The organism is Pseudoxanthomonas sp. LH2527 (assembly GCF_022539275.1).
Lineage (GTDB): Bacteria > Pseudomonadota > Gammaproteobacteria > Xanthomonadales > Xanthomonadaceae > Pseudoxanthomonas_A.
Window position 1 is genome coordinate 127,501 of record NZ_JAKZBW010000004.1, and the last position, 40,613, is coordinate 168,113.

General features: G+C 67.3%; 36 protein-coding genes, 2 tRNA genes and 2 rRNA genes (1 of these 40 running past the window's edge). 19 read left to right on the top strand and 21 right to left on the bottom strand.

What is annotated here, in order from left to right:
- From MMG85_RS04105 to tyrS, 5 genes are all read right to left on the bottom strand, one after another.
- Nucleotides 1–2,505: ribosomal RNA gene (locus tag MMG85_RS04105) — 23S ribosomal RNA — on the bottom strand; it reaches 374 nt to the left of the window's first position.
- Nucleotides 2,506–2,758: 253 nt separating this feature from the next.
- Nucleotides 2,759–2,835 (bottom strand) — tRNA-Ile (locus MMG85_RS04110).
- Between the two features lie 15 nt (nt 2,836–2,850).
- Nucleotides 2,851–2,926 (bottom strand) — tRNA-Ala (locus MMG85_RS04115).
- A 72-nt stretch (nt 2,927–2,998) separates the two neighbouring features.
- Nucleotides 2,999–4,543 (bottom strand): 16S ribosomal RNA (locus MMG85_RS04120).
- The 16S and 23S rRNA genes sit together here with 2 tRNA genes alongside, the layout of an rRNA operon.
- A 446-nt stretch (nt 4,544–4,989) precedes the next feature.
- Nucleotides 4,990–6,198, bottom strand: coding sequence for a tyrosine--tRNA ligase (tyrS, locus tag MMG85_RS04125; protein ID WP_241044860.1), 1,209 nt, complete (start codon nt 6,196–6,198; stop codon nt 4,990–4,992).
- A gap of 185 nt (nt 6,199–6,383) precedes the next feature.
- On the opposite strand from tyrS, the gene MMG85_RS04130 reads away from it, so the two are divergent.
- Entirely contained in the window at nt 6,384–7,829 is a 1,446-nt protein-coding gene (locus MMG85_RS04130; protein ID WP_241044861.1) for a M23 family metallopeptidase, read from the top strand.
- Between the two features lie 74 nt (nt 7,830–7,903).
- Nucleotides 7,904–9,043 (top strand): anhydro-N-acetylmuramic acid kinase, encoded by a 1,140-nt coding sequence (locus MMG85_RS04135; protein WP_241044862.1) that lies wholly within the window; start codon nt 7,904–7,906, stop codon nt 9,041–9,043.
- Here the strand turns inward: MMG85_RS04135 and MMG85_RS04140 are convergent.
- The 3 genes from MMG85_RS04140 to MMG85_RS04150 are packed head-to-tail and all read right to left on the bottom strand — an operon-like array spanning nt 9,040 to nt 11,421.
- Nucleotides 9,040–9,267: a hypothetical protein gene (locus tag MMG85_RS04140; protein WP_241044863.1), complete on the bottom strand. Its 228-nt coding sequence runs from the start codon at nt 9,265–9,267 to the stop codon at nt 9,040–9,042. The genes MMG85_RS04135 and MMG85_RS04140 overlap by 4 nt on opposite strands.
- A 46-nt stretch (nt 9,268–9,313) precedes the next feature.
- Entirely contained in the window at nt 9,314–10,651 is a 1,338-nt protein-coding gene (locus tag MMG85_RS04145) for an MFS transporter (protein ID WP_241044864.1), read from the bottom strand.
- A complete protein-coding gene (locus MMG85_RS04150; RefSeq protein ID WP_241044865.1) occupies nt 10,651–11,421 on the bottom strand; it encodes an exodeoxyribonuclease III in 771 nt (256 codons plus the stop codon). The genes MMG85_RS04145 and MMG85_RS04150 overlap by 1 nt, the downstream gene beginning before the upstream one ends.
- 114 nt (nt 11,422–11,535) lie before the next feature.
- Here MMG85_RS04150 and pyrE point away from each other — a divergent pair, with 114 nt between their 5' ends.
- On the top strand, nt 11,536–12,207 hold the full coding sequence (pyrE, locus tag MMG85_RS04155; RefSeq protein ID WP_241044866.1) for an orotate phosphoribosyltransferase: 672 nt from the start codon (nt 11,536–11,538) through the stop codon (nt 12,205–12,207).
- Nucleotides 12,208–12,225: 18 nt separating this feature from the next.
- Complete coding sequence (locus MMG85_RS04160; RefSeq protein WP_241044867.1) at nt 12,226–12,939, top strand: hypothetical protein; 714 nt, start codon at nt 12,226–12,228, stop codon at nt 12,937–12,939.
- Between the two features lie 88 nt (nt 12,940–13,027).
- Here the strand turns inward: MMG85_RS04160 and MMG85_RS04165 are convergent, their stop codons facing one another.
- The 3 genes from MMG85_RS04165 to coaBC are packed head-to-tail and all read right to left on the bottom strand — an operon-like array spanning nt 13,028 to nt 17,075.
- Complete coding sequence (locus MMG85_RS04165) at nt 13,028–15,370, bottom strand: phosphomannomutase/phosphoglucomutase (protein WP_241044868.1); 2,343 nt, start codon at nt 15,368–15,370, stop codon at nt 13,028–13,030.
- 14 nt (nt 15,371–15,384) lie between these two features.
- Nucleotides 15,385–15,849, bottom strand: a complete 465-nt coding sequence (gene dut / locus MMG85_RS04170) for a dUTP diphosphatase (RefSeq protein WP_241044869.1) — start codon at nt 15,847–15,849, stop codon at nt 15,385–15,387.
- Nucleotides 15,846–17,075, bottom strand: a complete 1,230-nt coding sequence (gene coaBC / locus MMG85_RS04175) for a bifunctional phosphopantothenoylcysteine decarboxylase/phosphopantothenate--cysteine ligase CoaBC (protein ID WP_241044870.1) — start codon at nt 17,073–17,075, stop codon at nt 15,846–15,848. The genes dut and coaBC overlap by 4 nt, the downstream gene beginning before the upstream one ends.
- 96 nt (nt 17,076–17,171) lie before the next feature.
- On the opposite strand from coaBC, the gene radC reads away from it, so the two are divergent.
- The 7 genes from radC (at nt 17,172) to MMG85_RS04210 (ending at nt 22,686) form a co-directional block, all read left to right on the top strand.
- Nucleotides 17,172–17,846 (top strand): DNA repair protein RadC, encoded by a 675-nt coding sequence (gene radC / locus MMG85_RS04180; RefSeq protein WP_241044871.1) that lies wholly within the window; start codon nt 17,172–17,174, stop codon nt 17,844–17,846.
- 96 nt (nt 17,847–17,942) lie between these two features.
- Entirely contained in the window at nt 17,943–19,634 is a 1,692-nt protein-coding gene (argS, locus tag MMG85_RS04185; protein WP_241044872.1) for an arginine--tRNA ligase, read from the top strand.
- A 14-nt stretch (nt 19,635–19,648) separates the two neighbouring features.
- A complete protein-coding gene (locus MMG85_RS04190) occupies nt 19,649–20,440 on the top strand; it encodes an SPOR domain-containing protein (RefSeq protein ID WP_241044873.1) in 792 nt (263 codons plus the stop codon).
- Nucleotides 20,437–20,859 carry a hypothetical protein gene (locus MMG85_RS04195; RefSeq protein WP_241044874.1) on the top strand — a complete coding sequence of 141 codons (423 nt, stop codon included), beginning with the start codon at nt 20,437–20,439 and terminating at the stop codon, nt 20,857–20,859. The genes MMG85_RS04190 and MMG85_RS04195 overlap by 4 nt, the downstream gene beginning before the upstream one ends.
- A gap of 34 nt (nt 20,860–20,893) precedes the next feature.
- A complete protein-coding gene (locus tag MMG85_RS04200; RefSeq protein ID WP_241044875.1) occupies nt 20,894–21,646 on the top strand; it encodes an SDR family NAD(P)-dependent oxidoreductase in 753 nt (250 codons plus the stop codon).
- Nucleotides 21,647–21,752: 106 nt separating this feature from the next.
- Nucleotides 21,753–22,319, top strand: a complete 567-nt coding sequence (locus tag MMG85_RS04205; protein ID WP_241044876.1) for a sigma-70 family RNA polymerase sigma factor — start codon at nt 21,753–21,755, stop codon at nt 22,317–22,319.
- Complete coding sequence (locus MMG85_RS04210; protein WP_241044877.1) at nt 22,306–22,686, top strand: DUF6768 family protein; 381 nt, start codon at nt 22,306–22,308, stop codon at nt 22,684–22,686. Before MMG85_RS04205 ends, MMG85_RS04210 begins: the two co-directional genes overlap by 14 nt.
- Before the next feature lie 219 nt (nt 22,687–22,905).
- On the opposite strand, the gene speA is transcribed toward MMG85_RS04210, so the two are convergent.
- Nucleotides 22,906–24,807, bottom strand: a complete 1,902-nt coding sequence (speA, locus tag MMG85_RS04215; protein ID WP_241044878.1) for an arginine decarboxylase — start codon at nt 24,805–24,807, stop codon at nt 22,906–22,908.
- A 290-nt stretch (nt 24,808–25,097) separates the two neighbouring features.
- Here speA and speE point away from each other — a divergent pair, with 290 nt between their 5' ends.
- Nucleotides 25,098–25,955, top strand: coding sequence for a polyamine aminopropyltransferase (gene speE / locus MMG85_RS04220; protein ID WP_241044879.1), 858 nt, complete (start codon nt 25,098–25,100; stop codon nt 25,953–25,955).
- A 66-nt stretch (nt 25,956–26,021) separates the two neighbouring features.
- Here speE and MMG85_RS04225 read toward each other — a convergent pair whose 3' ends face one another.
- Complete coding sequence (locus tag MMG85_RS04225; protein WP_241044880.1) at nt 26,022–26,390, bottom strand: DUF6404 family protein; 369 nt, start codon at nt 26,388–26,390, stop codon at nt 26,022–26,024.
- Nucleotides 26,391–26,405: 15 nt separating this feature from the next.
- Nucleotides 26,406–26,744, bottom strand: a complete 339-nt coding sequence (locus MMG85_RS04230) for a P-II family nitrogen regulator (RefSeq protein WP_241044881.1) — start codon at nt 26,742–26,744, stop codon at nt 26,406–26,408.
- A gap of 188 nt (nt 26,745–26,932) precedes the next feature.
- Here MMG85_RS04230 and MMG85_RS04235 point away from each other — a divergent pair, with 188 nt between their 5' ends.
- Both MMG85_RS04235 and MMG85_RS04240 read left to right on the top strand, forming a co-directional pair.
- Entirely contained in the window at nt 26,933–27,196 is a 264-nt protein-coding gene (locus tag MMG85_RS04235) for an accessory factor UbiK family protein (RefSeq protein ID WP_241044882.1), read from the top strand.
- A gap of 9 nt (nt 27,197–27,205) precedes the next feature.
- Nucleotides 27,206–28,711, top strand: coding sequence for a YifB family Mg chelatase-like AAA ATPase (locus tag MMG85_RS04240; RefSeq protein ID WP_241044883.1), 1,506 nt, complete (start codon nt 27,206–27,208; stop codon nt 28,709–28,711).
- A 50-nt stretch (nt 28,712–28,761) separates the two neighbouring features.
- On the opposite strand, the gene MMG85_RS04245 is transcribed toward MMG85_RS04240, so the two are convergent.
- On the bottom strand, nt 28,762–29,220 hold the full coding sequence (locus MMG85_RS04245; RefSeq protein WP_241044884.1) for a hypothetical protein: 459 nt from the start codon (nt 29,218–29,220) through the stop codon (nt 28,762–28,764).
- 298 nt (nt 29,221–29,518) lie between these two features.
- Here MMG85_RS04245 and MMG85_RS04250 point away from each other — a divergent pair, with 298 nt between their 5' ends.
- Nucleotides 29,519–31,576, top strand: a complete 2,058-nt coding sequence (locus MMG85_RS04250) for a S9 family peptidase (protein WP_241044885.1) — start codon at nt 29,519–29,521, stop codon at nt 31,574–31,576.
- Between the two features lie 102 nt (nt 31,577–31,678).
- Here MMG85_RS04250 and MMG85_RS04255 read toward each other — a convergent pair whose 3' ends face one another.
- The 4 genes from MMG85_RS04255 to aceB form a co-directional block, all read right to left on the bottom strand.
- A complete protein-coding gene (locus MMG85_RS04255) occupies nt 31,679–32,161 on the bottom strand; it encodes a hypothetical protein (protein WP_241044886.1) in 483 nt (160 codons plus the stop codon).
- Between the two features lie 48 nt (nt 32,162–32,209).
- Nucleotides 32,210–32,677 (bottom strand): hypothetical protein, encoded by a 468-nt coding sequence (locus tag MMG85_RS04260; protein ID WP_241044887.1) that lies wholly within the window; start codon nt 32,675–32,677, stop codon nt 32,210–32,212.
- A 106-nt stretch (nt 32,678–32,783) separates the two neighbouring features.
- Nucleotides 32,784–34,118, bottom strand: coding sequence for an isocitrate lyase (gene aceA / locus MMG85_RS04265; protein WP_241044888.1), 1,335 nt, complete (start codon nt 34,116–34,118; stop codon nt 32,784–32,786).
- Between the two features lie 93 nt (nt 34,119–34,211).
- Entirely contained in the window at nt 34,212–35,840 is a 1,629-nt protein-coding gene (aceB, locus tag MMG85_RS04270) for a malate synthase A (RefSeq protein WP_241044889.1), read from the bottom strand.
- Nucleotides 35,841–35,950: 110 nt separating this feature from the next.
- Here aceB and MMG85_RS04275 point away from each other — a divergent pair, with 110 nt between their 5' ends.
- From MMG85_RS04275 to MMG85_RS04285, 3 genes are all read left to right on the top strand, one after another.
- The gene (locus MMG85_RS04275; RefSeq protein WP_055937819.1) at nt 35,951–36,919 is read left to right on the top strand and encodes a LysR family transcriptional regulator; all 969 of its coding nucleotides are present in this window, start codon (nt 35,951–35,953) and stop codon (nt 36,917–36,919) included.
- Nucleotides 36,920–36,931: 12 nt separating this feature from the next.
- A complete protein-coding gene (locus MMG85_RS04280; RefSeq protein ID WP_241044890.1) occupies nt 36,932–37,642 on the top strand; it encodes a helix-turn-helix domain-containing protein in 711 nt (236 codons plus the stop codon).
- A 70-nt stretch (nt 37,643–37,712) separates the two neighbouring features.
- Complete coding sequence (locus MMG85_RS04285; RefSeq protein ID WP_241044891.1) at nt 37,713–38,063, top strand: VOC family protein; 351 nt, start codon at nt 37,713–37,715, stop codon at nt 38,061–38,063.
- 1 nt (nt 38,064) lies between these two features.
- Here the strand turns inward: MMG85_RS04285 and MMG85_RS04290 are convergent, their stop codons facing one another.
- Both MMG85_RS04290 and MMG85_RS04295 read right to left on the bottom strand, forming a co-directional pair.
- Entirely contained in the window at nt 38,065–39,057 is a 993-nt protein-coding gene (locus MMG85_RS04290) for a hypothetical protein (protein WP_241044892.1), read from the bottom strand.
- 85 nt (nt 39,058–39,142) lie between these two features.
- Nucleotides 39,143–39,418, bottom strand: a complete 276-nt coding sequence (locus MMG85_RS04295) for a hypothetical protein (protein ID WP_241044893.1) — start codon at nt 39,416–39,418, stop codon at nt 39,143–39,145.
- 157 nt (nt 39,419–39,575) lie between these two features.
- On the opposite strand from MMG85_RS04295, the gene MMG85_RS04300 reads away from it, so the two are divergent.
- Nucleotides 39,576–40,394 (top strand): CHAD domain-containing protein, encoded by an 819-nt coding sequence (locus tag MMG85_RS04300; RefSeq protein WP_241044894.1) that lies wholly within the window; start codon nt 39,576–39,578, stop codon nt 40,392–40,394.
- The last annotated feature ends 219 nt before the right edge of the window (nt 40,395–40,613 follow it).

The window sequence follows — 40,613 nt, forward strand, 5'->3', positions numbered from 1 at the left end:
AGCCCCAGGATGTGATGAGCCGACATCGAGGTGCCAAACACCGCCGTCGATATGAACTCTTGGGCGGTATCAGCCTGTTATCCCCGGAGTACCTTTTATCCGTTGAGCGATGGCCCTTCCATACAGAACCACCGGATCACTAAGTCCTACTTTCGTACCTGCTTGATCCGTCGATCTCGCAGTCAAGCACGCTTATGCCTTTGCACACAGTGCGCGATGTCCGACCGCGCTGAGCGTACCTTCGAGCTCCTCCGTTACTCTTTGGGAGGAGACCGCCCCAGTCAAACTACCCACCATACATGGTCCCCGATCCGGATTACGGACCTAGGTTAGAACGTCAAGCACATCAGGGTGGTATTTCAAGGTTGGCTCCACCGAAGCTAGCGCCTCGGTTTCATAGCCTCCCACCTATCCTACACAGACGAACTCAACGTTCAATGTAAAGCTATAGTAAAGGTTCACGGGGTCTTTCCGTCTTGCCACGGGAACGCTGCATCTTCACAGCGATTTCAATTTCACTGAGTCTCGGGTGGAGACAGCGCCGCTGTCGTTACGCCATTCGTGCAGGTCGGAACTTACCCGACAAGGAATTTCGCTACCTTAGGACCGTTATAGTTACGGCCGCCGTTTACTGGGGCTTCGATCAAGAGCTTCGCCTTGCGGCTGACCCCATCAATTAACCTTCCAGCACCGGGCAGGCGTCACACCCTATACGTCCACTTTCGTGTTTGCAGAGTGCTGTGTTTTTGATAAACAGTCGCAGCGGCCTGGTTTCTGCGACCCCCCTCAGCTATAGCCCGCATGGGCCACCAAAGAGGGTGCACCTTCTCCCGAAGTTACGGTGCCATGTTGCCTAGTTCCTTCACCCGAGTTCTCTCAAGCGCCTGAGAATTCTCATCCTACCCACCTGTGTCGGTTTACGGTACGGTCTGCGTGAGCTGAAGCTTAGGAGCTTTTCCTGGAAGCGTGGTATCAGTGACTTCGTCCAAAAGGACTCGTCTCGGTGCTCGGTCTTAAAGGATCCCGGATTTGCCAAAGATCCAAACCTACCGCCTTTCCCCGGGACAACCAACGCCCGGTACACCTAACCTTCTCCGTCCCTCCATCGCACTCACGCGAGGTGCAGGAATATTAACCTGCTTCCCATCGACTACGGCTTTCGCCCTCGCCTTAGGGACCGACTAACCCTGCGTCGATTAACGTTGCGCAAGGAAACCTTGGGCTTTCGGCGTGCGGGCTTTTCACCCGCATTATCGTTACTCATGTCAGCATTCGCACTTCCGATACCTCCAGCAACCTTCTCAAGTCACCTTCAACGGCTTACGGAACGCTCCTCTACCGCGCATAACAAAGTTATGCACCCCAAGCTTCGGTTTCGTGCTTAGCCCCGTTAAATCTTCCGCGCAGACCGACTCGACCAGTGAGCTATTACGCTTTCTTTAAAGGGTGGCTGCTTCTAAGCCAACCTCCTGGCTGTCTGTGCCTTTCCACATCGTTTTCCACTTAGCACGAAATTTGGGACCTTAGCTGTGGGTCTGGGTTGTTTCCCTTTTCACGACGGACGTTAGCACCCGCCGTGTGTCTCCCGTACATTCTGTCTTGGTATTCGGAGTTTGCCATGGTTTGCTAAGACGCGATGTCCCGCTAGCCATAACAGTGCTCTACCCCCAAGAAGATTCATACGAGGCGCTACCTAAATAGCTTTCGAGGAGAACCAGCTATCTCCGGGTTCGATTAGCTTTTCACTCCTAATCACACCTCATCCCCTACCTTTGCAACGGGAGTGGGTTCGGGCCTCCAGTACCTGTTACGGCACCTTCACCCTGGGCATGACTAGATCACCCGGTTTCGGGTCTACTGCCCGCGACTATGCGCCCTTATCAGACTCGGTTTCCCTTCGCCTCCCCTATACGGTTAAGCTTGCCACGAACAGTAAGTCGCTGACCCATTATACAAAAGGTACGCAGTCACCCTTGCGGGCTCCTACTGCTTGTACGCACACGGTTTCAGGATCTATTTCACTCCCCTCTCCGGGGTTCTTTTCGCCTTTCCCTCACGGTACTGGTTCACTATCGGTCGGTCAGGAGTATTTAGCCTTGGAGGATGGTCCCCCCATGTTCAGACAGGGTTTCTCGTGCCCCGCCTTACTCGTCTTCACTGAAAAGGTCTTTTCGAATACCGGGCTGTCACCGTCTATGGCCAGTCTTTCCAGACTGTTCTTCTAAAACCAATCCAGCTTAAGGGCTGGTCCCCGTTCGCTCGTCACTACTCAGGGAATCTCGGTTGATTTCTTTTCCTCCGGTTACTTAGATATTTCAGTTCACCGGGTTTGCTTCCAGCAGCTATGTATTCACTGCAGGATACTGCCGAAGCAGTGGGTTTCCCCATTCGGACATTGCGGGATCAATGCTTGTTGCCAGCTCCCCCGCACTTTTCGCAGGCTGCCACGTCCTTCATCGCCTCTGACCGCCAAGGCATCCACCGTGTGCGCTTATTCGCTTGACCATATAACCCCAAGTCGCCTCGGAGTTACATGCCGTGCCAATGGGGTACAAAGCCATTAACGCGAACATACGACTCAATTTATTAGGGACTCGAAGTCCCCGCCTTAGCCTCAACGACACGTCTAGATGAAAATCTAAAACGCTCGCTACGTCACAAGTTGTTAAAGAACACGAAGCCGGCTTCAGCGCCGATCCGTTTCAAAATAATCTTTTAGTGTGCGATTGCAGGTTTCAGAAGTAATTGCCGATCGGCTTGGTGGGTCTGGGAGGACTCGAACCACCGACCTCACCCTTATCAGGGGTGCGCTCTAACCACCTGAGCTACAGACCCAAAAGTCGTTCCCAGTGGTGGAGCCTGTCGGGATCGAACCGACGACCCCCTGCTTGCAAAGCAGGTGCTCTCCCAGCTGAGCTAAGGCCCCGTTGTACGGGCTTACTCTGAAAAATGCAGGTGTCTTGTGTGGGCGCCTGACAAGAAGCGCTTGTCATGCTCAAAAGGAGGTGATCCAGCCGCACCTTCCGATACGGCTACCTTGTTACGACTTCACCCCAGTCATCGGCCACACCGTGGCAAGCGCCCTCCCGAAGGTTAAGCTACCTGCTTCTGGTGCAACAAACTCCCATGGTGTGACGGGCGGTGTGTACAAGGCCCGGGAACGTATTCACCGCAGCAATGCTGATCTGCGATTACTAGCGATTCCGACTTCATGGAGTCGAGTTGCAGACTCCAATCCGGACTGAGATAGGGTTTCTGGGATTGGCTCACCCTCGCGGGTTTGCAGCCCTCTGTCCCTACCATTGTAGTACGTGTGTAGCCCTGGTCGTAAGGGCCATGATGACTTGACGTCATCCCCACCTTCCTCCGGTTTGTCACCGGCGGTCTCCTTAGAGTTCCCACCATTACGTGCTGGCAACTAAGGACAAGGGTTGCGCTCGTTGCGGGACTTAACCCAACATCTCACGACACGAGCTGACGACAGCCATGCAGCACCTGTCTCACGGTTCCCGAAGGCACCAATCCATCTCTGGAAAGTTCCGTGGATGTCAAGACCAGGTAAGGTTCTTCGCGTTGCATCGAATTAAACCACATACTCCACCGCTTGTGCGGGCCCCCGTCAATTCCTTTGAGTTTCAGTCTTGCGACCGTACTCCCCAGGCGGCGAACTTAACGCGTTAGCTTCGATACTGGGTGCCAAGTTGCACCCAACATCCAGTTCGCATCGTTTAGGGCGTGGACTACCAGGGTATCTAATCCTGTTTGCTCCCCACGCTTTCGTGCCTCAGTGTCAGTGTTGGCCCAGGATGCCGCCTTCGCCACGGATGTTCCTTCTGATCTCTACGCATTTCACTGCTACACCAGAAATTCCGCATCCCTCTACCACACTCTAGTGATCCAGTATCCACTGCAATTCCCAGGTTGAGCCCAGGGCTTTCACAGCAGACTTAAACCACCACCTACGCACGCTTTACGCCCAGTAATTCCGAGTAACGCTTGCACCCTTCGTATTACCGCGGCTGCTGGCACGAAGTTAGCCGGTGCTTATTCTTTGGGTACCGTCATCCCCACCGGTTATTAACCGATAGGATTTCTTTCCCAACAAAAGGGCTTTACAACCCGAAGGCCTTCTTCACCCACGCGGTATGGCTGGATCAGGCTTGCGCCCATTGTCCAATATTCCCCACTGCTGCCTCCCGTAGGAGTCTGGACCGTGTCTCAGTTCCAGTGTGGCTGATCATCCTCTCAGACCAGCTACCGATCGTCGCCTTGGTGGGCCATTACCCCGCCAACTAGCTAATCGGACATCGGCTCATCTAATCGCGTGAGGCCTTGCGGTCCCCCACTTTCACCCGTAGGTCGTATGCGGTATTAGCGTAAGTTTCCCTACGTTATCCCCCACGAAAAGGTAGATTCCGATGTATTCCTCACCCGTCCGCCACTCGCCACCCAGAGAGCAAGCTCTCCTGTGCTGCCGTTCGACTTGCATGTGTTAGGCCTACCGCCAGCGTTCACTCTGAGCCAGGATCAAACTCTTCACTTAAAACTACTTAGCCCGAAGGCCAATGCTTTGAATGCAGATCGTCTGATCACAAGCTTTACGTATCGCTTGCATTTCTACAATTGACAAGATGCTCATGAATCGAACGTCTGCAAGATGGACAGCTAGTCCTTCCTGCAGGCGCCCACACAAGTCACCTGCGCACACTGTCAAAGAGCTTCGAAGTCGGCCTCAGCGCCTTCCTTCGTAACCCCAGCGTTTCCGCCGAGGTGAGCCGCCTATTATGGCGGGTTTTTCTGTTTCGTCAACACCTTTTTTCGAAGTTGTTGGCGATCCGCTTCCCTTTCTGTGGCGCCTTGCCGGTCTGGCAAGGCCCCGTGCGTCGGGGGAGGGAAAGTATGGCCGGTTCTGTCAGCTTTTGGAAGGGGTGCAGCCGGAAATTTTCACCTGCCACTCACCGGCATTGCGGCAGGTCGCGGCGGCAGGGCTCAGCCCGTCACCAGCCGCACCCGGGCGAAGTTGCGCTTGCCTACCTGCAGCACGCCTTCAAAGCCCGGCGACAGCTGCAGGCCCGCGTCTTCGACGATCTCGCCTTCGACCTTGACCGCGCGCTCCTTGAGCTTGCGGTTGGCTTCCGAGTTGCTCGGCGTGATGCCCGCGGCAGTAAGCAATGCGGCAATGCGGATGCCTTCGGCCGGGACCACCACATCCTTGAGTTCCAGCTGCGAGGTGTCGCCCTGTCCGGTGACGACCGCATGCCAGCCCGCGATGGCCTTCTCGGCTTCGCCGGCATCGTGGAAGCGGATGGCCAGCTCGCGTGCCAGGCGCAGCTTCACGTCGCGCGGATTCAGCTCGCCGCCGGCAACGGAGGCCTTGAGCGCGGCCGCCTCCGCGACGCCGATCTCGAAGCTCAACAGCTCGATCCAGCGCCACATCAGCTCATCGCCGATCTTCATGGTCTTGGTGACGATGTCGATGGCCGGCTCGCTGACACCAATGTAGTTGCCCAGCGACTTGGACATCTTGTTGACGCCATCCAGGCCTTCCAGCAGCGGCATGGTCAGCACGATCTGCGGCGCCTGACCATGGTGCTCCTGCAGGCCGCGCCCCATCAGCAGATTGAACTTCTGGTCGGTACCGCCAAGCTCGACGTCGGCCTGCAGTGCCACGGAGTCGTAGCCCTGCACCAGCGGATAGAGGAATTCGTGCAGGGCGATCGACTGCTGGGCGGCATAGCGCTTGGCGAAATCGTCGCGCTCGAGCATGCGGGCGACGGTGTGCTGGCCGGCCAGGCGGATCATGTCGGCCGCCGCCATCGCGCCGAACCATTCGGAATTGAAGCGGACCTCGGTCTTCTCCCGATCCAGCACCTTGAACACCTGATCCTCGTAGGTGCGGGCGTTGGCCAGCACGTCCTCGCGGGTCAGCGGCTTGCGGGTGACGTTCTTGCCGGACGGGTCGCCGATCATCCCGGTGAAGTCGCCGATCAGGAAGATCACCTGATGTCCCAAATCCTGGAACTGGCGCATCTTGTTCAACAGCACCGTGTGCCCCAGGTGCAGGTCCGGCGCAGTGGGGTCGAACCCGGCCTTCACGCGCAGGGGACGGCCCAGCTTCAGGCGGGCCTCCAGGTCTTCGGGCTTGAGGATTTCGTCGGCACCACGGCCGATCAGGGCGAGAGCTTCTGCGGAGGACACGGGATAGCGGTTCCGGTAGGGGCGGCCAGGTGAAGGCCAAGTCAGTGACGTGAAGTTACCGTTAAAAGAAGGTAAACAGTGATACCAATCAAAAAAGCTATTTGACTCAATGGTTTGACGCGAAGTCTTCGCGTGTCTATGGTACGCCGATTGGGGCTTTGCCTTGGCCCCGGGGTGCAACCTTGATGCAAACTCATGGGGGCGGCAACAGCCGCAAGCAACTGTTCCGGGAGCGCCTTGGCGTGCTCCGCGATACCGCCGTGAAGCGTCACCTGCCCGAAGGGCGATGGACGCGCCGCCACTGGATCCATGCCAGCCTGTTCACCACCATCGGCGTGCTGATGGCGACCATCGTGCCGGGCTTCTCCAGCGCGATCCAGGCGCCGGTGTCCGAGCCACGCAGCACCCTGCTGCTGGATCTGCCCGAACTGTCCGCCGCGCGCCAGGCCGGCATCGCCGGCGACAGCTGGCAGGTGGTGCGGGTGAAGCCGGGCCAGACGATGGGCGGGATCTTCGAGGAGCTGGGCATTCCGGCCGCCACCCTGCACCGCATCCTGGAGAACGCCGATGCCAAGAAGGCGCTGACGCGGCTGAAGCCCGGCACCGAGATCGCCTTCGACCTGCCGGTAACCGGCGGCCTGCGCACCCTGCGCTACGACCGCGACCCCAGTCATCGCGTCGAACTGGTGGTCGGCGCCGGCAAGATCACCGAGCGCGTGATCGCGCGCGAGACCACCACCCGTACCGTGGTGCTGAGCGGCAAGGTGGGGCGTTCGCTCAACCGCTCGGCACGCAAGGCCGGCCTGACGTCCGCCAACATCAACTCGATGACGGACGAGATCTTCAAGTACGACATCGACTTCAACTCCGACCTGGGGCCGGAAGACCGGTTCAGCGTGGTGGTCGAACAGACCTGGCGCGAGGGCGAGCTGATCAGCACCGGCCCGGTGCAGGCCGCCACGTTCACCGTCGACGGCAAGCTGCATTCGGGTTTCCGCTTCACCCGCCCGGGCGGCAAGCCGGAGTACTTCACCGCCGCCGGCCGGCCGCTGAAGAAGAACTTCATCCGCATGCCGATCGCCTACGCGCGGATGAGCTCCAAGTTCGGCGCGCGCCGCCACCCGGTGCTGGGCACGATGCGCATGCACAAGGGCGTGGATTACGCCGCATCGACGGGTACGCCGATCATGGCCGCCGGCGATGGCCGCGTGCAGTTCGCGGGCTGGCAGGGCGGTTACGGCCGCACCGTGATCATCGACCACGGCCGTGGCCACACCACCCTCTACGCGCACATGTCGCGCATGGGCAACATCAGGCAGGGCCAGCGCGTGGCGCAGGGCACGGTGATCGGCTACGTCGGCACCACCGGCCTGTCGACCGGCCCGCACCTGCACTACGAATTCCGCATCAACGGCGTGCACCGCAACCCGCTGTCGGTGACGATGCCGCCGCCGGAGCCGCTGTCCGGCGCACAGCTGGCGGCGTACCGCACCTATACGGCGAATGCGCTGGCGCGCATCCGCACGGTGGAAGACATCATCTATGCCGATGTCGGCCCGGCCGACGACGCCAAGCCGACCACCGTCGCCGCGGCCAAGCCCGCTGCCGGCAAGAAGGGCGGCAAGGGCTGACCTCCGTCATGCATGGCGGGAAGCGTAGAAAGGCGGGACACTGTCCCGCCTTTTTCTTTGCCTGACGATCCCGCATGACCGACGCTGCCGATGCGACCGCTTCCGAGCTTTATCTGGGCCTGATGTCCGGCACCAGCGCCGACGGCATCGATGCCGCGCTGGTGCGCTTCGAAGGCGAAGGCCGCGCCCTGCGCTGCAAGCTGGTGCATGGCCGCACCTTCGGTTGGGACGCGGAACTGCGCGCGCACCTGGTGGCCCTTGGCCAGGGTGCGGACACGGTGTCGCTGGATGCGCTGGGCACGCTGGACGGGCGCATCGCCTTGGCCTTCGCCGAGGCGGCGCTGTCGCTGTTGCAGGAAGCCGGCGTGCCGCGCGGACGCGTCCGTGCGATCGGCTCGCACGGGCAGACGGTCCGGCATCGTCCACACGCCGATCCCCCGTTCACCTGGCAGCTCGGCGACGGCAACGTCATCGCCGAGCGCTGCGGGATCGCCACCGTGGCCGACTTCCGCCGCCGCGACGTCGCCGCAGGCGGCCAGGGTGCGCCGCTGATGCCGGCCTTCCATGCCGCGCTGCTCGGATCGCCGAACGAGGATCGCGCGGCGCTCAACCTGGGCGGCATCGCCAATTTCACCCTGCTGCCGGTTGCCGGGAATGTCCGCGGCTTCGACACCGGACCGGCCAACGCGCTGATGGATGCCTGGTGCGAACGACACACCGGACACGCCTACGATGCCGGTGGCGCCTTCGCTGCCAGCGGACAGGTGAACCCGACGCTGCTCGCCCGCCTGCTGGCCGACCCCTGGTTCGCGCTGCCGCCGCCGAAAAGCACGGGGCGCGAACACTTCCACCTGGACTGGCTGCGGGCACGCATGGAGGACGCCGCCCTCGCGCCGGCCGACGTGCAGGCCACGCTGCTGGAGCTCACCGCGCGCACCGTCGCCGACGCCCTGCAGATGACCCAGCCCGACACGCGCCGCGTGCTGGCCTGTGGCGGCGGCGTGCGCAACCCGGTGCTGATGGCGCGCCTGGCGGCCTACCTGCCGCAGGCGGTGGTGGAGTCCACCGCCGCGCACGGCCTGGACCCGGACTACATGGAGGCGATGGGCTTCGCCTGGCTGGCGCGGGAAACGCTGGCCGGACGTCCGGGCAATCTGCCCGCCGTCACCGGCGCGTCGGGGCGGCGGGTGCTGGGCACGGTGTATCCGGCCTAGAAGCCCTTGCCCGGCGGGACGTCCCTCAGGGCGCTGATGGCCTGGGCCAGTGCATTGACCTCGCGATCGTCGAAGCCGCCGCGGACTTCCGCTTCGCACACGAACAGGCCCTGCTCGAGCAGGTTGAAGATGGTGTCGTGGATCGGCCAGCCGCGTGCCTGCGAGACCCGGCGAATGCGCTCGGCGAGGATCGGGTCCACATCCTTCAGCACGATATCGGTCATCCCACACTCCCCCCGTCTGCCCTGCGGGAAACTGTAGCGCAGTCGCTCAGGCGCGCGTATCGGTGGACGCAGGCGCGTCGACGCCCGTCGCGGCCTCGTGCCCGCTGCCGAACCGGATGCGCGGCGCCAGCCAGAAGAACAGGCCCACCGCCGGCACCGCGACCAGCGCGGTGATCCAGAAATACACGCCATACCCGGTCTGTTCCACGATGCCGCCCGACACCGCCCCCAGCAACTTGCCGGGCAGCATCACCAGCGACGAGAACAGCGCGTACTGGGTGGCCGTGAACCGCTGGTTGACCAGCGCCGACAGGAACGCCACCAGCGTCGTGCCCTGGAAACCCTGGGCGAGGTTCTCGCCGGAAATCACCAGCGTCAGTTTCCACACACCGCCGTCGGCGCCGATCAACCACACGTACAGCAGGTTGCTGATCGCGCCCAACACGATGCCCGCCAGCAGCGGCCACTTCACGCCCCAGCGCGCGATCGCGATGCCGGCGATGAACACGCCCACCAGGCCGACCCAGACGCCCCATATCTTCGATACCGCGCCGATCTCGGTCTTGGTGAATCCCTGGCTGAGGTAGAACGGCGCCATGATGCCGCCGCCCAGCGACTGGTCGGAGATCTTGGCGAGCAGGATGAACGCCAGCAGCGCCAGCGCCAGCGCGCCGCCGAACCGGCGGAAGAAGTCGACGAAGGGTTCCACCACGCCTTCCTGCAGGCCGGCCCGCCAGGTGGTCATGCGTATCCGCACGATGTCGGGCTCGCGGGACAGCAGCACCGCCACCACCGGGATCAGCATGAAGGCGGCCATCGCCTGGTACACCATCGGCCACGACACCACGTCGGCCAGCATCAGCGCCAGCGCGCCGGTGATGATCAGCGCGATGCGGTAGCCCAGCGAATACGTGGCCAGCAGCGCGCCCTGCGATTCCTGCGGCGCGATCTCGATGCGGTAGGCGTCCACGGCGATGTCCAGCGTGGCGCCGGCGAAGGCGGTCAGCAGCGTGACCCAGATGAAGGGCGCCAGCACACCCGGCGTCAGGTGCGCCATCAACAGCAGCCCGGCGATCACGACCACCAGCGCCAGCAGCAGCCAGCCACGCCGTTGCCCCAGTCGCCCCAGCAGCGGCAGCCGCCAGCGGTCCACCACCGGCGCCCACAGGAACTTGAGCGTGTAGGTCAGGCCGGCACTGGCGATGAGGGTGATGTTCTTCAGTTCCAGCCCGTTCTCGGTCAGCCAGTACGCCAGCGTGCCGGCCACCAGCAGGAACGGCATGCCGGAGGCGAAGCCGAAGAAGAACATCGTCCACGCCGAGGGCTGCGCGAACGCGCGCCATACCGAGGGTTTGCCCGGGGCTGCGCTGGCGGACGTCGTCATCAGGTGTAGTCCACCGTGAAGGGGGCGTGGTCGGAGAAGCGCTGCTCACGGTAGATCGAGCAGGCCTTGAGGCGGTCGCGCAGCGACGGCGTGACGAACTGGTAGTCGATCCGCCACCCCACGTTGTTGGCGCGCGCGGCGCCGCGGTTGCTCCACCACGTATAGTCCTGGCCTTCCGGATGCAGCGCGCGATAGGCGTCGACCCAACCGCCGTCGTCCACGCACATGCCGTTCAACCAGTCGCGCTCGGGCGGCAGGCAGCCTGAATTCTTCTGGTTGCTGGTCCAGTTCTTGATGTCCAGCCGGCTGCGCACGATGTTCCAGTCGCCGCACAGCACATAGTGGCGGCCGCTGCGACGCCACTCGTCCAGCACAGGCGCCAGCCAGTCCATGACCTTGAACTTGAAGCCCTGGCGCTCGTCGCCGGACGAACCGGACGGGATGTAGAACGACACCACGCTCAGGTCGCCGAAGCGCGCCTCGATGTAGCGGCCTTCCTCGTCGAACTCCGGCCAGCCCAGCGCGGTGCGCACCTCGTCCGGCTCGCGCCGGGCGTAGATCGCCACGCCGCTGTAGCCCTTCTTGGTGGTGGCGTCGCGGAACCAGGCCTTGTAGCCGGCGGGCAGGAATTCGGGGCCGGCCAGCTGGTGTTCCTGCGCCTTGGTCTCCTGCACGCACAGCACGTCGGCGTCCTGCGCGGTGAACCAGTCGAAGAAGCCCTTGGTGGCCGCCGAACGCAGGCCGTTGGCGTTGAAGCTGATGATGCGCATGTGGCGGGGAATGGAGAATGGAGAATGGGGAGAGCGTACCGCAGTGGGACCGAAGGGCGCTCGACCGGCTATGCTTTTGCCCACTCCCCGTTCCCCATTCCCGATTCCCGCCTCATGTCCGACCACCATGCCCGCTTCCTCCAGCTCGCACTGCATGCGCAGGCCCTGCGCTTCGGCCAGTTCACGCTGAAATCGGGGCGGCAGAGTCCGTATTTCTTCAACGCCGGGCGTTTCGACAGCGGCGCGCGGCTGGCCGGATTGGCCGCCTGCTATGCCGACGCGGTGGACGCCGCCGGGCTGCAGTTCGACCTGCTGTTCGGTCCGGCCTACAAGGGCATCCCGCTGGCGACCGCGCTGGCCTGCGAATTCGCCCGTCGCGGCCGCGACCTGCCGGTGGCGTTCAACCGCAAGGAAGCCAAGGACCACGGCGAGGGCGGCCTGCTGATCGGCGCGCCGCTGGAAGACCGCCGCGTGTTGATCGTCGATGACGTGATCACCGCCGGCACCGCCATCCGCGAAGCGCTGGGCCTGATCCGCGCCGGTGGCGGCACGCCGGCCGGGATCGTGGTGGCGCTCGACCGGCAGGAAGTGCTGGGCGAACCGGGCACGAGCGGCGCGCGCCGCTCGGCCGCGCAGTCGGTCGCCGACGAGACCGGCGTGCCGGTGGTGGCCGTGGCCAACCTGCACGACCTGCTTGCATTTGCCGGCGAAAGCGCCGACCTTGTCCATCATCGCGACGACCTGCTGGCCTATCGGGCCCGCTACGGCAGCGCGACCCAGGACTGACCGCAGTTGGGGACTGCCATGACCGTCCGTACTTCCTACATGCTGGCCGCCCTGCTCGTGGCCGCGCCGCTGGCGCATGCCCAGGGCAACAAGGGTGCCGCACCGGCCAACAAGAAACTCTTCTGCTGGGAAGAGAAGGGCCAGCGCGTCTGCAGCGATGCGCTGCCGGCCGATGCCGTCAACGTCGCCCGCGACGAGATCAGCGCCGCCAGCGGCCTGCGCACCGGCGGGGTGGAGCGCGCCCTGACCGACGAAGAGCGCGCGCAGGCTGCCATCGCGGCCCAGCAGCAGCTGATCGACGCCGCCGCCGCCGACATGCGCCGCCGCACCGACGCCGCGATGCTGCTCTCGTACCGCAGCGAAGAAGAACTGAGCCGCGTCTTCAACGAACGCACGGCCATCGTCGACAACAACGTCCGCACCGCCAGCTACAACGCCATCAGCCTGCGTGACGGCCTGATCACCCTGCTGCAGACGGCCGGCGACCGCGAACTGGCGGGCCAGCCGGTGCCGAAGGAGATGGCCGCCTCCATCCAGCAGCGCCACGCGGAACTGGTGCGCACGCGCCGGCTGCAGCAGAGTTTCGAGAAGCAGCGCGCGGAGCTGGACGTGGAGATCGCCGACATCATGCAGCGCTTCCGCGCCATGCGGGGCGTGACGCCCGAGCAGGCGGAAGACGCCGCCCTGAAGTCCGCGCCGACAACCCCCGCGCCCGCGCCCGCCCGCAGGTAGGCCACCCGCGCCGGACGTGAGCCTCGCCAGACACGACAACGCCGGGCATTGCCCGGCGTTGTCGTATCGGCCTGACGCCCGCGGGCGGTCAGAACGTCATCTTCAACTCCGGCGCCAGCGCCTGCAGCCGCGTGCGGAACTCGGTCTTGATCCGCTCCAGCGCCGCCTTGTCGTCGGCCTCGAAGCGCAGCACCAGGATCGGCGTGGTGTTGGACGCACGCACCAGACCCCAGCCGTCATCCCAGTCCGCACGCAGGCCGTCGATCGTGGACAGGCGTGCACCCTCGAATTCGGCGCCCTCGACGAAGCGCTCGACGATGGCGTGCGGCGTGCCGTCCACCACGTCCACCTTGATCTCCGGCGTGGACACGCCGTCCGGCAGTTCGGCCAGCACCTCGGAGGGCGTCTCGCTGCGGTTGGCCAGGATCTCCAGCAGGCGCGCGGCGGCGTACAGGCCGTCGTCGAATCCGTACCAGCGCTCCTGGAAGAAGAAGTGCCCGCTCATCTCGCCGGCCAGTTCGGCGCCGGTTTCGCGCATCTTGGCCTTGATCAGCGAGTGCCCGGTCTTCCACATCATCGGCGTGCCGCCATGGCGCAGCACCCAGCCCTGCATCTTGCCGGTGCATTTCACGTCGTAGATGATCAGCGCGCCCGGGTTGCGCTCCAGCACGTCGGCGGCGAACAGCATCAGCAGGCGGTCGGGGAAGATGATGGCGCCTTCCTTGGTCACCACGCCCAGGCGGTCGCCGTCGCCGTCGAAGGCCAGGCCGATGTCGGCGTCGAAGCGCTTCACCGTCTGGATCAGGTCTTCCAGGTTGTGCGGCTCGCTGGGGTCCGGATGGTGGTTCGGGAACGTGCCGTCCACTTCGCAGTACAGCGGGATCACGTCGGCACCGATCGCCTCCAGCAGCTGCGGGGCGATGTCGCCGGCCACGCCGTTGCCGGCATCCACCACGATCTTCAGCGGACGCTCCAGCTGCACGTCGTCGGCGATGCGCTGGATGTAGTCGGCGGCGATGTCGCGCTGCTGCAGGTCGCCCGGCACGCCCGCCACGTACAGGCGGTTGTCGCGGATGCGCTCGTACAGGTCGGTGATGGCATCGCCCGACAGGGTCTGCCCGCCCACCACGATCTTGAAGCCGTTGTAGTCCGGCGGATTGTGGCTGCCGGTCACCGCCACGCAGCTGCCGGCGCGCAGGTGGTAGGCGCCGAAGTAGGCCACCGGCGTGGGCGCCAGGCCGATGTCGATGACATTGCGGCCGGCCTTGCGCAGGCCTTCGATCAGGCCGCCGGCCAGGTCCGGGCCGGACAGGCGGCCATCGCGACCGACGACGATGTCGGCCAGGTCCTCGTCGCGCATCACCGAGCCGATGGCCAGGCCGATCAGTTCGGCAACCTCGATGCTCAGCGACTTACCGACGATGCCGCGGATGTCGTAGGCGCGGAAGATGCCGGGATCCACCTCGACCGTTTTGCCTTCGGACGGCCGGTAGGCGTCGCTGCCGTCGCCCTCGTCGGCCATCGGCGCACGCGCGCCGGCGGCGGGCGGCGGATCGCGCAGCAGCGCTTCGCCGAGGGTCGGTTCATCCATGTCGCTCATCTCTGCTCCCTTGTTTCCAAAACGTCCCATCCGCAGGCCGCCGCGCGCGGCCAGCACGGCCGCGATCGCCAGCGCCGCCAGCACTACCGCCACCACCAGCGCGGGGATCGCGCCCAAGCCGAGCGGACCCGACTCGCTGTCCGGCGCGGCGGTCGCCACGCGCAGGCCGGTCTTGCCCACCGCGTGGGCCATGCGTTCGGCGCCGTCTTCCAGCCGGGTATTGCCGCGCTGCTGGATCGAATAGCCGCCCTGGCGCAGCGCCAGGTAGCCGCCGGCGGGCATCGCCACGCCATCGAATCCTTCGGTCAGCCGGGCCAGCGGCACGCTGGCGTACAGCACGCCCTGCGGCACGGCGGCCGCCATGCCGAACACGGTCCGGTCGCCCTCCTTCACCACGCGGGCGGCCACGGCCTCGCCCTGCATGCCGGCTTCCAGCAAGGCCAGCCGGCTGTAGCCGAAGGTCGCGGCGTCGTCGTACGCCGCGGTCAACGTGCCGTCGAGGATCTCGACTTGCCCGACGCCGGCCCAGCCGTCGCGGACGGCCGCTACCGCGGCGGGAATGTCGTTCGCCGCCAGCGCCGCCTTGACCGGCGCCGAGGCCAGGCGCTGCTCCAGCTGCCGGACCTGGGCCGCATGGCTGGCCTGCACGGCCTGCACCGCCTGGTCGCGGGCGCGTTCGACGTCTTCCAGCAGGCCGGCATCGCGCCACTGGCGGACACCGCTCCAGGCCAGCAGGCCCGCCAGCAGGCCCAGCAGCACCGCCAGTTTCGGCAACGCGCCACGCAGGTCGCCCACGGGAATCCGCATGCGGTTCTCGCTCGTCGTGTTCATCGGTTTGTCCCCTGTCACCGCACGCCGGTGTGGCCGAAGCCACCCGTCCCCCGTGCGCTGTCGGCGAAAGTATCCACCACTTGCAGGCTCACGCGCACGACCGGCAGCACCATGACCTGGGCGATGCGGTCGCCGGGCTGGATGGTGAAGGTCTCGTGGCCCCGGTTCCACACGCTGATCAGCAGCGGCCCCTGGTAGTCGGCATCGATCAGGCCGGTGCCGTTGCCCAGCACGATGCCGTGGCGGTGGCCCAGCCCCGAGCGCGGCAGCACCACCGCGCACAGCTGCGGGTCGCCCAGGTGCAGGGCGATGCCGCTGGGCACCAGCGCCGCGTCGCCCGGTTCCAGCACCAGCGGGGCGTCCAGCGCCGCGCGCAGGTCCATGCCGGCGCTGGCCTCGGTGGCGTAGGCCGGCAACGGCCATTCGTCGCCGAAGCGGGGATCCAGCAGCTTCACTTCCACCGCGCGCTCTGCGCTCATGCGTTCAGTCGCTCCACGATCAGGTCCATCAGGTCGTCGGCAAGCCGCGTCTTCGCTGCGGAGGCGAAACTGCGCTCGCCGTCCTTCCAGTAGGCCGTCATCGCGTTCTGGTCGCTCTCGAAGCCGCCGTCCGCGATCCCCACCCGGTTGGCCACGATCATGTCCAGCCGCTTGGCGTCCAGCTTCTTGCGGGCGTACTCGGCCACGTTGTTGGTCTCGGCGGCGAAGCCGACCACCAGCTTCAGCGCCTGCGTCTGCGCGGCCACCTCGGCCAGGATGTCGGGGGTGCGCACCAGGTCCAGCGCCAGCGATTCGCTGGACTTCTTGATCTTGTTAGCGACCGGCTCGCGCGGCGTGTAATCGGCCACGGCGGCGGCACCGATGTAGAGGTCGGCCGGCAGTGCGGCGAACACGGCAGCGCGCATCTGCGCCGCCGACCGCACGTCCACGCGGGTCACGCCCGCCGGGGTGGGCAGGTGCACGGGACCGGCCACCAGGGTGACGCTGGCGCCGCGCCGGGCGGCACTGGCGGCGACCGCGAAGCCCATCTTGCCGCTGCTGCGGTTGCCCAGGTAGCGCACCGGATCCAGGTCTTCGTAGGTCGGGCCGGCGCTGACCACCACCTTCAACCCGGCCAGGTCCTGCGGTACCGAAGATGCGGTCGCCGGCCTGCCCGTCAGCGCGGCGACGATCTCCGCCGGTTCGGCCAGGCGGCCCGGGCCGGATTCGCCCTCGGCCAGCGGTCCGTCGTTCGGGCCGACCACCTGCACGTCGCGGCCACGCAACGTGGCCACGTTGGCCTGGGTGGCCGGGTGCTGCCACATGCGGTGGTTCATCGCCGGCGCGACGGTGATCGGCGCGGTGGTCGCCAGACACAGGGTGGTCACCAGATCGTCGGCCAGGCCATGCGCCAGCCGCGCGATCAGGTCGGCGGTCGCCGGCGCCACGATGACGCGGTCGGCCCAGCGCGCCAGTTCGATATGGCCCATCGCCTGCTCGGCGGCGCTGTCCCACAAGGTGGTGCGCGTGGGCTGTCCCGACAGGGCCTGGAAGCTCAACGGGGTGACGAACTGCTGCGCGCCCGCGGTCATGGCCACCTGCACCTCGGCCCCCGCCTCGCGCAGCCGGCGCACCAGTTCCAGCGCCTTGTAGGCGGCAACCCCGCCTCCCACGCACAGCAGCAGGCGTTGCCCCGCCAGACCCTGCGTCTTGTCCGATCCACTCACGTCGGGCCATTCCTACGTCGATACAGGCGATTAGCTTACCCGAACGCCCCCCGGCGCCCGATGCCGTCCGGCTCACGCTTTGCGCACGCTGTGCCCATGCACATACGCGACTGGCCCCAGGACGAACGCCCCCGTGAAAAGCTGCTGGCCCGCGGCCCGGCGAGCCTCAGCGACGCCGAGCTGCTGGCCCTTTTCCTCGGCTCCGGCCTGCGCGGGCGCGACGCCGTCGCCACCGCCCGCGAGCTGCTCGCCCACCACGGCCCGCTGCGCGCCCTGCTCGAGCGCCCGCCGGCCGAACTGACCGCGCTGCCCGGGCTGGGCCCTGCCCGGGCCTGCGTGCTGGCCGCGGCGCTGGAACTGGGCACCCGCCTGCTGCACGCGTCGCTCGCGCGGGGCGATGCCATCGGCGATCCGGACGCGGCGGGCCGCTACTTCGCCCAACGCCTGCGCGGCCGGCCGCACGAGGTCTTCGCCGCACTGTTCCTTGACACCCGGCACCGCGTGCTGGCGTTCGAGGAACTGTTCCAGGGCTCGGTGGACAGCGCCGAGGTCCACCCCCGCGAGGTGGCGCGGCGCGCCCTGGCGATGAACGCCACGGCGCTGATCGTGGGCCACAACCATCCGTCGGGCTGCGCGGAGCCCTCGGCCGCCGACCGCGCGGTGACCCAGCGGCTGAAGCAGGCGCTGGCGCTGGTGGACGTGCGCCTGCTGGACCATTTCGTCATCGGCGACGGGCCGCCGCAATCGATGGCGGCGCGCGGCTGGGTCTGAGCCCTCATCCGCGAGGCCGGGCTGAACCGCGCCGATCCCACGCAGGGACCGGGAAAACCTAGAATAGGCGGTTCCCACGCAACACGACGGTCTTCCGTGAAAGCTTCCCTCCGCGCCTTGATCGCCCAGGGCATCGACGCCCTGCGCTCCGTCGGCACGCTGCCGGCCGACACCGCCACGCCGGATTTCGTGGTCGAGCGCCCCAAGACCCGCGAACACGGCGACTTCGCCACCAATGCCGCCATGCTGCTGGCCAAGGCCGCGCGCAGCAATCCGCGCGCCATCGCCACCGCGCTGGTCGCCGCCCTGCCCGCCAGCGACGACGTGGCCAAGGTCGAGATCGCCGGTCCCGGCTTCATCAACTTCCACTTCAGCCCCGGCGCCTACCAGCGCGAAGTGACCACCGCCCTCGCACAGGGCGCCGCGTACGGCCGCAACGACAGCGGCGCTGGCCGCACCGTGGGCGTGGAATACGTCTCGGCCAACCCGACCGGCCCGCTGCACGTCGGCCACGGCCGCGCCGGCGTGATCGGCGATTGCATCGCGCGTGTGCTGGCCGCCAACGGCTGGGACGCCAAGCGCGAGTTCTACTACAACGACGCCGGCGTGCAGATCGACAACCTCGCCAGGTCCACCCAGGCGCGTGCGCTCGGCCTGACCCCGGACAGCGAAGGCTGGCCCGAAGACGGCTACCGCGGCGACTACATCGCCGACGTGGCGCAGGCCTACCTCAACGGCGACTCGGTCGAGGTCGAAGGCCACGTGGTCACCGGCGAGAAGGATCCACACAATCTGGATGCGGTCCGCCGCTTCGCCGTGGCCTACCTGCGCCGCGAACAGAACCTGGACCTGGCCGCGTTCGGCGTGTCGTTCGACCGCTACTTCCTGGAAAGCTCGCTGTACGCCGACCAGAAGGTCGAAGAAACCGTGCGCAAGCTGGTCGCCTCGGGCCACACCTACGAGGAAGGCGGCGCGCTGTGGCTGAGGTCGACCGACTTCGGCGACGACAAGGACCGGGTGATGCGCAAGTCCGACGGCAGCTACACCTACTTCGTGCCGGACGTGGCCTACCACCTCAGCAAGTGGCAGCGCGGCTACCAGCGCGCCATCACTGAGCTGGGCGCCGACCACCACGGCTCGCTGGCCCGCGTGCGGGCCGGCCTGCAGGCCTTGGGCGAAGGCATTCCGCCGGGCTATCCGGAATACGTGCTGCACCAGATGGTCACGGTGATGCGCGGCGGCGAGGAAGTGAAACTGTCCAAGCGCGCCGGCAGCTACCTGACGCTGCGCGACCTGATCGAAGAAGCCGGCGCCGACGCCACGCGCTGGTTCCTGATCGCGCGCAAGCCGGATTCGCAACTGACCTTCGACATCGACCTGGCGCGTGAGCAGAGCAAGGACAACCCGGTGTTCTACGTGCAGTACGCGCATGCGCGCGTCTGCAGCCTGCTGCGTCGCGTGGAAGAAAAGGGCCTGGCGGCCTACGACCAGGCCGCGGGCATCGCCGCGTTGCCGGCGCTCACCGACGAAAGCTCGCTGGCATTGATGGTGGAACTGTCGCGTTATCCGGAAGTGGTCGAAGCCGCCGGCATCTCGCTGGAGCCGCACGCCATCGCGCAATACCTGCGCGAACTGGCCTATGCTTTCCAGGCGTGGTACGACGGCGAACCGATCCTCGTCGACGATGCCGCCGAGCGCAACGCGCGCCTGGCGCTGGCACTGGCCGTGCGCCAGGCGCTGGCGAACGGACTGGACCTGTTGGGCGTCAGCGCGCCCGAAAAGATGTGAGCGGAGAGCAGTAGATGGCAGCAAGGCGCGGCAAGAACCAGGCCACCCGTAATTCCGGTCATGCGACCCCGGCATGGGTGTGGCTGATCCTCGGCCTGCTGATCGGATTGGCGGTGTATTTCATCGTGCCCGGCTTCGGCAAGAAGGACGGCGACGGCTTCTTCCGTCCGCAACCCAACCCGGATGCGCAACCGGCCCCGATCGACAGCGCCGATGTCGAGTCGGTCGTGCCCGATGCGCCTGCCGGTGACGCGCCCGCCACCGCCGCGACGACCGACGAATCCGCCGCGAAGGAAACCCAGTACGACTTCTACACCCTGCTGCCCGGCAAGGAAGTGCAGATGTCCGACGCGGAACTGGCCGCCAGCGCGCGCGAGGAAGACGCCCGCAAGGCGCGTGCCGCCCTGAACGGCCAGGCGACCACGCCCGTCGCCACGACATCGACCGAACCCGCATCGGCCCAGCCGACGCCGATCGACGAAACCGCCGCCGCACGCGCGACCGAAACACCGCGCGCGGCCGAGACGACCACGCCCCCCCGGCCGGCCACCACCGTCGCCAGCGCCGACACCGGTGCGCGCTACATCCTGCAGGCCGGCGCCTTCGGTGCATCCGGCGATGCCGAGGCCACCAAGGCCAAGATCGCCATGCTCGGCCTCAGCGCCCGCGTGGAATCGGCGCAGATCAACGGCAAGACCGTCTATCGCGTGCGCATGGGGCCGTACGGCACCGCAAGCGAACTGGCCGAAGCCAAGCAGAAGCTCGCCAGCGGCGGACTGCCGGCGATGGCGGTGAAGGCACAGTGAGTCCGGCGCGGCCGACGCTGCAGCGCCTGGTGATGGCCACCGCCGTCGCCATGGTCGCGTTGCTGGCGGCGTCTTGGCTGGTCGGGCGCGTGTTGCCGGCCGGCTGGCAGGACCTGGTGCAGACGCGCTGGGGTTACCTGGCCCCGATCAGCTACGTCGTGACCGCGCTCTGCATGGGCCTGGGGGGCGCGCTGGCCGGGTACCGCTTCCTGGTCGTGGCCGTCGGCCTGACCCTGGCGATGTGGATCGCCACGCTGTCGGTGCTGGCGGGCGTCGCCGGCGCGGCCTCGGACGTCGCCTATCCGCTCGCCTTCCTGTTGCGCACCAACGTGCTGAGCGCCGTGCTGTCGTTGCTCGCCGCCGCACTCGGCGCGTGGCTGGGCGCCCTGTGGTACCAGCGCCGCTTCGCGCGCCGCTGACCGCGACCCGCCTCCCTTCCCCCAAGGAATCCGCATGACCCGCACCGCCCTCATCACCGGCGCCACCTCCGGCTTCGGTGCCGCCGCCGTTCGCCGGTTTGCCGCCGCGGGCTGGCGCGTTGTCGCCACCGGCCGTCGCGCCGATCGCCTGCAGGCGCTGGTGGATGAGCTGGGCGCCGACAAGGTGCACGCCGCCGCCTTCGACATCCGCGACGAAGCGGCGATGGACGCCGCACTCGCCGCACTGCCGGCGGATTTCCGCGGCATCGACCTGCTGGTGAACAACGCCGGCCTCGCGCAGGGCACGCTGCCCGCGCAGCGCGCGCTGCTGTCGGACTGGCGCACGATGATCGACACCAACATCACCGCGCTGGTCACGCTGACGCATCGCCTGCTGCCGCTGCTGGTGGAACGCAAGGGCGCCATCATCAACATCAGCTCGGTCGCCGGCGTGTACCCGTATCCCGGCGGCAACGCCTACGGCGGCAGCAAGGCCTTCGTCAGCCAGTTCTCGCTGGGCCTGCGCAGCGACCTGCACGGCACCGGCGTGCGCGTGACCACCATCGAACCCGGCATGGCCGAAACCGAATTCACCCTGGTCCGCACGCATGGCGACCAGGCCGCGTCCGAGAAGCTGTACACCGGCGCCAACCCGATGACCGCCGACGACATCGCCGAATCCATCTTCTACGTCGCCACCCTGCCGCCGCACCTCAACATCAACCGGCTGGAGATCATGCCGGTGTCGCAGTCGTTCGCGGGCTTCCAGGTACATCGCGACGCCTAGACGGAGCGTCCGCGCCGGTCGCACGGCGATTTGTTCCCGCCGGATTGAACCGTTTCCGCTCAATCCGGCACCTTGATTCCCGATGGAAGGCGACAGGGGCAGGCACGTGCAGCGGGACACGGAACGGATACTGGACGAGTACCTCGCTGCGGCGGCCCGAACGGGCGACCGCGTCGCGTGGGAGCGTCTGGTCGCGCGCTGGCAGCCGCGCCTGCTGCGCCACGCGTGGCGGCTGACCGGTCATCCGGACCTCGCCCGCGACATGGTGCAGGAGGCGTGGGTCGAGATCGTGCGCGGCCTGCGCCGCCTGGACGATATCGCGGCCTTTCCGGCGTGGGCGTTCCGGATCGTCACCCGCCGCTGCGCCCGCGCGATCCGCGGACGACAGGTCGAGCGCGCCCATCTCGTCGAGGCCGAGCTCGAAACGGTGATGGCGGGCGAACAGGACGCGGCGGGCGAGCGCGCGTCGGAGCTGGCCGTCGTCAGGGCGGAGATGCAGGCCCTGCCGGCGCCCCAGCGTGCGGCGCTGTCGCTGTTCTACCTGGAAGACCTGAGCGTGGCGGAGATCGCCGTCGCGCTCGACGTGCCACCGGGAACGGTCAAGACCCGGCTGATGCATGCGCGGCGCAAGATCCGCGCGCGACTGGAAGGAATCTCCGATGGACAAGACTGACGACCTGATCAAGCAGACACTCTCGGCCGAGGATCGCGACCTGCTGGCGCGACACGGCGAACCGGGCTATTTCTCGCAGGCTTTCGGCCTGTTCCGCGGCTCGCTCGGCTGGGTGGTGTGGGTGGCCTACCTCTGCGGCATCGTCGCCTTCGCAGGCTTCGGCGTGTCGCTGTGGCAGAGCTGGCATGCCACCGACGCATTGACCGCCGTGCAATGGGGCGTGCTGGCCGTCGTGCTGTTCCAGTTCACGACGATCATGAAGTCGTTCCTGGGCAGCCACATGGAGGCCAACCGCATGCTGCGCGAACTCAAGCGCGTGGAGCTGCAGCTCGCCCTGCTGCGGGATGCCGGAAGCAAGAATCCGTGAGCGCGGAACCGAGAGCCCTGCGATGAGCCTGGAACTGCGTCCGTGCCGGCTCCTCTTGCGGCTGCTGACGACGTTGCTGCAGGTGATGCTGGCCTGCTGCAGCGGCACCGCGTGGTCTTGAACGGTGGCCACGCGCGAATGAGTCCGGCCGCCACGTGACGTGCGCCATGCGCACGTCACGTGGTTTCAGATAGCACGAGGTCGTGCGCGCGGCGCACGCTACGCCAGCGGTTCGTCCGAGAGGTAGGTGTAGCCGGTCAGGCCGGCTTCCAGGGCGTCGGCGAGCCCCTGCGATTCGTCGGCCGGCAAGCCGGCTTCCTCCACGCGCTGGCGATACACCGCGCGCAGGTCGTCCAGCTTGTAGCCCACGTAGTCGAGCATCACGTCGGTGGTGTCGCCGCGGCGCTGCTGGGTGAGCAGGTAACCGTTGGCGGCGTCGGCGCTGACTTCCACGGCGTCGGTGTCGCCGAACAGGTTGTGGATGTCGCCGAGGATTTCCTGGTACGCGCCGACCAGGAAGATGCCCAACCGGTAGCTTTCGCCCGGCTTCAGCGCATGCAGCGGCAGCGAGGAATCAAGCCCCTCGTTCTCGACGTAGGTCTTGACCATGCCATCCGAGTCGCAGGTCATGTCGGCGATGATGCCGCGGCGCGCCGGCGCTTCGTCCAGGCGGTCGATCGGGACGATCGGGAACACCTGGTCGATCGCCCAGACGTCGGGGATCGACTCGAACACACTGAAGTTGACGAAGTACTTGTCGACCAGGCGCTCGTTGAGTTCGTCCAGCAGGTCGCGGTGGCTGCGCTCGTCGCTGCTCAGGCGCGCACGCACGGCATGCGCGATGGCGTAGAACAGGTCGTCGATGCGCGCGCGGTGGACCAGGTCGATCTGGCCCAGCGCGTACAGCGACAGGCCTTCGCTGTGGTGGTGCTGCGCCTCGTGGAACAGCTCCACCGCCGGACGCGTATCGAGTTCGGCATGGATCTCGCGCAGATGGCGGATCACCGAGGGCTCGTCGTCGTGCGACGGCGGCACGCGGCCTTCCGGCGCCTGCTCGACTTCCGACACGTTGACCACCAGCACGGCATGGTGCGCGGTCATCGCACGACCACACTCGGTGACGATGCGCGGCGGCGTGAGGCCGTTCTGTTCGCAGGCCTCGGCCAGCGGCTGCACGATGTTGCTGGCGTACTGGCCGATGCCGTAGTTGATCGAGCAGTAGCTGCGCGAACGCGTGCCTTCGTAGTCGATGCCCAGGCCACCGCCGACGTCGACATGGCTGATGGTCGCGCCCAGCTTGGACAGTTCGACGAAGTAACGCGTCGCCTCGCGCATGCCGTTGGCGATGTCGCGTACGTTGGAAATCTGCGACCCCATGTGGAAATGCAGCAGGCCCAGCGTGTCCTGCAGGCCGGCGTCGCGCAGTTGCTTCCACAGGTCCAGCACCTGGCGCGGGGACAGGCCGAACTTGGCCTTGTCGCCGCCGCTGTTCTGCCACTTGCCGGCGCCCAGCGTGGCCAGGCGCATGCGCACGCCCAGGCCGGGCTTGACGCCCAGCGCGCGCGACTCTTCGATCACCAGCGCCAGTTCGGACGGCTTCTCGATGACGATGAAGGTCTGCAGCCCCAGCTTGCGACCGATCAGCGCCAGGCGGATGTATTCGCGGTCCTTGTAGCCGTTGCAGACGATCAGCCCGCCCGGGCGCGACAGCGCCAGCACGGCCATCAGCTCGGGCTTGCTGCCGGCTTCCAGGCCGAAGCCCTCGCCGGCGTGCGAGGCCAGCGTGCCGGCGACGCCGCGGTGCTGGTTGACCTTGATCGGGTACACCGCCGTGTAGCCGCCCTGGTACTCCCAGTCGGCCTGTGCCTGCGCGAACGCCGCCTGCAGCTTGCCCAGGCGGTCGCCGAGGATGTCGGGGAAGCGCACCAGCAGCGGCAACTGGGCGCCCTGCGCACGCGCGGCGTCGACCACTTCCGGCAGCGGGATCAGCGGCCCCTGCGCGCCCTTCGGCGACACCACGATGCGGCCGGCGGCGTCCACGTCGAAATACCCTTCGGCCCAGTGCGGGACGGAGTAGGTCTTGCGGGCGTGGTCGGTGGACCAGAGGGGGCTGGAAGTCATGGCGGTTCGCTGGGCTGGCGCGTGGCGACGCATTCGTCGATACCGCAGCGGAGGGTCCACGGCGGCGCGGACGCGCATTCTACAGGCTGCGGTCACATGGGTCCGTTACAATGCGCGCCCGCTAGACACCCCCTCCTCCGCTTGCGGGGGAGGGCCGGGGTGGGGGCAATCGAAGCACGTCGCGCCTGTCGATGCAGCATGCGTGAGGCCGGCGATCCGTTCTCCCCCCATCCCAACCTTCCCCCGCAGGCGGGGGAAGGGGCCGCTCCCTTCATCCGAGGAATCACCCCATGACCGCCAACGACACCTGGTTCATCGAACACTTCTCGCACACCGGCTCGGCCATCGGCTTCCGCACCACCGGGAAGCTGGACGAGGTGCAGTCGCCGTTCCAGAAGATCGAGATCTACGACAGCACCGACTGGGGCAAGCTGATGGTGATCGACGGCGCGATGATGCTGACCACGCGCGACAACTTCTTCTACCACGAGATGATCAGCCACCCGGTCCTGTTCACTCATGCCGCGCCGAAGCGCGTGGTGATCATCGGCGGCGGTGACTGCGGCACGCTGCGCGAGGTGCTCAAGCACCCGGGCGTGGAGAAGGCCACGCAGTGCGATATCGACGAGCAGGTCACGCGCATGGCGGAGAAGTACTTCCCCGAGCTGTGCGAGTCGAACAACGACCCACGCGCCGAACTGCTGTTCGACGACGGTGTGGCCTACATGGCCAACTGCGAACCCGGCAGCGTGGACGTGGTGATCGTCGACTCGACGGATCCGGTCGGTCCTGCGGAAGGCCTGTTCAACAAGGCGTTCTTCGAGAGCTGCTACCGCGCACTGAAGCCGGACGGCCTGCTGGTGCAGCAGTCCGAATCGCCGCTGGCGCTGCTGGACCTGATCAAGGACATGCGCGCCGAGATGGGCAAAGCCGGCTTCCAGTCGTTCAAGACGCTGCCGTTCCCGCAGCCGTGCTACCCGACCGGCTGGTGGAGCGTGACCATCGCCAGCAAGCAGGCGGGCGCCGACTTCGCGTTCCGCCAGGCGGACGCGGAAGCCAAACCGTTCGACACGCTGTACTACACCGCGCACCTGCACACGGGCGTGCTGGTGGCACCGCCGTTCGTGGCGAAGGCGTTGGGACAGTAGTCCACGCGCACATCGCGGCAATAAAAAAAGCCCCGCACTGCGGGGCTTTTTTTGAACACTACGAGGTCAGTCCTCGGTAAACGTTAGCCAACGAGGCACTTGATAGTGGCGCGCCTGCGCGACCAGATACGCCGCCATGATCAAACCGAACAGCAGTCCGGCGCTCAGCGATGTGGCAACGACCGCGATGAAAGGCTTGCCTTGCCACGACCAGAGCACCAGCCACATGACCACGCCCCAGAAGGTGGCGAAGAACCCGCCCATGACAAGAGCATTCACAGCGAAGCCGTTCATGTGGGGCGGTGGGATGCGGACTCCCGCTTTCCACAACAGCCGGAACATCGGCGGCGCATACGTACTGCGCCGGAGGCCGGATCTCTCTAGCCAGGCAAGCGCTTTCAACAGGCGGCCGTCGAACTCGCTGAGCTGCGTCATCCCGGGCACTCCTCGTTACAGCGCATCCGCATCCAGTTCGCCCGTCCGGATCCGCACCACCCGCTCCAGGTCGTAGACGAACACCTTGCCGTCGCCGATCTTGCCGGTGCCGGCGGCCTTCACGATGGCTTCGACGACCAGTTCAACCTGGTCGTCGGTCACTGCGACTTCCAGCTTCACCTTCGGCAGGAAATCCACCACGTACTCGGCCCCGCGGTATAGCTCGGTATGGCCCTTCTGACGACCGAAACCCTTGACCTCGGTGACGGTGATGCCGGCGACGCCGGTTTCCGCCAGCGCCTCGCGCACGTCGTCCAGCTTGAACGGCTTGATGATGGCCATGACCATTTTCATGCAGGGTCCTCCCGTGGATGCTGGGCGCAGGATAACGCGCCGCGACAGGGCGCGGTTGCGGTGCAGGGCGCGTCGCGGTTCAATGGCCGCCTCGCCGCCCGGACTTTTCCGACAGTGCTGCGCAGCGAACACCGATGGCGCACCCGCGTGCCCGCCTCGCAAGCTCGATGCACTGCCGGAGACCCCACATGATCGACCTCAACCATATCGATGACCTCGCCCGCCGCCTCAGCCAGCTGGTGCCGCCCGGCTTGCGCGACTCGCAGGAAGAACTGCAGCAGACCTTCAAGTCGACGCTGCAGGCGGGACTGGCCAGGCTGGACCTGGTGACCCGCGAGGAGTTCGACGTGCAGCAGGCCGTCCTGCTGCGCACGCGCGAGAAACTGGAAGCGCTGGAACGCACCGTCGCCACGCTGGAAGCCCAGCTGGCCGACCCGCCCGCCCAGTCCTGATCCGCCGCCATGAGTCTGGCCCTGGTGAACAGCCGGGCACGGGCGGGCGTGTCCGCGCCCCCGGTGCGGGTGGAAGTGCATCTGTCCGGCGGCTTGCCGTCCACGCAAATCGTCGGCCTGCCCGAAGCCGCGGTGCGCGAGGCCCGCGACCGCGTGCGCGCCGCGATCCTGTGCGCACAGTTCGAATTCCCCACGCGCCGCATCACCGTCAATCTCGCGCCGGCGGATCTTCCCAAGGACGGCGGCCGCTTCGACCTGCCGATCGCGCTGGGCATCCTGGCCGCCAGCGGACAGATCCGTCGCGAGGCGTTGGCGGACTACGAGTTCCTCGGCGAACTGAGCCTCACCGGCGAACTCCGCGCGGTGGATGGCGTGCTGCCGGCTGCGTTGGCGGTCGCCGCCAGTGGCCGCACCCTCGTGGTGCCCGAACCCAGCGGGCCGGAAGCGGCCCTGGCGCGACAGGGCCACGCGTTCACCGGCCGCACGCTGCTGGAAGTCTGCGCGCTGCTGGAAGGCCGCAAGGTGCTGCCTTCGGCCGTCGCACCGCCCGCGCTGCCCTCGACCATTCCCGACATGGCCGACGTGCGCGGGCAGGCGCACGCGCGTCGTGCGCTGGAAGTGGCCGCCGCCGGTGGCCACCATCTTCTGTTGATCGGCTCACCGGGCTGCGGCAAGACGCTGCTGGCCTCGCGCCTGCCCGGCCTGCTGCCCGAGGCCAGCGATGCCGAAGCGATGGAAAGCGCGGCCATCGCCTCGGTCAGTGGACGTGGGCTGGACCCGGCGCGCTGGCGGCAGCGCCCATATCGCGCCCCGCACCACACCGCGAGCGCCGTTGCCCTCGTCGGCGGCGGTGCGCAGCCGCGTCCGGGCGAGATCTCGCTGGCGCACAACGGCGTGCTGTTCATGGATGAATTGCCGGAATGGTCGCGCGCCGCGCTGGAGGTGCTGCGCGAGCCGCTGGAATCCGGCACCGTCACCGTGTCCCGGGCCGCACGGACCGCCGAGTTCCCTGCACGCTTCCAGCTGGTCGCGGCCATGAATCCTTGTCCGTGTGGGTGGGCCGGAGACTCCAGCGGGCGCTGTCGCTGCGGGCCGGATCTGGTCCGCCGCTATCGAAGCCGACTGTCCGGCCCCTTGCTGGACCGCATCGACCTGCACGTCCATGTGCCCCGGCTGCCACCGCACGAACTGCGGCCGGACGCGCCGGACGGCGAATGCACGGCCGCCGTGCAGGCACGCGTGGTGGCAGCGCGCGCACGGCAGCTTGCACGCTGCGGACGCGCCAACGCGCGCATGGGCCAGGCCGAGACGATGGCGCACTGCCGCCTGTCGGCACGCGACCAGGCCCTGCTGGAGCGCGCCGTCGAACGCCTGCAGCTGTCCGCCCGCAGCCTGCACCGCATCCTGCGGGTGGCGCGCACCATCGCCGACCTCGCGGACCGTACGGAGATCGCGACGCCAGATCTCACCGAAGCGCTGTCGTACCGTGGCGTCGAGGCGATCCAGAACCCGTGAAGTCGGGGTCTCGCGTTACCCGCCGGGCAGTCTGCGCAGGTTATGGCGCATCACGGCGACGCGCCACATCCCGGGGGAGCGCACATCCGGGGACGCTGCAGATAGTCGCGCGCACCTTCCTTCGCCTGCTGCCGCTCGCGCACGGTGCCGCACACCGTCGTCGTGAGCTTGCTGCCCGTGCGCCGCTCCTGCCAGCACACCTCGCGATCCTCCTCCGCCAGCGGGTCCTGGGAGACCGCCACACGGATCTTCTCAAGCGCGTTCTTCAACTCCACCTGCTTCGAGGGATCCAGCTCCCCGACGTCGGCACGGCCTTCGATCAGCTTGAAGACGACGCGCTGCTGCGCCTCGACACTGCGCTTGCTGCGCGCGTCCAGCACCAGTTCGCCCCGCGCGAGATCATCCTGGATCTGCGTCTGTTGTTCGCGGATCTCCGCGATGGATTCCGCCCGCGCAATGGACGCGACGGCAAGCATCGCAAGGGCAAGGACAAAGAGGGATAGACGCATGAGAACACTCTCCCGGAAGCAAATGGATCCCGTCAGACCTGCTGCGCATGTACCACACGCGTCGTCCACCGGCGCGTTACCCGAACTGCGGGACGTCCGCGTGCAACGGGAAACCGGCAGCACACCGGGGCGGCTGCACCCGGGCTTCATCCCGTGCCCGGACCGCAGGGCGGTCGTGTGCCTCGGGCATGTGATATGACGCATCGATGCTCGCGTGACATTATCCTTGCCGCTGCCCTCCGTCCAGTGCCCTCGAGCCGGTTCCTCGGCCGTCGGCTTCTCCTGCCATGAGGTCTCTATGCGCACCACCGTTTCTGTCCTTGGCCTGTCCCTCGCCATCGCGGCCTCCTTGTCCGCACATGCCGCCCCCTCTGCCGCCGACCGCATCGCCGGCACCGAACTGATCGGGCGCGACGCGCTGTTCGGCAATCCCGAGCGCGCCAACGTGCAGGTCAGTCCGAACGGCAAATACCTGAGCTGGGTTGCCGCCGTCGATGGCGTGCTGAACGTCTGGGTCGCGCCGGCCGACAATCCCGCGCAGGCCAAGGCGGTCACCCAGGACAAGGCGCGCGGCATCCGCAGCTATTTCTGGTCCTACCAGCCCGACACGCTGCTGTACCTGCGCGACAGCGGTGGCGACGAGGACTTCCACCTGTATGCGGTCGACCTGAAGACCGGGCAGGCGAAGGACCTGACGCCGTTCCCGAAGACCACCGCCCAAGTCGTCGGCGTCAGCCCCAGGCAGCCCGGCACGATCCTGGTCGGCATGAACGACCGTGATGCGCAGTGGCACGACATCTACAAGGTGGACCTCGCCAGCGGTAGCCGCACGCTGCTGGAAAAGAACGAAGCGCAGATCGCCGGCTACATCGCCGATGCCGACTACGCCCTCAAGTACGCGACGCGCTCGCGCCCGGACGGCGGTGCCGACGTGCTGAAGCGCGATGCCAGCGGCGGCTGGGAGAAGTTCGACGACATCCCGTTCGAGGATGTGCTGACCACCAGCCCCGGCGGCCTGACGCTGGACGGCAAGACGCTCTACTTCACCGATTCGCGTGGCCGCAACACCGCCGCGCTGTTCGCGATCGAGGTGGCCAGCGGCCAGCGCACGCTGGTGCTGGAGGACGCGCGCGCCGATGTCGGCGGCACGCTGGCCGACCCGGCGACGGGCAAGGTGCAGGCGGTGTCGGTCGACTACCTGCGCGACGAGTGGAAGGTGGTCGATCCGTCCATCCGCGCCGACCTGGAGAAGCTGGAGGCGATCGGCCCCGGCGACGTGTCGGTCAATACGCGCACGCTGGACGACAAGACCTGGATCGTCGCGTACTCGGCGGCCGAAGCACCGCTGGTCTACTACCGTTACGACCGCCCCGCCGGCACGCTGACCAAGCTGTTCTCCGCGCGGCCGAAGCTGGACGGCAAGCCGCTGGTGCCGCAGTGGCCGGTGGAGATCGCCTCGCGCGACAACAAGACGCTGGTTAGCTACCTGACCCTGCCGCGCAGTGCCGATGCCGACAACGATGGCAAGGCCGATGCGCCGGTGCCGCTGGTGCTGCTGGTGCACGGCGGCCCGTGGGCGCGCGACTCCTACGGCTACGGCAGCTACAACCAGTGGCTGGCCAACCGCGGCTACGCGGTGCTGTCGGTCAACTTCCGCGGCTCCACCGGTTTCGGCAAGGAGTTCACCAACGCCGGCAACGGCGAGTGGGCCGGCAAGATGCACGACGACCTGATCGACGCGGTGCAGTGGGCGGTCAAGCAGGGCGTCACCACCGAGGACAAGGTGGCGATCATGGGCGGCAGCTACGGTGGTTACGCCACGCTGGCCGGCCTGACCTTCACCCCCGATACGTTCGCCTGCGGCGTGGACATCGTGGGACCGTCCAACCTCAACACCCTGCTCAGCACCGTGCCACCGTACTGGGCCAGCTTCTTCGAGCAGCTCGCCAAGCGCATGGGCGACCCGCGTACCGAGGCCGGCAAGAAGTGGCTGACCGAGCGTTCGCCGCTGACCCGCGCCGACCAGATCAAGAAGCCGCTGCTGATCGGCCAGGGCGCCAACGACCCGCGCGTGAAGCAGGACGAGAGCGACCAGATCGTCAAGGCGATGACGGCGAAGAAGATCCCGGTGACCTACGTGCTGTTCCCCGACGAAGGCCACGGCTTCGCGCGGCCGGAGAACAACAAGGCTTTCAACGCGGTGACCGAGGGCTTCCTCGCGCAATGCCTGGGTGGCCGTGCCGAGCCGATCGGCAAGGACTTCACCGGCTCCAGCATCAGTGTGCCGACGGGTGCCGACGGCGTTCCCGGTCTGGCCGAGGCGCTGAAGGGACATACGCAGGAAGTGAAAAAGTAGGCCATCCGCGACCCTGCGACAACGAAACGCCGGCGCAAGCCGGCGTTTCGTTTCCCGCATCCCGGTCCGCCACGCGCAACGTGCGGATCGGGACCGCCAGACTCAGTTCGAGCCCATCATCTTCGGCGTGTCCCGGCAGCTGGGCCCGCAACTCGGCCGCTCTTCCATCAGTTTTTCGGCCGCCTGCCGCGCCTCGCGCAATTCCGCGACCGTGCGGCAGATCCGTGTGGGCCGATGACTGCCGACCTGCTTGATCCGTTCGCAGACCAGGCGCTCGTCTTCGGCGCGGGTGATCGTGGCATTGATGGCTTCCAGCGTATTGATGGCCGCCAGCTTGTCATCCATCGACAACTCGTCCAGCGACTGCCTGCCCTTGGTCAGCGCGAGGAAACGGTCCTGCTGGACCACCAGCGCCTGCCGTTCGGTGGCGCCCATGTCCTTGAAGCGGCCCTGTCCGGCCTGCGCCTCTTGTCGCAGCTGCACCTGCTGGGCATGGATCTGCGGCAGTTCAGCCGTCGTGCGGGTGCTGGCCCATAACGAACCCGGCAGGCTCAGCGAAACGACGAGCATGATGCGAATCAACATGACGGCCTCCGTGGAGATCTAGCGACGGAAAAGGCATACACCGGGCGATCAGCTGCCGCGACAGCCCGCTCCGCACATCTTGCGCTCTTCCAGTGACTTCTCCGCCTCTTCGCGCTCCTTGCGGCGTTCGGCCACGGTCTTGCAGATGCGGGTCGGGCGATTGCTGCCCACCAGCTTCACGCGCTCGCAGACCAGGCGTTCGTCTTCGGCGCGGGTGATCGCGGACTTGATCCACTCCAGCGTGTTGATGGCCGTGGTCTGGTCGTCGCGCGCCAGGTCGCCGAGCGTGCTCTTGCCGTCGATCAGGGTGATCAGCTGGTTCTGCTTCTGGATCAGCGCCTGCCGTTCCGGCTCGCTGAGGTCCTTGAACGGACCCGTCTTGTCCATCGCCTGCTGGCGGTAGGACATCTGTTCCTTGCGGATTTCCCCGAGGTCCGAGGTCGTGTTGCCGTTGGCGGACGCGACGGCCGAGGCCCCCAGCATCCATGCCGTGAAGAGGATGACGCCTGCGCGCATACGGACTGCTCCCTGCCTGTCGTGGACGTAATGGAACTTACCCACGCCAGCCGCCCGTGTCGAGTACCGCCGGGCGGCGGATCCGCCGCCGCCCGGGAAACCGGCCTCAGGCCGCCTTTTCCTTCTCGTAGAACTGCTCTTCCTCGGTCGAGCCCTTCAGCGCGGTGACGCTGGAGCTGCCGCCCTGGATGACGGTGGTGACGTCGTCGAAGTAACCGGCGCCCACTTCCTGCTGGTGCGAGACGAAGGTGTAGCCCTTCTCGCGCGCGGCGAACTCGGCTTCCTGCACCTGTTCGACATAGTGCTTCATGCCTTCGCCGCGCGCGTAGTCGTGGGCGAACTTGAAGGTGTTGAACCAGTTGATGTGGATGCCGGCCAGGGTGATGAACTGGTACTTGTAGCCCAGCGCCGACAGCTCGTCCTGGAAACGGGCGATCTGCGCATCGTCCAGGTTCTTCTTCCAGTTGAAGCTGGGCGAGCAGTTGTACGACAGCAGCTTGCCCGGATGCTTGGCATGCACGGCCTGCGCGAACTCGCGGGCGAAGCCGATGTCCGGCGTGCCGGTCTCGCACCACACCAGATCGGCGTACGGCGCGTAGGCGATGCCGCGGCTGATCGCCTGTTCCAGGCCGTTCTTGACCCGGTAGAACCCTTCGGCAGTGCGCTGGCCGGTGACGAAGGGCTGGTCGTTGGCGTCGAAGTCGGAGGTCAGCAGATTGGCGGCTTCGGCATCGGTACGGGCCAGCACGATGGTCGGCACGCCCAGCACGTCGGCGGCCAGGCGCGCGGCCTGCAGCTTCTGCACCGCTTCCTGCGTGGGCACCAGCACCTTGCCGCCCATGTGGCCGCACTTCTTCACCGCTGCCAGCTGGTCCTCGAAGTGCACACCGGCGGCACCGGCGACGATCATGTTCTTCATCAGCTCGTAGGCGTTCAGCACGCCGCCGAAGCCGGCCTCGCCGTCGGCGACGATGGGCAGGAAGAAGTCGATGGCGTCGGCGTCGTTGGCCTTGCCGTCGCAGAGGTTCTTCCACTGGATCTCGTCGGCACGCTGGAAGGTGTTGTTGATGCGGCGGACCATCGTCGGCACCGAGTCGTAGGCGTACAGCGACTGGTCGGGGTACATGGTCTCGGAGGTGTTGCCGTCGGCGGCGACCTGCCAGCCGGACAGGTAGACCGCTTCCAGGCCGGCCTTGGCCTGCTGCATGGCCTGGCCGGCGCTGATCGCACCGAACGCATTGACGTAACCCTTCTTCGCCTCGCCGTTGACCAGCTTCCACAGCTTCTCGGCGCCGCGCCGGGCCAGGGTGTATTCCGGCTGCACGCTGCCGCGCAGGCGGACCACGTCGGCCGCGCTGTAGTCGCGCTTGATGCCGCTCCAGCGCGGGTTGTGGTCCCAGTCCTGCTGGACGGCGTCGATCTGCTGTTGTTTCGTGCTCATGGCGATGCTCCGTGATGTGGGGTTCGTTGGTCAGGTGCGGGAGGGACGTTGCGGAGCGGGGTGTTGCGAATCCCCATTCCCCATTCCCGGCTGTCAGTCGATGCGTTCGTACGCCGGCAGGGTCAGGAAGTCGGCCAGGTCGTCGGCGCGGCTCAGGGCATCGAGCAGGGCGATGGCTTCGGAGATGCGCTCGCCGCCGGGCAGCCGGCTGTGGTCGCCCAGCTTCGCGGGCAGCGCGGCCAGCGTGCGCTGCAGCAGGGCGTAGTCGATCTGGGTGCCGTCGCACAGGTGCACGTCGGCGGTGTGCAGCCACTGCCAGATCTGCGTGCGCGAGATCTCCGCCGTCGCCGCGTCTTCCATCAGCCAGTGGATCGGCACGCAGCCGTTGCCGTCCAGCCACGCGGCCAGGTAGCGCACGCAGACTTCCACGTTGCCCTCGAAGCCGGCGCGCGTGATGGTGCCGGTGGACGGACGGATCAGGTCGTCGCGGGTGACCGCCACATCCTCGCGCAGCACGCCGCGCTGGTTGGTCTGCGGCATGTGTTCGTCGAAGATCGCCTTCGCCACCGGAATCAGCGCCGGGTGCGCCACCCAGGTGCCGTCGTGGCCGGCGGTGACCTCGCGCAGCTTGTCGGCGCGCACGCGGGCCAGCGCCTGTTCGTTGGCGGCCTCGTCGTTGCTGATCGGGATCTGCGCGGCCATGCCGCCCATTGCATGCGCGCCGCGGCGGTGGCAGGTCTGGATCAGCAGTTCCGAATACGCCTTCAGGAACGGCTGCGTCATCGTCACCTGCCCGCGCTCCGGCAGCACCTTGTCGGCGTGGCGGCGGAAGGTCTTCAGGTAGGAAAAGATGTAGTCCCAGCGGCCGCAGTTCAGGCCGACGATGCGCTCGCGCAGCGCATGCAGAATCTCGTGCATCTCGAACACCGCCGGCAGCGTCTCGATCAGCACGGTGACCTTCATCTGCCCGTGCGGCAGGCCCAGCGCGGCCTCGATATGCGACAGCGCGGTTTCCCACAACGCCGCCTCTTCCATGCTCTGCAGCTTGGGCAGGTAGAAGTACGGGCCGCGGTCCTTCGCCTGCAGCGCGCGGGCGTTGTGCCAGGCGAACACGGCGACGTCGAACAGGCCGCCGGCGATCGGCGCGCCATCGATCAGCACATGCTTCTCGTCCAGGTGCCAGCCGCGCGGGCGCACCAGCAACACGGCCTGCTGGTCCTGCGGCTTCAGCGCGTAGTGCTTGCCGGCGTCCGAGGTGAACTGCAAGTCGCCCTGCACGGCGCCGATCAGCGCGCGCTGGCCGGTCAGCAGGTTCTGCCAGGTCGGCGAGGTGGAATCCTCGAAGTCGGCCATGAACACCTTCGCGCCGGAGTTCAGTGCATTGATGACCATCTTCGGGTCGACCGGACCGGTGATCTCGACGCGGCGGTCCTGCAACGCGGTCGGCACCGGTGCCACGGCCCAGTCGCCCTCACGGAGGGCGCGGGTGTCGGGGCGGAAGTCCGGCAGGCCGCCGGCATCGAAGAACGCCTGGCGCTCGCGGCGGGCCGCCAGCCGGGCCTGCCGCTCCGGTTCGATCGCACGGTGCAGCGAGACCAGCAGGGCCAGCACGCCCGGCGGCAGCAGCGCGTCCTGGCCTGCCAGGGTGGCGGTCAGGGCGATGCCGGGGGTGGGACGGTCGGCGCGGGACTCGCGCGGCAGGGCGAAAGCGGTGGCGGACATGGGGGTCTCCTGGCGTCTTGCTGGAGACGCACAGTGCTCCCGTGCGTAATTATTTGACAAAACAGTTTTGTCAATGCACTAAATAAGCTGTGCTTATAGTTGACTAGATCATGGGCTCTAAAGACGCGCCAACCCCCCGATTTCCCTACAAATCCGACCGCCTGAAGCCCCTGCGCGCCTTCTGCCAGACGGTGCGGCTGGGGTCGGTATCGCGGGCGGCGGAGGCGCTTTTCGTCAGCCAGCCGGCCATCACCCTGCAGTTGCAGGCGCTGGAGCGCGACCTGGGCGTCACCCTGTTCGAGCGCAGCGGCCGGCGCTTGGTGCCCAGCCGCGAGGGCCAGGTGCTGTTCGAGCTGGCGCAGCCGCTGGTCGCGGGGCTGGACGGGCTGGATGCATCCTTCCGCGAGAAGGTCAGCGGTCTGGAAGCCGGCGAGCTCAATGTGGCCGCCAACAGCTCGACCATCCTCTATCTGCTGCCGAAGATCGTGGAGCACTTCCGCCAGCAGCACCCCGAGGTGAAGCTGACCCTGCACAACGCCGCCAGCGCCGACGGCACCGACCTGCTGCGCTCGGACGCGGTGGACCTGGCGGTGGGCTCGGTGCTCGACGTGCCGGCCGACCTCAGCTACGCGCCGGTCTACCGTTTCGAGCCGATGCTGATCACGCCGCCTGACCATCCGTTGGCGAAGAAGCGCGACCTGCGCCTGGAAGACCTCTCGCCCTACGGCCTGATCCTGCCGCCGAAGCGGCTGGTCACCTACCGGCTGGTCGACCTGGTGTTCCAGCAGGCGCGCGTGCCGTACACGGTCGCGCTGGAGGTCGGCGGCTGGGAGGTGATCAAGCAGTACGTCAGCATGGGCATGGGCATCTCGGTGATCGCCTCGATCTGCCTGACCGAGGCCGACCGCGACCGGCTGGCCGCGCGTTCGCTGGCGCAGTGGTTCCCCTCGCGCAGCTACGGCGTGGTGGTGCGCAAGGGCAAGTTCCTGTCCCCGCAGGCGCGCGCCTTCATCGAACTGATCCAGCCCCACCTGTTCGAGCGCCGCGACTACGATGAGAGCGGACATTCCGAACGCTGACGTCCTGCCTGCATGAGCGGCCGCTATCGACAACAGGATCTCGTGCCCGGCCAGGCCCTGCTGTGCCGCTGGGACTATGTGCAAGGCGCGCAGGCGACGCCAGCGCTCGTGGTGCCGGATGCCTGCGTCGACCTGCTGTGGGATGGCGAACGCTTGAGCATCGCCGGGCCGGATACGCATGCGCAGTACGCGGACATCGCACCGGGTCGTCGCGTGCAGGGCCTGCGGTTCGCACCGGCCATCGCCGCGCGATGGCTGGGGATGCCGCTGCGCGCCCTCGCCGACCAGCGCGTGGCGCTGCGTGATCTCGGCATCCGCCGACACGCCACGCTGGTCGACCACATGGCGGAACGCGAGGCCGATGCGATGGGCTGGCTCGCCGAGCGGATCCTGGCTGACACGCCTTTGCACACGGACGCGATGCAGGCCGTGCAGGCACGGCTGGCGCGCGCGCAACCCGACACGGTGGCGCAGCTGGCCCGCGACCTGGGCATCACCGAACGCACGCTGCTGCGGCGCTGCGACGACGCCTTCGGCTACGGGCCGAAGCTGCTGGCGCGCATCCTGCGGCTGCAGCGCTTCCTGGCATTGCAGGACCGACATGCGACGCTGACGGACGCGGCGCTGGACGCCGGCTACTACGACGCTGCCCAGCTCGCCGGCGATGCACGACGCCTCACCGGCCTGACGCCGACGCAGCTGCTGGCGCAGGTCGCGCGCTGACGGTCCGATTACGCCAAGACAGGCCGCGCGGACTCGCGCAGACTGCCGGCCTCTTCCACGGATACCCGCCATGAGCAGCGCCGAACATCACCACCGCATCGACTATCTCGAATTCACCGTCGCCTCCATCACCGCCTCGAAGGCCTTCTACGGCGATGCGTTCGGCTGGACGTTCCAGGAGTACGGTCCCGACTACTGCGAGTTCCGCGACGGCCGCCTGACCGGCGGCTTCGCGCACGGCACGCCGCAGCCGGGTGGCGCCTTGGTCGTGCTGTATTCGACCGCGCTGGAAGACAGCCTGGCGCAGGTGGAAAAGGCTGGCGGGCATATCACCAAGCCGATCTTCGCCTTCCCCGGTGGTCGCCGCTTCCAGTTCACCGATCCCGACGGTTACGAACTGGCCGTCTGGTCGACGACCTGAGTCAGCGCGCGTCGTAGCGCGCCAGCAGGGCGCGATGGCCCGACCGCCACCGCGCCAGCTCGGCGCTGGAGTGGCCGTACGCCGTGTCGATGAAGGCCAGCGACAGCGATTCGGTCGCCTGCTTGACCTGTTCGCTGACCTCGCGCGAATCGAAGTAGCGATGGTCGGTGAACACGTTGTGGGTGCCGTGGCGATACACCGCCAGCACCTTGTGCGCCCCGCCGATCGCGTCGAACACCTTCAGGCGGTCGTCCACGCCGGAGCCAAAACCCGGGATGCGGATGATGTCGTCGGCCGTGGTGACGTGCAGCGTGGGAATGGTGATGCCGGCAAGGATGGGGCGGAAATCGTCGTCGCCGTAGAACGGCGGCGCCGAGATGACGATGGCGGCGCTGAAACGGGGATCGCGCAGCTCGATCGCCTTGCCTGCGCGCACGACGCGCGCACCGGCCGCCATCAGCGTGGTGTTGGCGCCGTAGGAGTGGCCCGCGGCGACGATGCGCGCGCGGTCGACCTGCGCGCCCCACGCGCCCGCCAGCACCGTGTCGAGGGCGAAGCGCTGGTCATGCACGCGCGCGACCGCTTCGGCTTCGCCGGCGGCCTGCTGGAAACGCGAGACCAGGCCGAACGGATTGCCCTGCCACAGCGCGCGGTCGCTGCCGACGTGCTGCACGTGGAGGCTGGCGATGCCGTGCCTGGCCCAGTAGTGGCCCAGGTAGGTGTAGCCGTCGCGCGCGCTGCCGATCCCGTGCGAGAACACCACCAGCGGCACCTTGCCGCGGCGCGCCGCGTCCGGCCAGAACAGCTTCACCGGGACCGCGCGGCCGCGCGCCGGATCCACCCAGTCCAGGTCCTGCACCTGGTAGCCGGCGCGCAGCTCGGTGCCGGCTTCGCGGTCGGCCGGCAGGTGCGACGAGGCCACCAGCATCGGCGCCAGCAGCAGGAACAACAGGACCACCACGCGGTGGCGACGGAGGAAAGCGGCAACGTTCATCGGCAACACATCCGGGACAGGGACAGCGCACGCGCCAACGGCGCCTGCGCACGACACGCGGGTTCGCCGCAGACCGCGGCGCGGGTTACTTCTTTTTCGGGCGACCGGCCTTGACCGGCGCCAGCGCGTCCAGCGCCTTCGCCAGTGCCTGCGGCGACAGCGCGGACAGGGCCTGCAGGCCGGCCCGCAGCAGTTCGCTCTTCTTCGCAGGCCGCTGCACCTGCAGCGCACGGCCTTTCAGCACGGCGACCAGGGCGAAGTCGTCGGCCGGCATGGTGAAACTGTCGCGCACCAGCTTGGCCGGGGCGGCGTCCGCCGCCTCGGCAGCACCGGTGTCGCGCGTCTTGCGGGACTTGGCCATGGCACACCCTTAAATCGTATAAACGATTTATACCTTTTCGTGCCGGCGCCGCCAAGCCCGCGGCGTGCCGACGAGCGGCAGGCGTTCAGGCGCGGCGGCGGGCGAAACCCGGCACCGCGCGGCCTAGACTGTCACTTTTCCGCCAGGGTGCACCGCCATGAGCCCGCGCACCGCCTCCCCACGCACCGGCGAACGGGCCGCCGCGCTTGCCGCCGCCGACGCCCGCGCACTGGCGTCGGCGCTGGCCCTCGCGCCGGCCGACCCGGCCGGCGTGCACGAGGCGCGCAAGAGCGTCCGCCGGCTGCGCTCGCTGCTGGCACTGGGCCGGCGCGCACTGGGCCGCGAGGCCGTCGATGCGGTCGACCGCGACCTGCGCGCGCTGGCCAAGGCGCTCTCGGCGCTGCGCGACGGGCAGGTGGTGCAGGACACGGCCCGGCAACTGGCGGACGAGGCCAGCGACGCCGACGAACGCAGCATCTGGGAAGCACTGCTGCCGCGGCTGGCCGAACGCCAGCAGCACCGCCTTGCCGAGGCGCTGCGTGACGATCCCGGCTTCGTCCGCCAGCAGGCACAGGCGCACCGTCAGGCCGAGCGGCTGCAGCAGCTGCCCTGGCACCGGCTGCGTCGCGACGACCTGCGCCAGGCACTGGCGCGCTCGCAGCGGCGGCAGGCACGCGCCCAGGCGGTGGCCATCGCCTCCGGCCGCGTCGACGACCTGCACGACTGGCGTCGCCGCTCGCGCCGGTTGCGCATGCAGCTGACCGCGCTGCGCAAGCTGCGCGTCCGTCCGCCGGCGGACGGCCCACCCGCGCCGGGCCTGCGGCAGGTGAGCCGGCTGGTCGACCAGTTGGGCGTGCTGCAGGACCTGGCGCTGCTGGCACAGGCGCTGGAGGACCTGGAGACCGCCCGGCCGCGGACCCGGCCCGCCGCGGCCGGGCGTTCCCGGACCCCGTCGCCCATCCAACCGCTCGCCTAGCACGGCGCCGGTCACCGGCCACCCGCGTCAAGAACGCCACCCCGGGGCCGATAGTGACCCATACGGTCTTTCCGCACCGCACACGGGGCTTGTCGGTCCCCGCGGAAGGCCGTGGATCCGGTGTTCCGGCATACGGCCGGTTTGGCACGAAGCCTGCTTCCCCAGGAAACCGGCCGGGCCGACCGCCCACCTTTCACGCAGGATCAAGGCCCACAGGTG

What these genes read in the sequence shown, in the direction of transcription:
- MMG85_RS04200 (WP_241044875.1), top strand. Translation starts at nt 20,894, where the DNA reads ATGACCCGCACCGCCCTCATCACCGGCGCCACCTCCGGCTTCGGTGCC.
- radC (WP_241044871.1), top strand. Translation starts at nt 17,172, where the DNA reads ATGCACATACGCGACTGGCCCCAGGACGAACGCCCCCGTGAAAAGCTG.
- pyrE (WP_241044866.1), top strand. Translation starts at nt 11,536, where the DNA reads ATGTCCGACCACCATGCCCGCTTCCTCCAGCTCGCACTGCATGCGCAG.
- MMG85_RS04235 (WP_241044882.1), top strand. Translation starts at nt 26,933, where the DNA reads ATGATCGACCTCAACCATATCGATGACCTCGCCCGCCGCCTCAGCCAG.
- MMG85_RS04245 (WP_241044884.1), bottom strand. Translation starts at nt 29,220, where the DNA reads ATGCGTCTATCCCTCTTTGTCCTTGCCCTTGCGATGCTTGCCGTCGCG.
- MMG85_RS04250 (WP_241044885.1), top strand. Translation starts at nt 29,519, where the DNA reads ATGCGCACCACCGTTTCTGTCCTTGGCCTGTCCCTCGCCATCGCGGCC.
- MMG85_RS04160 (WP_241044867.1), top strand. Translation starts at nt 12,226, where the DNA reads ATGACCGTCCGTACTTCCTACATGCTGGCCGCCCTGCTCGTGGCCGCG.
- MMG85_RS04290 (WP_241044892.1), bottom strand. Translation starts at nt 39,057, where the DNA reads ATGAACGTTGCCGCTTTCCTCCGTCGCCACCGCGTGGTGGTCCTGTTG.
- dut (WP_241044869.1), bottom strand. Translation starts at nt 15,849, where the DNA reads ATGAGCGCAGAGCGCGCGGTGGAAGTGAAGCTGCTGGATCCCCGCTTC.
- MMG85_RS04165 (WP_241044868.1), bottom strand. Translation starts at nt 15,370, where the DNA reads ATGAACACGACGAGCGAGAACCGCATGCGGATTCCCGTGGGCGACCTG.
- MMG85_RS04225 (WP_241044880.1), bottom strand. Translation starts at nt 26,390, where the DNA reads ATGACGCAGCTCAGCGAGTTCGACGGCCGCCTGTTGAAAGCGCTTGCC.
- MMG85_RS04260 (WP_241044887.1), bottom strand. Translation starts at nt 32,677, where the DNA reads ATGCGCGCAGGCGTCATCCTCTTCACGGCATGGATGCTGGGGGCCTCG.
- speA (WP_241044878.1), bottom strand. Translation starts at nt 24,807, where the DNA reads ATGACTTCCAGCCCCCTCTGGTCCACCGACCACGCCCGCAAGACCTAC.
- MMG85_RS04145 (WP_241044864.1), bottom strand. Translation starts at nt 10,651, where the DNA reads ATGACGACGTCCGCCAGCGCAGCCCCGGGCAAACCCTCGGTATGGCGC.
- MMG85_RS04255 (WP_241044886.1), bottom strand. Translation starts at nt 32,161, where the DNA reads ATGTTGATTCGCATCATGCTCGTCGTTTCGCTGAGCCTGCCGGGTTCG.
- MMG85_RS04140 (WP_241044863.1), bottom strand. Translation starts at nt 9,267, where the DNA reads ATGACCGATATCGTGCTGAAGGATGTGGACCCGATCCTCGCCGAGCGC.
- speE (WP_241044879.1), top strand. Translation starts at nt 25,098, where the DNA reads ATGACCGCCAACGACACCTGGTTCATCGAACACTTCTCGCACACCGGC.
- aceB (WP_241044889.1), bottom strand. Translation starts at nt 35,840, where the DNA reads ATGTCCGCCACCGCTTTCGCCCTGCCGCGCGAGTCCCGCGCCGACCGT.
- MMG85_RS04230 (WP_241044881.1), bottom strand. Translation starts at nt 26,744, where the DNA reads ATGAAAATGGTCATGGCCATCATCAAGCCGTTCAAGCTGGACGACGTG.
- aceA (WP_241044888.1), bottom strand. Translation starts at nt 34,118, where the DNA reads ATGAGCACGAAACAACAGCAGATCGACGCCGTCCAGCAGGACTGGGAC.
- MMG85_RS04295 (WP_241044893.1), bottom strand. Translation starts at nt 39,418, where the DNA reads ATGGCCAAGTCCCGCAAGACGCGCGACACCGGTGCTGCCGAGGCGGCG.
- MMG85_RS04240 (WP_241044883.1), top strand. Translation starts at nt 27,206, where the DNA reads ATGAGTCTGGCCCTGGTGAACAGCCGGGCACGGGCGGGCGTGTCCGCG.
- MMG85_RS04300 (WP_241044894.1), top strand. Translation starts at nt 39,576, where the DNA reads ATGAGCCCGCGCACCGCCTCCCCACGCACCGGCGAACGGGCCGCCGCG.
- MMG85_RS04210 (WP_241044877.1), top strand. Translation starts at nt 22,306, where the DNA reads ATGGACAAGACTGACGACCTGATCAAGCAGACACTCTCGGCCGAGGAT.
- MMG85_RS04275 (WP_055937819.1), top strand. Translation starts at nt 35,951, where the DNA reads ATGGGCTCTAAAGACGCGCCAACCCCCCGATTTCCCTACAAATCCGAC.
- MMG85_RS04130 (WP_241044861.1), top strand. Translation starts at nt 6,384, where the DNA reads ATGCAAACTCATGGGGGCGGCAACAGCCGCAAGCAACTGTTCCGGGAG.
- MMG85_RS04135 (WP_241044862.1), top strand. Translation starts at nt 7,904, where the DNA reads ATGACCGACGCTGCCGATGCGACCGCTTCCGAGCTTTATCTGGGCCTG.
- MMG85_RS04280 (WP_241044890.1), top strand. Translation starts at nt 36,932, where the DNA reads ATGAGCGGCCGCTATCGACAACAGGATCTCGTGCCCGGCCAGGCCCTG.
- MMG85_RS04150 (WP_241044865.1), bottom strand. Translation starts at nt 11,421, where the DNA reads ATGCGCATCATCAGCTTCAACGCCAACGGCCTGCGTTCGGCGGCCACC.
- MMG85_RS04285 (WP_241044891.1), top strand. Translation starts at nt 37,713, where the DNA reads ATGAGCAGCGCCGAACATCACCACCGCATCGACTATCTCGAATTCACC.
- MMG85_RS04190 (WP_241044873.1), top strand. Translation starts at nt 19,649, where the DNA reads ATGGCAGCAAGGCGCGGCAAGAACCAGGCCACCCGTAATTCCGGTCAT.